The 40,530-nt window shown below is 63.1% G+C and carries 39 protein-coding genes and 1 tRNA gene; 18 read left to right on the forward strand and 22 right to left on the reverse strand.

The features are described from left to right. Positions 1 to 240 precede the first annotated feature (240 nt). Positions 241 to 471: a hypothetical protein gene (locus EOB36_RS17280; protein ID WP_128285319.1), complete on the forward strand. Its 231-nt coding sequence runs from the start codon at positions 241 to 243 to the stop codon at positions 469 to 471. Positions 472 to 545: 74 nt separating this feature from the next. Continuing rightward, on the forward strand, positions 546 to 1,259 hold the full coding sequence (locus tag EOB36_RS17285) for a haloacid dehalogenase type II (protein ID WP_128285320.1): 714 nt from the start codon (positions 546 to 548) through the stop codon (positions 1,257 to 1,259). A 119-nt stretch (positions 1,260 to 1,378) separates the two neighbouring features. Here EOB36_RS17285 and EOB36_RS17290 read toward each other — a convergent pair whose 3' ends face one another. The 4 genes from EOB36_RS17290 to hisS all read right to left on the reverse strand — a co-directional run bounded on the left by EOB36_RS17290 (position 1,379) and on the right by hisS (position 6,885). Next, a complete protein-coding gene (locus EOB36_RS17290) occupies positions 1,379 to 3,151 on the reverse strand; it encodes an AMP-binding protein (RefSeq protein ID WP_128285321.1) in 1,773 nt (590 codons plus the stop codon). Positions 3,152 to 3,400: 249 nt separating this feature from the next. Continuing rightward, entirely contained in the window at positions 3,401 to 4,096 is a 696-nt protein-coding gene (hisG, locus tag EOB36_RS17295; protein WP_128285322.1) for an ATP phosphoribosyltransferase, read from the reverse strand. Continuing rightward, on the reverse strand, positions 4,093 to 5,214 hold the full coding sequence (locus EOB36_RS17300) for an ATP phosphoribosyltransferase regulatory subunit (RefSeq protein WP_128285323.1): 1,122 nt from the start codon (positions 5,212 to 5,214) through the stop codon (positions 4,093 to 4,095). Before EOB36_RS17300 ends, hisG begins: the two co-directional genes overlap by 4 nt. A 171-nt stretch (positions 5,215 to 5,385) precedes the next feature. After that, positions 5,386 to 6,885: a histidine--tRNA ligase gene (gene hisS, locus EOB36_RS17305; protein WP_095483580.1), complete on the reverse strand. Its 1,500-nt coding sequence runs from the start codon at positions 6,883 to 6,885 to the stop codon at positions 5,386 to 5,388. Between the two features lie 215 nt (positions 6,886 to 7,100). Here hisS and EOB36_RS17310 point away from each other — a divergent pair, with 215 nt between their 5' ends. Then, positions 7,101 to 7,355 carry a hypothetical protein gene (locus tag EOB36_RS17310; RefSeq protein WP_095483579.1) on the forward strand — a complete coding sequence of 85 codons (255 nt, stop codon included), beginning with the start codon at positions 7,101 to 7,103 and terminating at the stop codon, positions 7,353 to 7,355. Between the two features lie 175 nt (positions 7,356 to 7,530). Here the strand turns inward: EOB36_RS17310 and EOB36_RS17315 are convergent, their stop codons facing one another. Further along, positions 7,531 to 8,166, reverse strand: a complete 636-nt coding sequence (locus EOB36_RS17315; protein ID WP_128285324.1) for a DNA-3-methyladenine glycosylase I — start codon at positions 8,164 to 8,166, stop codon at positions 7,531 to 7,533. Positions 8,167 to 8,379: 213 nt separating this feature from the next. On the opposite strand from EOB36_RS17315, the gene EOB36_RS17320 reads away from it, so the two are divergent. After that, positions 8,380 to 9,126, forward strand: coding sequence for a L,D-transpeptidase (locus tag EOB36_RS17320; RefSeq protein ID WP_128285325.1), 747 nt, complete (start codon positions 8,380 to 8,382; stop codon positions 9,124 to 9,126). Between the two features lie 282 nt (positions 9,127 to 9,408). Further along, on the forward strand, positions 9,409 to 10,329 hold the full coding sequence (locus tag EOB36_RS17325) for a bifunctional 5,10-methylenetetrahydrofolate dehydrogenase/5,10-methenyltetrahydrofolate cyclohydrolase (RefSeq protein WP_128285326.1): 921 nt from the start codon (positions 9,409 to 9,411) through the stop codon (positions 10,327 to 10,329). An 18-nt stretch (positions 10,330 to 10,347) separates the two neighbouring features. Here EOB36_RS17325 and glcF read toward each other — a convergent pair whose 3' ends face one another. From glcF to EOB36_RS17355, 6 genes are all read right to left on the reverse strand, one after another. After that, the gene (gene glcF / locus EOB36_RS17330; protein WP_128285327.1) at positions 10,348 to 11,679 is read right to left on the reverse strand and encodes a glycolate oxidase subunit GlcF; all 1,332 of its coding nucleotides are present in this window, start codon (positions 11,677 to 11,679) and stop codon (positions 10,348 to 10,350) included. 68 nt (positions 11,680 to 11,747) lie between these two features. Beyond that, on the reverse strand, positions 11,748 to 12,149 hold the full coding sequence (locus tag EOB36_RS17335) for a DUF4870 domain-containing protein (protein ID WP_128285328.1): 402 nt from the start codon (positions 12,147 to 12,149) through the stop codon (positions 11,748 to 11,750). Further along, positions 12,146 to 13,402: an FAD-binding protein gene (locus tag EOB36_RS17340; RefSeq protein ID WP_128285329.1), complete on the reverse strand. Its 1,257-nt coding sequence runs from the start codon at positions 13,400 to 13,402 to the stop codon at positions 12,146 to 12,148. The genes EOB36_RS17335 and EOB36_RS17340 overlap by 4 nt, the downstream gene beginning before the upstream one ends. Before the next feature lie 76 nt (positions 13,403 to 13,478). Continuing rightward, complete coding sequence (locus EOB36_RS17345) at positions 13,479 to 13,946, reverse strand: DUF559 domain-containing protein (protein ID WP_128285330.1); 468 nt, start codon at positions 13,944 to 13,946, stop codon at positions 13,479 to 13,481. Between the two features lie 50 nt (positions 13,947 to 13,996). Then, positions 13,997 to 15,493, reverse strand: a complete 1,497-nt coding sequence (locus EOB36_RS17350; RefSeq protein ID WP_095483572.1) for an FAD-linked oxidase C-terminal domain-containing protein — start codon at positions 15,491 to 15,493, stop codon at positions 13,997 to 13,999. A 283-nt stretch (positions 15,494 to 15,776) separates the two neighbouring features. Continuing rightward, the gene (locus EOB36_RS17355) at positions 15,777 to 17,099 is read right to left on the reverse strand and encodes a DUF3422 family protein (RefSeq protein WP_127206437.1); all 1,323 of its coding nucleotides are present in this window, start codon (positions 17,097 to 17,099) and stop codon (positions 15,777 to 15,779) included. A 196-nt stretch (positions 17,100 to 17,295) separates the two neighbouring features. Between EOB36_RS17355 and EOB36_RS17360 the strand changes: the two genes are divergently transcribed. The 3 genes from EOB36_RS17360 to EOB36_RS17370 are packed head-to-tail and all read left to right on the forward strand — an operon-like array spanning position 17,296 to position 20,100. Beyond that, positions 17,296 to 18,099 (forward strand): FCD domain-containing protein, encoded by an 804-nt coding sequence (locus EOB36_RS17360; protein WP_095483570.1) that lies wholly within the window; start codon positions 17,296 to 17,298, stop codon positions 18,097 to 18,099. 55 nt (positions 18,100 to 18,154) lie between these two features. Further along, the gene (locus EOB36_RS17365; protein ID WP_095483569.1) at positions 18,155 to 19,291 is read left to right on the forward strand and encodes an alpha-hydroxy acid oxidase; all 1,137 of its coding nucleotides are present in this window, start codon (positions 18,155 to 18,157) and stop codon (positions 19,289 to 19,291) included. Between the two features lie 35 nt (positions 19,292 to 19,326). Next, positions 19,327 to 20,100 carry a metallophosphoesterase family protein gene (locus EOB36_RS17370; RefSeq protein WP_126107242.1) on the forward strand — a complete coding sequence of 258 codons (774 nt, stop codon included), beginning with the start codon at positions 19,327 to 19,329 and terminating at the stop codon, positions 20,098 to 20,100. A 100-nt stretch (positions 20,101 to 20,200) separates the two neighbouring features. Here the strand turns inward: EOB36_RS17370 and EOB36_RS35755 are convergent, their stop codons facing one another. Then, positions 20,201 to 20,332 carry a hypothetical protein gene (locus EOB36_RS35755; RefSeq protein WP_280953354.1) on the reverse strand — a complete coding sequence of 44 codons (132 nt, stop codon included), beginning with the start codon at positions 20,330 to 20,332 and terminating at the stop codon, positions 20,201 to 20,203. A 269-nt stretch (positions 20,333 to 20,601) separates the two neighbouring features. Next, the gene (locus EOB36_RS17380) at positions 20,602 to 21,300 is read right to left on the reverse strand and encodes a type 1 glutamine amidotransferase (RefSeq protein WP_127206439.1); all 699 of its coding nucleotides are present in this window, start codon (positions 21,298 to 21,300) and stop codon (positions 20,602 to 20,604) included. An 87-nt stretch (positions 21,301 to 21,387) separates the two neighbouring features. Here EOB36_RS17380 and EOB36_RS17385 point away from each other — a divergent pair, with 87 nt between their 5' ends. From EOB36_RS17385 to EOB36_RS17395, 3 genes are all read left to right on the forward strand, one after another. Then, the gene (locus tag EOB36_RS17385) at positions 21,388 to 22,035 is read left to right on the forward strand and encodes a hypothetical protein (protein WP_126103631.1); all 648 of its coding nucleotides are present in this window, start codon (positions 21,388 to 21,390) and stop codon (positions 22,033 to 22,035) included. 31 nt (positions 22,036 to 22,066) lie between these two features. After that, positions 22,067 to 22,801 carry a 16S rRNA (uracil(1498)-N(3))-methyltransferase gene (locus EOB36_RS17390; RefSeq protein ID WP_128285331.1) on the forward strand — a complete coding sequence of 245 codons (735 nt, stop codon included), beginning with the start codon at positions 22,067 to 22,069 and terminating at the stop codon, positions 22,799 to 22,801. A gap of 103 nt (positions 22,802 to 22,904) precedes the next feature. After that, positions 22,905 to 24,278, forward strand: a complete 1,374-nt coding sequence (locus tag EOB36_RS17395) for a glutamate--cysteine ligase (RefSeq protein WP_128285332.1) — start codon at positions 22,905 to 22,907, stop codon at positions 24,276 to 24,278. A 23-nt stretch (positions 24,279 to 24,301) separates the two neighbouring features. Here EOB36_RS17395 and EOB36_RS17400 read toward each other — a convergent pair whose 3' ends face one another. Further along, positions 24,302 to 25,045, reverse strand: a complete 744-nt coding sequence (locus EOB36_RS17400; RefSeq protein WP_164897540.1) for a class I SAM-dependent methyltransferase — start codon at positions 25,043 to 25,045, stop codon at positions 24,302 to 24,304. Between the two features lie 259 nt (positions 25,046 to 25,304). On the opposite strand from EOB36_RS17400, the gene EOB36_RS17405 reads away from it, so the two are divergent. Further along, positions 25,305 to 26,396: a DUF937 domain-containing protein gene (locus tag EOB36_RS17405; protein ID WP_128285334.1), complete on the forward strand. Its 1,092-nt coding sequence runs from the start codon at positions 25,305 to 25,307 to the stop codon at positions 26,394 to 26,396. A gap of 141 nt (positions 26,397 to 26,537) precedes the next feature. Here the strand turns inward: EOB36_RS17405 and EOB36_RS17410 are convergent, their stop codons facing one another. Beyond that, on the reverse strand, positions 26,538 to 26,828 hold the full coding sequence (locus tag EOB36_RS17410) for a DUF1127 domain-containing protein (protein WP_095483982.1): 291 nt from the start codon (positions 26,826 to 26,828) through the stop codon (positions 26,538 to 26,540). A gap of 231 nt (positions 26,829 to 27,059) precedes the next feature. On the opposite strand from EOB36_RS17410, the gene EOB36_RS17415 reads away from it, so the two are divergent. The 3 genes from EOB36_RS17415 (at position 27,060) to EOB36_RS17425 (ending at position 30,842) form a co-directional block, all read left to right on the forward strand. Beyond that, on the forward strand, positions 27,060 to 28,016 hold the full coding sequence (locus EOB36_RS17415) for a LysR substrate-binding domain-containing protein (RefSeq protein ID WP_127289240.1): 957 nt from the start codon (positions 27,060 to 27,062) through the stop codon (positions 28,014 to 28,016). Between the two features lie 68 nt (positions 28,017 to 28,084). Next, positions 28,085 to 29,650: an exodeoxyribonuclease VII large subunit gene (gene xseA, locus EOB36_RS17420; protein WP_126103637.1), complete on the forward strand. Its 1,566-nt coding sequence runs from the start codon at positions 28,085 to 28,087 to the stop codon at positions 29,648 to 29,650. 58 nt (positions 29,651 to 29,708) lie between these two features. Beyond that, positions 29,709 to 30,842 (forward strand): P1 family peptidase, encoded by a 1,134-nt coding sequence (locus EOB36_RS17425; RefSeq protein ID WP_128285339.1) that lies wholly within the window; start codon positions 29,709 to 29,711, stop codon positions 30,840 to 30,842. A gap of 93 nt (positions 30,843 to 30,935) precedes the next feature. Here the strand turns inward: EOB36_RS17425 and EOB36_RS17430 are convergent, their stop codons facing one another. The 5 genes from EOB36_RS17430 to EOB36_RS17450 all read right to left on the reverse strand — a co-directional run bounded on the left by EOB36_RS17430 (position 30,936) and on the right by EOB36_RS17450 (position 36,092). Then, complete coding sequence (locus tag EOB36_RS17430) at positions 30,936 to 31,190, reverse strand: DUF768 domain-containing protein (protein WP_095483559.1); 255 nt, start codon at positions 31,188 to 31,190, stop codon at positions 30,936 to 30,938. A gap of 636 nt (positions 31,191 to 31,826) precedes the next feature. Then, complete coding sequence (locus EOB36_RS17435; RefSeq protein ID WP_128285335.1) at positions 31,827 to 32,582, reverse strand: ATP-binding cassette domain-containing protein; 756 nt, start codon at positions 32,580 to 32,582, stop codon at positions 31,827 to 31,829. Continuing rightward, a complete protein-coding gene (locus EOB36_RS17440; protein ID WP_095483557.1) occupies positions 32,575 to 33,636 on the reverse strand; it encodes a ribose ABC transporter in 1,062 nt (353 codons plus the stop codon). The genes EOB36_RS17435 and EOB36_RS17440 overlap by 8 nt, the downstream gene beginning before the upstream one ends. A 101-nt stretch (positions 33,637 to 33,737) precedes the next feature. After that, the gene (locus EOB36_RS17445) at positions 33,738 to 34,718 is read right to left on the reverse strand and encodes an ABC transporter substrate-binding protein (RefSeq protein ID WP_095483556.1); all 981 of its coding nucleotides are present in this window, start codon (positions 34,716 to 34,718) and stop codon (positions 33,738 to 33,740) included. A gap of 468 nt (positions 34,719 to 35,186) precedes the next feature. Next, entirely contained in the window at positions 35,187 to 36,092 is a 906-nt protein-coding gene (locus EOB36_RS17450) for a sugar-binding domain-containing protein (protein WP_128285336.1), read from the reverse strand. A gap of 277 nt (positions 36,093 to 36,369) precedes the next feature. Here EOB36_RS17450 and EOB36_RS17455 point away from each other — a divergent pair, with 277 nt between their 5' ends. Next, positions 36,370 to 37,275 carry a tagatose-bisphosphate aldolase gene (locus EOB36_RS17455; RefSeq protein ID WP_128285337.1) on the forward strand — a complete coding sequence of 302 codons (906 nt, stop codon included), beginning with the start codon at positions 36,370 to 36,372 and terminating at the stop codon, positions 37,273 to 37,275. 150 nt (positions 37,276 to 37,425) lie between these two features. Continuing rightward, positions 37,426 to 38,895 carry an ROK family protein gene (locus EOB36_RS17460; protein WP_128285338.1) on the forward strand — a complete coding sequence of 490 codons (1,470 nt, stop codon included), beginning with the start codon at positions 37,426 to 37,428 and terminating at the stop codon, positions 38,893 to 38,895. A 47-nt stretch (positions 38,896 to 38,942) separates the two neighbouring features. Here EOB36_RS17460 and EOB36_RS17465 read toward each other — a convergent pair. After that, positions 38,943 to 39,019 (reverse strand) — tRNA-His (locus EOB36_RS17465). Positions 39,020 to 39,470: 451 nt separating this feature from the next. Then, positions 39,471 to 39,929 carry a phasin gene (locus EOB36_RS17470; protein ID WP_095483553.1) on the reverse strand — a complete coding sequence of 153 codons (459 nt, stop codon included), beginning with the start codon at positions 39,927 to 39,929 and terminating at the stop codon, positions 39,471 to 39,473. Positions 39,930 to 40,181: 252 nt separating this feature from the next. Here EOB36_RS17470 and EOB36_RS17475 point away from each other — a divergent pair. Further along, on the forward strand, positions 40,182 to 40,530 hold a 349-nt coding region (locus tag EOB36_RS17475), incomplete at its 3' end, for a hypothetical protein (RefSeq protein ID WP_164897541.1).

The raw sequence follows: 40,530 nt of genomic DNA on the forward strand, positions 1-40,530 counted from the left end.
ATCGCATTCCCTTGGTTCCTGCAAGCCAGCCCAGTAGTGCAGTTTCTTGCCCACACATTCTTCTTCGGTACCGTCCTCGGCTGGTTCCTGTGGAAATCTCACGAGAGAAGCGGGCTCGAGGGACCGGCGGTTTAGACTTTGCCAACCCCGACTTGGCGCCGTCGGATTGAAAGCGAAAAGACAGCGGCGATCACCGGCGCTTCTGCTCGCGCGCGACAAACCCGCTCTCAGCCAGCTGACGTGGGAATCAAAGGCAAGGGCGGCGAGGCTCCCGCCGTCGCCGCTGATGTTTCCGACGCACTCAAGGTATTCGCAGCGGCCAATAAGATCGAGCCAGTACTGGCGGGCCGATCGACGGGCAACCGCTCAATGTCATGTCCGACGATCCGGGTCATGTCCGACGATCTGGCGCTGAAAACAACGGACAGCTGGCTGCTTTACAATGATCAGGCTTTCGCGCATTTCGACTAGTTCAAGCGGCAACAAGATCGTTCCCTCTGACCGCGACTGACGGACCACCAGACCGACGAGCATGGAGAGCTGAAGTGACGGAAGTTGAGGTGTTGTTCTTCGACGTCTTGGGAACCGTTGTCGATTGGCGCGGCAGCATAGCGGTGGAGGTGAGTTCGTTTCTGAAGCGCCATGACGCTTTGCATATCGACGCCGGTGCTTTTGCCGATGCTTGGGTCGGACGCTATGACGCATCGGTTGAAGCCGTTCGGTGCGGTCGTCGGCCCTTTGTTCCGCTCGATCTGCTCAATATGGAGAACCTGGAAGCGTGCCTGAAGGGGTTCGGGCTGACGCCATCGGCTTTACCGAGCGCCGAGCTGGAAGACCTCAATCTGGCCTGGTACCGCCTCAAACCGTGGCCGGATTCGGTGGAGGGCCTCTCCAGATTGAAGGAACGCTTCATCGTCGCACCGCTGTCCGATGGGAACACCCGACTTCTGGTGGACATGACAAAACATGCCGCGCTGCCATGGGATATGATCCTCGGCGCTGATATCTCCAAGGCCTATAAACCGATGCCACAGGTGTATCTTCGTGCCTGTGAGCTGCTGAGCGTGGAGCCGGACAGGGCGATGCTGGTTGCCGCCCACGACTATGATCTGGACGCCGCGCGTCGATGCGGATTGAAGACGGCGTATGTCGTTCGCTCAAATGCGCACGACCCGTCGAAGACTGCCGCTATCGCGCCGCTCGATGGTTGGGATTACATGGCAAATGACTTGATCGAACTCGCTGCGATTCTGAAGTAGGTTGCGAAGGCGCGCTCCGGCAGCCGGTAGTAAGGCCTTGCCCGCAAAGCGAACAAACTTCCCAACCCGCAACCAGACAACAACCCGGCCACGAACGTCCCCCCACGGGGGCCGCCCGCTCAAGCCGTCTTCGCCGCCACCAGCCCCAGCTCCTCGACCATAGCCTTGCGCATGAGAAATTTCTGCGGCTTGCCGGTAACCGTCATCGGCAATTCGGTGCGGAAGCGGATGTGGCGCGGGATCTTGTAATGGGCGATCTGGCCGGCGCAGAAGGCCTTGATCTCCTGCTCGGTGGCGATCTGGTCGGGCTTAAGCACGATCCAGGCACAAAGCTCCTCGCCGTATTTTGGATCGGGAATGCCGAACACCTGCACTTCCCTGACCTTGGGGTGGCGATAGAGGAACTCCTCGACCTCGCGCGGATAGACGTTCTCGCCGCCGCGGATGACCATGTCCTTGACCCGGCCGACAATGTTGCAATAGCCCTCGGCATCGATGGTGGCGAGATCGCCGGTGTGCATCCAGCCGTCGGCGTCGATCGCCTCGCGGGTCTTTTCGTCGTCGTCCCAATAGCCCTTCATCACGGAATAGCCGCGTGTACAGAGCTCGCCCGGCGCACCGACCGCAACGGTGGCGCCATCGGCGTCGATGGCCTTGACCTCGACATGGGGGTGGACGCGGCCGACCGTCGAAACGCGCTTTTCCAGCGGGTCGTCGACGCTGCTCTGGAACGACACCGGGCTGGTCTCGGTCATGCCATAGGCGATGGTCACTTCTGCCATGTGCATCAGCGAGACCACCTTCTTCATCACCTCGATCGGGCACGGCGAGCCGGCCATGATGCCGGTGCGCAGGCTGGTGAGATCAAAGGACTGGAAATCCGGATGGTCGAGCAAGCCGACGAACATGGTCGGCACGCCGTAGAGGCCGGTGCAGCGTTCACCTGCCACCGCCTTCAGCGTGGCGCCGGCATCGAATCCCTCACCGGGGAAAACCATGGTCGCGCCCTTGGTGACGCAGCCGATCGTGCCCATCGACATGCCGAAACAGTGATAGAGCGGCACCGGGATGCACAGCCGATCGTCGACAGTAAGCCTGATCGCCGAGGTGACGAAGTTGCCGTTGTTGACGATGTTGTTGTGGGTCAGCGTCGCGCCCTTGGGCGCGCCTGTCGTGCCTGACGTGAACTGGATGTTGATGGCGTCGCCGGGCTTCAGCCCCTCGGAGATGCGGTCGAGGCTGTCATGCTCGTCGCGCCCGGCCATCGCCAGCACGTCGGCGAAATTGAACATGCCGGGCGAATTCTCCTCGCCCATGCGGATGACGATCTTCAGCGCCGGCAATTTCTTCGCGTCGAGCTCGCCCGGCGTCGCAGTCGCGATCTCCGGCGCCAGCGTCTCGATCATGCCGAGATAGTCGGAGGTCTTGAATCTGGCTGATGTGACCAGTGCCTTGCAGCCGACCTTGTTCAGGGCATATTCGAGCTCGACCAGTCGGTAGGCCGGGTTGATGTTGACCAGGATCAGGCCGATGCGCGCGGTGGCGAATTGCGTCACCAGCCATTCCCAGCGGTTGGGTGACCAGATGCCGACCCGGTCGCCTTTTGCCAGGCCGAGCGCCAGGAAGCCTGCGGCCAGGGCATCCACCGTGTCTGAAAGTTCGCTCCAGGTGAAGCGCTTGTCCTGTTCGACGAAAACGGCGGCGTCGAGCGTGCCGTATTTGCTGACGGTGTCCGAAAGCAACGCCGGGATCGTCTGCTGCAGCAGCGGCATGGTGCGCTCGCCCGACACATGCGCCCTGCCGTCGACCGGCGCGACAAACGTGGCGCCATTGCGCGGGCGGCGGCTGCGCAGGTTGGTGGCATTCTTCAACTCGTCGAGATTGATCGGCATCGCCGTCTCCTCCGCAGACGATGCCGAGTCTATCAGCCTGCCGGGGCGGTGGAAAACAAAAAACCCGCCTCGGCGGCGGGTCCTTGGCGCAAATCAGCGCGTATGAAAATTACTAACATAACTGCCGGCACAAAGCAAGAACAAACATGCTATACCTCAGGGCAATCGCTTCAGGTGGCGCTGCCTCTTGTCTGCCTGCGTTCCAGCGTCCGATCTCCCCCAGGGGAGATGTCCGATGGTATCGGAGAGCTATCTCTCCACGGCCATCTTGGCGGCGATGTCGCGCAAGATTGCCTCGTCGGCGGCGGCACGCGTCTTCCTCGACGCGACAAGGCAGGCCTCTGACCGCAGAATGACGCCGTCGGCCAGCACCTTCAGATGATTGGCGCGCAACGTCGAGCCTGACGTGGTGATGTCGACGACGACATCGGCCAATCCTGCCGCCGGCGCGCCTTCGGTGGCGCCCAGGCTCTCGACGATGCGATAGACCTGGATGCCGTGCTTTTGCGAAAAGAATTGCTGCGTCAGCCGCCAGTATTTGGTGGCGATCCTGAGCCGCCTGCCGTGGCGCTGGCGGAAATCGGCGGCGACGTCGTCGAGATCGGCCATCGTATCGACATCGAGCCAGATGTCAGGCACCGCCACCACGACATCGGCGTTGCCGAAACCGAGGCGGGCGACGATCTCCGCACGTGCCTCCCAGTCGGCAAGGCTTTCGCGCAACAGATCCTCGCCGGTGATGCCGAGATCGACCGAGCCTTGGCCGATCTCGCCAGCGATTTCGGACGCCGACAAGAACGCCACCTCGACGGCTTCCACGCCTTCGATGCGGGCGCGGTATTTGCGCTCGTCGCCGGGCAGGCTAACGGCAAGCCCGGCGCTCGCCAGCACTTCCAGCGCCTGCTCCTTGAGCCGGCCTTTCGACGGGATCGCCAGCGTGATCATTGCGCCTTCTCCCGCAACGCTTCGATGCGGTCGAGCCAGACGGAAAAGCCGACGCCGGGGATCGGCGTTTTCGCGCCGAGCAGCGTCAGCAGCCGGTCATAACGGCCGCCGCCGGCCAGCGGCCGGTCGCCGTCTTCCGTCGCGATCTCGAAGACCAGGCCGGTGTAGTAATCCAGCGGACGGCCGAAGGCGGCATCGTAGCGGATTTTTTCCATGGGCAGGTCAAGAGCTTCGATCGCCTTGGCGCGTGCAGAAAAACTCTCCAGTGCAGCGCCCAGCGAGAGCCCGGCGCCGGCGCTGAAGGTTTCGAGCGCTTGTGCGGCGCCGTCGAGCGGCACGTCGATCGCCAGAAAAGTCTTCAGCGCCGAAAATGCCTCGTTCGACAGCCGCACGCTGCGCAGCTCGGCCTTTTCAATCAGGCGCCGCGCAATGTCGGACGGCGAACGCCCCGCCGACGCCGACAGACCAGCCTGCTCCATGCCGCCGGCGATGTGCGACGAAAGCCCTTCCAGATCGCCATCGAGGACAAGGGCGGCGACCGGTCCGGCGAGTTGGCCATTGCGCGGCGGGTTGGCGAGGTCGGCAAGGGCTGCCTCCAGCATCGCCGCCGAACCGAAGGCGCGAGCCAGCCGCATGCGCCAGCCGCGCGGCAGGCCGAGGGCGGCGAGCACCGCCTCAAAAATGGTCTGGTCGCCGAGCGTGACCGCTAGTGCCTGGCCCGGCAGCACCAGGGAAAGCAGCGCATGCGCATCGGCCAGCGAGCGGGCATCGGCTTGCGGTGTATCGCGGTCACCAAGATCCTCGATGCCGGCCTGGAAAAACTCATTGCCGCCCTCGCGGCGCTGGCGAAAGACCTCGCCGAGATAGGAATAGCGGCGCGGCGTGCCGGCCTGGCTGGCAATGTGGTCGAGGCAGACCGGAATGGTGAATTCCGGCCGTAGGCAAAGTGTGAGGCCGGTCTCGCTTTCGGTGAGAAAAATGCGGCGGCGCAGATCCTCTCCCGCCATGTCGAGGAACGGGTCGGCCGGCTGCAGCACGGCCACCTCGACGGCATGCGTCCCGCGCGCGGCGAAGAGTTTAGCGATGTCTGATGCGATGGCGGGGTAGCGGGAGGTCACGAGACGCCACCTTGCCTTCTCCCCCTGTGGGAGAAGGTGGATTGGCGCGCAGCGCCAAGACGGATGAGGGGTGCTGGAAGAAATGAGGCGTCGGCGTTCCCTGGAACACCCCTCATCCGACCGAGCTTCGCTCGGCCACCTTCTCTCACAAGGGGAGAAGGGAGCGGCGCCCTACTTGCCACGCGCCCGCTCCTCGGCCTGCGCCGCCAGTATCTTCCTCACCTCGGCAACCAGCTCGCTTTCCGCCACCGTCACCTGCGCTGGCCGCGCTGCGCGCCATTCGGCGTTGTCTGATATCTCGGCCGACATGCGTGCGCCCTCGATCAGGTCCTTGATCTGCACCTCGCCCTTGGCGCGCTCGTCGCCGCCCTGGATGATGGCGACGGGGCTGCCACGGCGGTCGGCATATTTGAGCTGCGCCTTCATGCCGGCGCCGCCGAGATACATTTCGGAACGGATGCCGGCGGCACGCAGCTCGGCGACCATCTTCTGGTAGCGGCCGAGGCTTTCGGTGTCCTTGTCCATGGTGAGCACGACGACCGGAGCGACGACATCAGAGGTGTCGAGCTTGCCGAGGTTCTTCAGCGCGGTCATCAGCCTGGAGACGCCGATGGAAAAGCCGGTCGCCGGCACTGGCTCGCCACGAAAGCGCGAGACGAGACCGTCATAGCGACCGCCGCCGCCGACCGAGCCGAAGCGCACGATCTGGCCATCCTCATTGGGGATTTCAGCCAGAAGCTCGGCCTCGTAGACCGGGCCGGTGTAGTATTCTAGGCCGCGGACGACGGAACGATCCATAATTATGCGGTCTTCGCCATATCCAGCTGCCCTTACCAAGTCTTCAATGATTGATAGTTCGGCAACGCCTTCGTTGAAGGACTGGCTGGCTTTCACCGTGGAATCCGGGTGCCCTAAATCACCTAGCTGAGGCTTCGCCGTAGCGTAAAGAACGGCCTCAGCTTGAACGTTGTCCAGCCCGGCGCCCTTGGTGAAATCACCGCTCTCGTCCTTGCGTCCGGTGCCAAGCAGTAGGCGCACGCCTTCGACACCCAATTTATCCAGCTTGTCGATCGCCCGCAGCACGGTCAGCCGGCGTCCGATGTTCTCGTCGCCACCAAGGCCGATCGCCTCCAGCACGCCGTCCAGCACCTTGCGGTTGTTGACCCTGATGACGTAGTCGCCGCGCTTGATGCCGAGCGCTTCCATCACGTCGGCCATCATCATCGCCATTTCGGCATCGGCCGCGACGCCCGGCGTGCCGACCGTGTCGGCGTCGAACTGCATGAACTGGCGGAAGCGGCCGGGACCGGGCTTTTCGTTGCGGAACACCCAGCCGGAGCGATAGCTGCGATACGGCTTCGGCAGCCTGTCATAATTCTCGGCGACGAAACGCGCCGTCGGCGCGGTCAGGTCGTAGCGCAGCGACAGCCACTGGTCGTCATCGTCCTGGAACGAGAACACGCCTTCGTTCGGCCGGTCCTGATCAGGCAGGAATTTGCCCAGCGCATCGGTGTATTCGATCAGCGGCTGCTCGACGGGCTCGAAGCCGTAAAGCTCGTAGACGCCACGGATCGTCGCCATCATCTTTTCGACGGCGCGGATGTCGTCGGCGCTGCGGTCGGCAAAGCCGCGCGGCAGCCGCGCTTTCGTCTTTTCCGATTTGTCGGCCATGGCATGGGTACTCGGTGTTTCGTGGCGCTCCGTGGATCGGCAAAACTCCTGAACTCCACAGCGCGGGTGTCCTAACCGATGCAGCCGGGAGCGGCAAGCGTTTGCACGTTTCCTGAAACAAACCGGACCCAAAACGAAACAATTCCGCCATAAGCGCGGCATCGTGCCGACACAATCGCAGCCGATAAAGCGCGCCGAAACAAGGGGTTCGGGCCATGACCACGGCACGGCAATTCGATATCATCGACAGTGGCGCCCGCGAGCTGCCCGCTCGTTTGCGGCCGGCCGACGGCCATGCGCCGAGACCGGCAGGCCAAACGGCGGGACCATTCGAGGTCGCGGCGGACGAGCGCAAGGGACCGACCATGCGTGATGCGCTGGTGACCAGCCTGCTGGTGATCTATCCGGCTTTTGCCACGCTTGCGGCCATTGTCGCCGGACTTTTCCTGGCCGGCGCCAGCGGCGCTTGAGTTTTTGAGCGCCCCTTTCCTTCTCCCCCTGTGGGAGAAGGTGGCCGAGCGAAGCTCGGTCGGATGAAGGGTGTTCCAGCTTGGCTGCGACAGCACTCCGTCCAACACCCCTCTTCCGTCTCGGCGCTGCGCGCCGATCCACCTTCTCCCACAAGGGGAGAAGGAAAGAAGGAGCTCACTTCGGCCGCTTGAACGCATTCCGTTCCGCCTCGACTTGCTCGCGGCAGACGCAGCCTTCAAGGTGGTCGTTGACCAGCCCCATGGCCTGCATGAAGGCGTAGACGGTGGTCGGGCCGACAAAGCTCCAGCCGCGTTTCTTCAGCTCCTTCGAAATCCGCACAGAAACCGCCGTGGTCGGATTGGCGCGCAGATGGGCGAGATCGACGATTTCGGGCCGTTCGTCCGGGCCGGGTTCGAACTTCCAGAACCAGGCGGCCAGCGAGCCGGCCTCGTCCGCCATTTCACGCGCGCGCTTGGCGTTGTTGATGGTGGAGACGATCTTGCCGCGGTGGCGGATGATGCCGGCATTGCCGAGCAGGCGCTCGACATCCTCGTCGGTGAAGGCGGCGATCTTGTCGATATCGAAGCCGGCGAACGCCTCGCGGAAATTCTCGCGCTTGCGCAATATGGTCAGCCAGGACAGACCCGACTGAAAGCCTTCGAGGCAGATCTTTTCGAACAGCCTGCGGTCATCGGTGACCGGCCGGCCCCATTCATGGTCGTGGTAGTGCAGATAATCCGGCAGATTGCCGTGCCAGAAGCAGCGCGCGATACCATCGGGGCCGGCGAGCAGGCCTGTCTTCTCATCCATGGCGGAATTCCATTCGTTAATGCGCCTTAGCGCGCCTTTTACTCCGGCTTTACCAGATTCCTGAACCGGCCAGTAACCACACCGAAAGGTTTACTGACAATGGAGCATTTTACGCATTCCGATTCACGTTTCGGTTGCCGCTCCGCGCGCAATGTCCACGAAATCGGGGACGCTTTTGCGCCCCCGGATGTTCGACGATCAAGGTGCGTTCCAATGAAGACATTTTTGTTTCCGCTGCTCGGCGCCGCAGCCGCGCTGGCCGCTGCCGCTACATCCTCCAGCGCCAATGACCGTTATGCCGACAGGCCGCCGGTGATGGTGAGCCCCGACCTTTCGGCGCCTTGGGTGCTGCAGCTTGGCAGCGCGCCGGGCATCGTCCGCCAAAACCGGCAAGAGATGCAAAAGCCGCAGCGCCGTTCTCAACGGCAGGCGCAACCGGCTCAGCTGCATACGGCCGCGGTGCAGGCGCCGTCCAAGAAGCGCATGGTCGCGCGCCCGCAGATCGACCCGATCTACCTGCCGCAGGAAGTCGCCTATGACGGTCCGCACAAACCGGGCACGATCGTCATCGATACGACAGAGAATTTTCTCTATCTGGTCGAGAACAACGGCAAGGCACGGCGCTATGGCGTCGGGACCGGCAAGCCGGGCTTCGAATGGGCCGGCAAGCACAAGATCTCGCAGAAGAAGGTCTGGCCCGAATGGCGGCCGCCGGCGGAGATGATCACGCGCGAGGCCGCCAAGGGCCGTTATCTGCCGACCTATGTCGCCGGTGGCAGCGAGAACCCGCTCGGCGCACGCGCGCTTTATCTTGGCTCGACCCTCTACCGCATCCACGGCACCAACCAGCCATGGACGATCGGCGGCGCGGTGTCGTCGGGCTGCATCCGCATGCGCAACGAAGATGTCGTCGACCTCTATGAACGGGTCAATGTTGGCACGACGGTTGTGGTGATATAGTTGCGGTCACGAATCATCTCGGCTAGAAAGATATTAGTTTTGGCTTTTTGAGGCCGGGCGAAAGAACAACGGGGGACGGGCCGTGTGGGGATGCGGCCAGTCACGAAAGGGCAGCGCGGCAAGCCGCGCTGCCCTTTTTGTTCCTGCTGACATCCGGTTGGCCGGCATTTCGCAGATTCGCCGGTACGTCGCGCGACAGGCATAGCGGTTCGCTTTCGAGCTGCCATTATCCCAAGAGTTTTGCTATGTCGGCAGCAACACTTTCAGACAGAAGGTTCACGCATGTCCCTGTCCGATGACAGCCGCTATCTCAGGGGCGGCCCGGTCGCCCAACGCATCATCGCCTCCGTGCGTGAGGATGCAGCGATCGCCACCGCCGAAGGCTTTCCGCCCAAACTGATATCGATCACCGTCGGCGACACAGCTGCGGTGGATGTCTATGTCCGGAACCAGCGCGCCAAGGCAGCATTGGCCGGCATCGGCTTCGAGGAAAGGCGGTTTGCCGCCGACATCACCGCCGGCGAACTGGAAGCGGCGATCCACGGCCTTAATGCCGATCCGCGCGTCACCGGCATCATCATCCAGCGGCCGGTGCCGGCGCATATCCCGATCAAGACCCTTCAGGCGGCGGTGCATCCGCTCAAGGACGTCGAGGGCATGCATCCAGCTTCTATCGGCAACATCGTCTACAACCAGCTAGACCTCGCGCCGTGCACGGCCGCCGCTTCGGTCGAGCTGCTTAAGGAAACCGGTCTCGATCTCAAGGGGCTCGAGGTCGTCATCGTTGGCCACTCCGAGATCGTCGGCAAGCCGATCGCCTTCCTGCTGATGAGCGAGGGCGCGACAGTGACGGTCTGCCACCACATGACGCGCTCGGTGGCAGCGCATGCCCGCCGCGCCGACGCGCTGTTCGTCGCGGTCGGCAAGCCGCGGCTGATCAAGGCCGACATGGTCAAGCCCGGGGCGGCCGTCATCGACATCGGCATCAATGCCGAGACGGGACCCGACGGGGAGAGCCGCATCGTCGGCGACGTCGATACCGAGAGCGTCAAGGAGGTGGCGTCCTGGATCACACCGGTGCCGGGCGGCGTCGGTCCGATCACCGTGGCGATTCTTTTGCGCAATACGATGGTGGCGCTCAGCCGCCAGCGCGCACGCTACCAGGCGACCTACGGTGTGGTGGACAAGCTCGCTGCTGAGTAGAAAGCAGCCTGAACCACGTCATTCCGCTGCCACGACCGCCCTGCTGTCCGTAACGCCCTCCGGCTGCGGTCCGCCATAGGCCCAGTCGAGCAGTTTTATCGTGTGCACCACCGGCATCTTCGCCGCCGAAGCGATCTGGGTGATGCAGCCGATGTTGCCGGTGGCGACGATTTCAGCACCCGTTGCCTCGATATTCCTGACCTTGCGGTCACGCAGCTGAACCGAAATCTCGGACTGCAGGATGTTGTAGGTGCCGGCCGAGCCGCAGCAGAGATGGCCCTCGCGCGGCTCGCGCACGACGAAGCCGGCTTTGGCCAGAAGCTCCTTCGGCTGGCGGGTGATTTTTTGGCCATGCTGCATCGAGCACGCGGAGTGATAGGCGACGATGGTGCCCGGCTTGCGAACGGGTTCCGGCAGGTCGAGGCTCGCCAGATATTCGGTGATGTCCCTGGCCAACTCCGATACCCGCGCCGCCTTGTCGGCATAGGCCGGATCGAGGCGCAGCATGAAACCATAATCCTTGATCGTGGTGCCGCAGCCGGACGCGGTGATGACGATGGCGTCAAGGCCGCCTTGGTCGATGGCTCGCGTCCAGGCGTCGACATTCTGCCTGGCCGAGGCAAGCGCTGCCTCCTCGCGGCCCATGTGATGGACCAGCGCGCCGCAGCAGCCCTCGCCCTCGGGCACGACGACCTCGACGCCAAGCCGCGTCAGCAGCGCGATCGTCGCGTCGTTGATGGCGGGATCGAGCACGGATTGCGCGCAGCCGGTGAGGATGGCGACGCGGCCTATTTTTCTCGTGCCCTGCCCGGCATGGATGCCCGACGAAGCCATTGGCGAGGCCGCCGGGACTGATGCCGGAGCGAGCTTGAGCATCGCGCCCAGCGGCATCAGCGCCGGGATCTTTTCGAACAGTCCGGCGAATGGCTGGCCGAGCTTCGCCAGCTTGAGCGCAGCGCGGAAGCGCTTGGGATAAGGCAGGACAAAAGCCAGCATGGCGCGTGTCAGGCGATCGAGCAGCGGGCGCTTGTAGGTCTCTTCGATATGGGCGCGGGCATGATCGACCAGATGCATGTAATTGACGCCCGACGGACAGGTGGTCATGCAGGCGAGGCAGGACAGGCAGCGGTCGATATGGGTGACGATCTCCTTGTCGGCGGGGCGACCGTTCTCCAGCATGTCCTTGATCAGGTAGATCCGCCCGCGCGGCGAATCCAGCTCGTTGCCAAGCGTCACGTAGGTCGGGCAGGTGGCTGTGCAGAAGCCGCAATGCACGCATTTGCGCAGGATCTTTTCCGATTCCGCGACATGCGGATCGGCAAGCTGGGCAAGCGAAAAATTGGTCTGCACGCAAAGAGTCCTTACCGTTTGAGCATGATCTTTTCCGAAAACCGGTTCCCACTTTTCGGGATCATGCTCTAAAGTCCGAGGAACCAGCTTTCCGGGTTTTTGACCGGCTCGCCGCGCTGCAGCGCCTGCAGGCCGAGAATGCAGCGGGCGATGAACCAGACGGCGACGGCGAACATCAGCACGACGCCTATCGCCACCATCATCAGCACAACCGAGATCAGCGCATAGAGCAGGCCGATCCAGAAGGTGCGGATCAGGAATGTATAGTGGCTCTCGACGAAGCCGCCCGATTTGCCGCGGTTGATATAAGCAAGAACGATGCCGACAAGGCCGGTGATGCCGATCACCAGGCCGGCGAGATACAGAATGTAAATGATCAGTGCGTTGGTCGGACCGGGCTCCAGCCAGCGGTCGGTCTGGCGCGGCGCGGGTTTGCTTGAGTCGGTCGGGCCTGGATTGATGTCGCTCATGATGCTGCTCCCTCGGTTGCCGGGCCAAGAGTAGCAGAGCCTGCACCCGGCGCCATACGGCCGGGATTGAGGATATTCATAGGATCGAACTCGGTTTTGAGCCGCGCCGACAATCCCGCCAGTTGCGGCGCCTGCGGCTCGAACACCGGCACAGCGGCGCGATGGGACGGGGCGGCGCGCACCAGCGTCGCATGGCCGCCGCCATGCTGTCTCACCAGTCCGCGCAGAAGATCGGCTTCGGGATCGCCATGCTCCATGCGCAGCCAGATCAATCCGCCCTGCCAGTCATAGAAGGCATCGACCGCCGCCTGCATGCGCAGCGCCAACACCATCTGGTGGCCTTGCGCCGGCGCCATCGAGACGCGCCATACCGGCTTTGCCAAGCCGTCGACGAAAGGCGCACAATCTCTGATATCGCGCCAGACAGAATGCGAGATATCGCCCGAAATTTCCTCGAGCGGGCCGGCATTCCTGAGCAGATCTTTCAGCGCGGCAATGCGGTAGGCGACCGACGGACCGAAACCCTCGACGCGCAGCAATGTAGCGGCAGCGCTGCCGAGACTGCCGCCGGCGACCCGCGCGGCAACGCGTTCGGGAAGATGGGCAGCGCTCGACACTTCGGCACTGGAGCCGAGCGCCAGCGCCATGGCGGCTGCGGCGTGATCGTCGAGCAGGCCGCGCAGAGTGAGCGTGACTTCGGTCTCGGCGGCTGGCAGCACCTTGAAGGTGACGTCGGTGAACACAGCCAGCGTGCCCCAGCTGTTGGCCATGAGCTTGGACAGGTCATAGCCGGTGACGTTCTTGACCACGCGGCCACCGGACTTGAACGCCTCGCCGCGACCAGAGACGGCTGCTATGCCGAGGATGTGGTCGCGCGCCGCCCCCGCCTTCAGCCGGCGCGGGCCGGACAGGTTCGAGGCCAGCACGCCGCCGATCGTGCCTTTTCCCTTTTCGCCGCCGAGCAGCGGGCCATAGTCCAGCGGCTCGAAGGCCAGCTGCTGGCCGTTTTCGGCAAGCAATTTTTCGATCTCGGCGAGCGGCGTGCCGGCCTTCGCTGACAGCACCAGTTCGGCCGGCTCGTAAAGCGTGACGCCGGAGAGTTTCGACAGGTCGAGCGTGTGCTCGGTCTGCAGCGGACGGCCGATGCCGCGCTTGGAGCCATGGCCGAGGATTTCGAGCGGCGATTCTTCCGCCGCGGCCCAGGCGACGGTGGAGAGGACTTCGGCTGCGGTCGAGGGGGTGAAGGTGGTCATGGCGATCTCTGGTTCCTCGCCCCCGCGAAGCGGGGGAGAGGTGGCTCGGGCGAAGCCCGAGACGGAGAGGGGGCAATCATAGAGCGCCACCCCCAACCTTCTTGGCCGCAAAAACGAACCTCAGGTCCGAGGCGATCACGTCTTCGGCCAATCGCCCTTCCAGCACCGCAAGGATAGTCTCGCAAACGCTCGTCCGGCCCTTGAGTACGTCGACATTCCAGAACCGCACGACCGAGAACCCTTCGCCACGCATGAATTCGTCGCGTCGCCTATCGTAGGAACTCCCGGCATGCTGACTTCCGTCCAGTTCAACGACCAGCTTTTCGCTTCGGCAGGCGAAGTCGGCGAAATATGGCCCGATCGGCATCTGACGCACGAATTTGTATCCGCCCAGCTTCTTGGCCTTCAGCTCGTTCCAGAGGGTTGCTTCCGCCGGATTGTCGCCATGGCGAAGCGCGCGGGCACGCGCGATCCTTTCAGGTGAGCGTCGGCTTGGCACGTCGGCCGCAGGCCCCCTCTCCCTCTCGGGCTTCGCCCGAGCCACCTCTCCCCCGCTTCGCGGGGGCGAGGAACCGTCATTTTGAGACGTTGCCATCAAAACCTCGGAATGTCCGGAAACGCCATTTGCCCGCGATGCACGTGCATGCGTCCGAGCTCGGCGCAGCGGCGCAGCTGCGGAAACACCTTGCCCGGATTGAGCAGATGGTTGGGATCGAAAGCGCATTTGACCCGCATCTGCTGGTCGAGGTCGATCTGGTTGAACATTTCCGGCATCAGGTCGCGCTTCTCCACCCCTACCCCGTGCTCGCCGGTCAGCACGCCGCCGACCTTGACGCAGAGCCGCAGGATGTCGGCGCCGAAGCTTTCCGCCTTGTCGAGCTCGCCCGGCATGTTGGCGTCATAGAGGATGAGCGGATGCAGGTTGCCGTCGCCGGCATGGAAGACATTGGCGACGCCGAGCCCGTATTTCTCGGAGAGCTCGCGCATGCCGGCGAGCACGCGCGGCAGTTCCTTGCGCGGGATGGTGCCGTCCATGCAGTAATAGTCGGGTGAGATGCGGCCGACCGCCGGGAAGGCTGCCTTGCGGCCGGCCCAGAAGCTCAGCCGCTCCTGCTCCGACTGCGAAATGCGGCAGGTGGTCGAGCCGTTCCTGTAGGCGATGGCTTCGACAAGGCCGATCAAATGATCGACCTCGACGCCCGGCCCGTCGAGCTCGACGATCAGCAGCGCCTCGACATCCAAGGGATAGCCGGCATGGACGAAATCCTCGGCTGCGTGGATCGCCGGGCGGTCCATCATCTCCATGCCGCCCGGGATGATGCCGGCGCCAATGATGTCGGCGACGCATTGGCCGCCCTGCTCGCTGGTCGGGAAGCCGATCAAAAGCGCGCGCGCCGTCTCCGGCTTCTTCAGGATGCGCACGGTGACCTCGGTGACGACACCCAGCAGCCCTTCGGAACCGGTCATGACCCCGAGCAGGTCGTAGCCTTCCGCGTCGAGATGCTTGCCGCCGAGCCGCACCACCTCGCCATTCATCAGCACCATCTCGATACCGAGCACATTGTTGGCGGTAAGGCCATATTTCAGGCAATGCACGCCACCGGAATTTTCCGCGACATTGCCGCCGATCGAGCAGGCGATCTGGGAGGATGGATCGGGGGCGTAGTAAAAACCCTCCTGCTCGACGGCGGTGGTGATGCCGAGATTGGTGACGCCCGGCTGGGCGACGACGATGCGGTTGGGAAAATCGATCTCGAGAATGCGGTTGAACCGGCTCATGACTAGCAGCACCGCGTCTTCGAGCGGCAGCGCCCCGCCGGACAGCGACGTGCCGGAGCCGCGCGGCACAACGCGGATGTTGCGGTCGTTGCAATATTTCAGCACGCGCGAGACCTGCGCCACCGTTTCGGGCAGCACCACGACCAGCGGCAATTGCCGATAGGCGGTGAGGCCGTCGCTCTCGAAGGCGCGCATTGAATTGGCAGCGTCGACCACGCCTTCGCCGGGCACGATCATGCGCATATCGGCGACGATCTCGTCGCGCCGGCGCATCGTGGCGTCGTCTGGCTTCGGCATCAGCAGGCCGGACATCAACAGCCTCCTTCGATTGACTGGTAAAAATCTTTTACCAGTGGCGGGTGCGTGTTGCAAATCCTGCTTGGCCGAAATCGGAAGCCGACGCCGGGACCGGCTTCTGCGGCGGCAATCTGCCGCTGGCTTTCTCCCCCCTTGAGGGGGAGATGGCCGCGAAGCGGTCAGAGGGGGTCCAGGCGCGTAAAGTGCCAACGTCATTTCTTGTCGGTAGAGCGTTGGCGCTCCACCGAGGCGACCCCCTCTGTCGCCTTCGGCGACATCTCCCCCTCAAGGGGGGAGACTACTCACCCGCCTGCTTCGCCGGTTCTGAGTGCATGCGGCGGACACGGCGCACGCCCCACCAGACGAGCAGGATGGCAAGCGGCACCGAGGCGGCAGTGACGACCTCCGGCGCAAAGACATGGCCGAAGATCGAAACGCCCTTGGCGACATAGCCGATGAGGCCGACGACATAATAGGAGACAGCAGCGACCGAGAGACCTTCCACCGTCTGCTGCAGGCGCAATTGCAGACGGGCGCGGTTGTTCATCGACGCCAGCAGACCGCGGTTCTGCTTCTCGACCTCGACATCGACCCAGGTGCGCAGCAGCGTGGTGGCGCGGGTGAGCTTCGTCGACAGATTGGCCTGACGCTCCTCGACCGAACGGCAGGTGCGCATGGCGGGGGCGACGCGACGCTGCAGGAATCCGCCCCAGGTGTCGTAACCGGGCACCGCCTCCTCCTCCAGCGCCTCCAGGCGCTCGCGGACGATGCCGTCATAGGCGCGGCTGGCGCCGAAGCGGTAGAGGCTGGAGGCGGCGTCGGCCTCCAGCTCGGCGGCCAGCTCGGTTAGGTCGGCAAGCAGCGTCTGGCTGTCGCGGGTCTCGGCGACCTTCATTTCCAGCGTGGTCTGAGCCAGCCTGTCTTCGATGCGGCGGGCGCGACCGGACAAGGTCAGCGCCAGCGGCAGGCCAAGCATGGCCAGCGTGCGGTAGGTTTCGATATCGATCAGCCGTTGCGCCAGCGCGCCGGTGCGTGCCGGCGTCAGGCCGCGGTCGAGCACCAGCATGCGGGTCATGCCGTCGCCGTCCTGGCGGAAATCGGTGACGATAGCGGCGTTGCCGCGCTCGACCAGCGAATAGCACAGGCTGGTCGGGTCGAAGCCGGCGATCAGCTTTTCGCTCGCCTGCGTCCATTTGCGTATTTCGAGCCTGATGCCGGATATCACCGTTCCCGGCGGCGAAAACCCGTTGCCGAAAGGCGAATCTTCCTGGCGCTGGCCGCTCGCGGCGAGCGGCCCTTCCCACAGGTAGGTCGAGAATTCCGTGTGCCGTTCCCAGCGCAGCGAGCCCTTGCCCCACTTCATCGCATGGTGGCGGGCGTGGGGGTCGGGCGCGGCGATGCCGAGGCGTCGCGACAGTTCGGAAAGCACCGCCTGGTCGACGCCGGATCCGGCTTCGGTCATGAAGGAAAGCTGCACCAGCACGCGCGGTTTCTCGACCAGCGGATGCGGACGGGCGTGAACCTCGCCAAGCGCGCCAGGCCGTCCCTCATGCGCCGGAAAGCCCATGACGCTGCCCTTGACGCGAGGCTGAAATTCGAGATTGGACGGGTCATCTGCCACGGCTGGTCCCCCGGGCTTGCGCAATCGTCGTCCCTCTAGAGCCAATTGCCAAGGGACGCAAACAACAAGTTAGCCGAACGCGATATGCGGCGACAGCAGCGAAACCGACTCGGTCGGGAAAATTGGATAAATAATTTGACCAGTTGGCGACGCTGGCTTTATCTTGCGACACCGCTTCAATCCCCAGGCATCCCCGTTGAGCGACATTTTCTCCAGGATCGAGCATTCCCGCACCGCCGACGAGGTGGTGCAGCAGATCGAGAGCCTGATCCTCGAAGGCGTTCTGCGCACCGGCGACAGGCTGCCGGGCGAACGCGAGCTGGCACGCCAGTTCGAGGTGTCGCGGCCGATCCTGCGCGGCGCGCTGAAGGCGCTGGAGGGGCGCGGACTTTTGACGACGAGGCCCGGCGGCGGCACGTATGTCGCCGACGTCATCGGCCAATTGTTCACCAAGCCGGTGACGGACCTGATCTCCATGCACCGCAAGGCGGCGACCGACTATCTGGAATACCGTCGCGAGATCGAGGCGGTGGCGGCCGAGTATGCGGCGCGGCGCGCCACAGCCGACGACCTGGCGCTGCTCGACCGCATCATGGCGCGCATGGACGAGGCGCACCGGACCGGCAACTTCGACGACGAGGCGGAAATCGACGTCGAGTTCCACCACGCGATCTGCGAATGCGCGCACAACATCATCCTCCTGCACACGCTGCGCTCGTGCTACCGGCTGCTGTCGGAGGGCGTGTTCCAGAACCGGCTCTTGGTGTTCAACGTGCCGGGCGCGCGTGAGGCGCTGCTTTCGCAGCACCGGGCGATCTACGCAGCGGTGAAGGCCGGCGATCCGGCGGCCGCACGGCAGGCGGCGATGGACCACATCACCCATGTCGAACGCGCCATGGCCGAGGCGGAGCGCAGCGGCGACTGGCAGCGCGTGTCGCGGCTGAGGCTCATGCAGCGCTCCGAAGCCGGCGACGGCGAGCCGGCAAGGAAACGCACGTGAGCGCCGGGCAGACAAAATCAACAACGACGAATTAGCGAGAACCAGCGGGAAGCCCATGAGCATGATCCTCACCATCGCCGATCTCAAGGACCTGGCGCGCCGCCGCGTGCCGAAGATGTTCTTCGACTATGCCGATTCAGGTGGATGGACCGAAAGCACCTACCGGGCCAACGAGGAGGATTTCCAAAAGATCAAATTCCGCCAGCGCGTGCTGGTCGACATGAGCAACCGCTCGCTGGAATCGACCATGATCGGCGAGAAGGTGGCGATGCCGGTGGCGCTGGCGCCGACCGGCATGACCGGCATGCAGCACCCCGACGGCGAGATGCTGGCGGCGCAGGCGGCCGAGGAATTCGGAGTGCCGTTCACGCTGTCGACGATGAGCATCTGCTCGATCGAGGATGTCGCATCCGTGACCAAGAAGCCGTTCTGGTTCCAGCTCTATGTGCTGCGCGACAAGGATTTCGTCCTCGATCTCATCGACAGGGCGAAGGCTGCGAAATGCTCGGCACTGGTGCTGACGCTCGACCTGCAGATCCTCGGCCAGCGCCACAAGGATATCCGCAACGGGCTTTCGGCGCCGCCGCGCTTCACGCCGAAACACATCTGGCAGATGGCGACCAGGCCGGGCTGGTGCATTGGCATGGCGGGCACCAAGCGCCGGACCTTCCGCAACATCGTCGGCCACGCCAAGGGCGTCGGCGACCTCACCTCGCTGTCGTCATGGACGACGGAGCAGTTCGACCCGCATCTGTCGTGGAAGGACGTTGCCTGGATCAAGGAACGCTGGGGCGGCAAGCTGATCCTGAAGGGCATCCTCGACAAGGAAGACGCGCTGATGGCAGCCAAGACGGGCGCCGACGCGATCATCGTCTCCAATCATGGCGGACGCCAGCTCGACGGTGCGTCGTCATCGATCGGAGTGCTGGAAGAGATCGCCGACGCGGTCGGCGACACGATCGAGGTCCATATGGATGGCGGCATCCGCTCGGGCCAGGATGTGCTGAAAGCGCTGTGCCTCGGCGCCAAGGGCACCTATATCGGCCGGCCTTTCCTTTACGGCCTGGGCGCGCTCGGCAAGGATGGGGTTACAAAAGCCTTGGAAATTATCCGCAAGGAGATGGACATAACGCTGGCGCTGTGCGGAAAGCGTCTGGTAACCGACATGGGCAAGGATCAGCTTCGGCGTTAGACTCCCGTGACGGCATGATCACGGAGATGGAAGCATTGACCGCCCCCGGCATCCACTTTCTCGACGCGCGCGGACCGGAAGGCATGCGCCTTTATGCGGTCGGCGATGTGCATGGCCGGTTCGATCTGCTGGTCGCCATGTACCGCCGGATTGCGGCCGAGATCATCCAGGCGCGACCAGCCGACTGGCGTGTCATCTATCTCGGCGACTATGTCGACCGCGGCCCGGACTCCAAGGGGGTCCTTGATTTCCTGATCGAAGCGCGAAAACGCGACCCGCGTCACCTGATGCTCGCGGGCAACCACGACATCGGCTTCCTCGACTTCCTCGATGCCCCCGACGCAGACGGACTTTTCATGCGCTATGGCGGCATCCAGACCGCGCAATCCTACGGGGTGGCGATCAATGAAGGCGGCGGCGCGTGGTTTGGCAGGTCCGAGGCGGCACTGCGGCAAGGCCATGCAGCACTTGTCGAGGCCGTGCCGAAAAGCCATGTCGACTTCTTGCAGTCGCTGCCGTTTTCACTGACGTTCGGCGACTTCTTCTTTTGCCATGCCGGCATCCGGCCAGGCATTGCGCTGGAAAGTCAGACCACGCAGGACCTGATCTGGATCCGCGATATCTTCCACAACCATCCAGGCCTCCATCCGAAGATCGTGGTGCATGGCCACACACCGGTGCCGGAGGCCGAGGTGATGATCAACCGCGTCAATATCGACACGCTCGCCTACCAGACGGGAAACCTCACCGCGCTCGTCGTGGACGGCGCCGACAAGCGTATCCTGGTGGTGTCAGGTGAGAGGGCTTAAGGCGGGTCGCGCTTCAAGTCTTAGTTTGTTTATGTCGTTATCCCAAAACCGCTGCGCACCCTCGGGTCAAGCCCAAAGGCAGGCTTCTGGGTGGCACGCGCTAGCGAAGCGCGGCGGTGACGCCGTAGCCGTCGACGGCGTTGTGGTTGGCGGCTGCGTCGCCGGAATAAGTGCCGAGGCCGCACAACACGATGGCCGACAACATGGCAAAGGACAGAAGCGCTGCTTTCACGGACGTCATCTCTTGTTGAGCTTTCTGCATCTGTGCACGAGGCGGGTTACCAATGGGTTGAAACGAAAATACGATTTCGCGCTTCTAGGGATGTTCTGTATCGGCGATGTGTCGCGCGAGTGACACAAAGGGTTCATCGCGGTTGCACGGAAGATGCAGAGCGCGTGCCTTCTAGGGTGGCGGCCGGCCACAAGCCAAGGACGAAACAAGCTGTCCACAGCGGATTTTTGTCAGCGTGCCAAATATGCAACGTCGGCCCTGACAAGCCGTCAGATCGTCGCCACCCAGGCGCGGGCGATGGCCAGCCCGGCGGCATCCGCATCCGCTCCGTTGCGGGCCATTTCGTCGTCGAGCCGGTCACTCCAGTCAGGATGCCGCTCGGCTATGAGCGGGGCAAAGGACCTGCTCCAGTCGCGGACCATCGGCCGGTCCGCCTCGAAATGGAACTGAAAGCCATAGACGGCGCGGCCGATGCGAAACGCCTGGTTCTCGGCGACGTCGTTGCCGGCGAGCCGCACAGCGTTTTCAGGCAGTTCAAAGGTGTCATCGTGCCATTCGAAGATGGGGAAATTTTCGGGTAGCGCGCCGAGCACCGGATCGGCCTTGGCGGCCGGAGTGAGCGAGACCTTATGCCAGCCGAATTCCGAGGCGCCGCCGATCCGGTTCTCGCCGCCAAAGGCGCGCGCGACCAGTTGGCTGCCAAGGCAGATACCGAGAACGGCGCGATCCTTGTCGGCGAAATCGCGCGTCAGGTCGAGCAACCCCGGAAAATACGGGCAAATCTCGTCGTCCAACGCATTCTGGGCGCCGCCGAGCACGACCATGGCGTCGTGCGCATCGCTGTCCTGCGGCAGCGTCTCGCCACAATAGGGCCGGCGCAGATCGATGTCGGCACCCGCCTCGACAAGAGCTGCGCCGATCTGGCCAAGGCCCTCATTGTCGAAATTCTGGACCACCAGCACCCGCATTGAAAAACCTGCTGACATGAAAATGATGCGACGAGCGATATCATGCCGTCATCATTCCAGCCAAGATGCGTGTCCGGGGAGAAAGCTATGCCACTGCAGAACCGCGTAGACCCGTTCGGCGTCCTCCATGCCGTGCCGGAGCGCGGCCTGTTCATGGGCAACCGCGGCATCATCCATGACCCCGAAACGAAGACACTGCTGAAAAAGCGCTGGGCGCTGCATGCCTGGATCATCTGCGTCTGCGAATTCCGCGATGTGCGGCGCGAGCCGATGGGCCGCAACAGGCCAGGGGGAAAACCCGGCTGGACCGAATTGTTTTTCCTGGACGAGGTGACCGCGCTCTCTGCCGGCCATCGGCCCTGCTTCTTCTGCCGGCGCGAGCGGGCCAGAGATTTTGTCCAGCGCTTCGGCGTATCCTTCGGCATTGCCGAGCCGCGCGCACCGCAGGTCGACAAGCGGCTGCATAAGGAGCGGCTCGCCGCAGGTGGGCGGGCACCCGTAGTATCCGCAGAAGACCTTGCCGGGTTGCCGGACGGCGCCATGGTTGCGGACGGCGGCAGCGCCTATGCGATACGGGGCGGCGAGGTATTGCGCTGGTCGTTCGCCGGCTATGGCGAACCGGTGGGGTTCGGCGGTTTTGCAGGCCGTCCAATTCGCCTGCTCACGCCGATAACCACCGTTTCCGTGCTGAGGCAAGGCTACGAGCCGGTTTGGCATCCCTCGGCCGAGACTTGACGCCAAGAGCCGGCTCGCCCATTCCTCGGCGATGCGCGCCAATTACAAGATGCAGCGGCTGTTCGTGCCGGACGACCTCGGACCGGATATCGAGTTCGAGGCGAGCCCGCAGCAGGGCCACTACCTGATGCATGTGCTGCGGCTCGGCGAGGGCGCCGAAATCCTGTTGTTCAACGGCCGTGACGGCGAATGGTCGGCGGCAATCGCCGCCAGATCCAAGAAGGCGGTACGCCTGAAGGTGCTTACCTTGCAGCGGCCGCAGCCGCCGCTGCCCGATCTCGTCTATTGCTTTGCGCCATTGAAACAGGGACGGGTCGATTATCTGGTGCAGAAGGCGGTCGAGATGGGCGCCGGCGTCCTGCAGCCGGTCATCACCCAGCACACGCAAGTGGCAAAGCCCGGCATAGAACGCCTGCGCGCCAATGTCGTCGAGGCTGCCGAACAATGCGGCATCCTGGCGGTGCCGGACGTGCACGAAGCGGAAAAGTTCGAACGCCTGCTGACAGGCTGGGACAAGGAGCGGCGGTTGATCTTCTGCGACGAGGATGCCTCGACCAACAATCCTCTGCCCGCGCTGCAAGCGGTGCGGGAGAAGAAGCTCGGGCTGCTGGTCGGGCCTGAAGGCGGGTTTTCCGACGAGGAACGAAGGATGCTGAGGGCGCTGCCTTTCGTAACCGCCATCCCGCTCGGTCCGCGCATCTTGCGCGCCGATACGGCTGCAGTGGCGGCACTGGCGGTGATACAGGCGACGGTCGGGGATTGGTGATCAATTCCAGTTACCCTGTGGCTCAGGATTTTTCGCTTGATCGTCTACTGACATTTCGTCCATCTAGCGCCGGCGGTCGTCCGGCCGCTGCAGAGGACTTGTAATGGCGCGCGACACAACCGATTTCCGGCCCATCGAAGGCGTCGACGAGCTTGTCGAGCATCTGGCCGAAGGCAACAAACCGCGCGACAAATGGCGCATCGGCACCGAACACGAGAAATTCCCGTTCTATGTCGACGGCAATGCGCCGGTGCCCTATGGCGGCGAGCACGGCATCCGCGCCATTCTCGAAGGCATGCAGGAAAAACTCGGCTGGGATCCGATCATGGATGCCGGTCGCATCATTGGCCTGGTCGAGCCGACCGGCCAGGGCGCGATCTCGCTGGAGCCCGGCGGCCAGTTCGAGCTGTCCGGCGCGCCGCTGGAGACGATCCACCAGACCTGCCGCGAAGGCAATGCACATCTGGCACAGGTGCGCGAGATCGCCGAACCGATGGGCATCCGCTTCCTCGGCCTCGGCGGCAGCCCGAAATGGTCGCTGGCCGAGACGCCGAAAATGCCGAAATCGCGCTACGAGATCATGACGCGCTACATGCCCAAGGTCGGCACCAAAGGCCTCGACATGATGTACCGCACCTGCACCATCCAGGTGAATCTCGACTTCGAGAGCGAGGCCGACATGCGCCGCAAGATGCAGGTGTCACTGAAGCTGCAGCCGCTGTCGACGGCGCTGTTCGCCAACTCGCCCTTCACCGAGGGTCGGCCCAACGGATTCCAGAGCTGGCGCGGCGACATCTGGCGCGACACCGACAACCAGCGCTCGGGCCTGCTCGAATTCTGCTTCTCGCCCGACTTCGGCTTCGCCGACTATGTCGGATGGGCGCTCGACGTGCCGATGTACTTCGTCATCCGCGACGGCCACTACCACGACATGACGCACGTCACCTTCCGCCAGTTCATGGCAGGCGCGGCCCGCAACGAGATCCCCGACGGGCTGCCGACGATGGGCGATTGGGCGAACCATCTGTCGACGCTGTTTCCCGACGTGCGATTGAAGCGTTTCCTTGAAATGCGCGGCGCCGATGGCGGACCGTGGCGGCGCATCTGCGCGCTGCCGGCCTTCTGGGTCGGGCTGCTCTATGATGCGGCGGCGCTCGACGCGGCCGAGGCGCTGACCTCGAGCTGGAGCTATGAAGAAGTGCTGGCGATGCGCAACGCCGTGCCGGAGCGGGGCATTTCGGCGCCGTTCCGCAACACGACACTGCGCGAGATCGCCCGCGACGTGCTCGTCATCTCGCGCATGGGGCTGAAGAACCGCGGCCGCAAGAACCGCGATGGCTACGACGAAACTTCGTTCCTCAGCACACTGGACGAAGTCGTCGCACGCGGCACCACCAGCGCCGAAGAGCTGCTCTCCGCCTATCATACGCGCTGGGGCGGCTCGATCGAGCCGGTGTTCATGGAATATGCGTATTAAGGGTTTATGTCGGAGGAGGCGACTTAGCGTTTCCCGAATTTCTTTAAAGCTGCACGGAGACGCCCCGCCAAGGTCAATTCGACGGCCCCGCCAGTCATGATTTCCTGCGGCCGAGATCCGAACAAATCCGAACCGGCCAGGCGGGCTTGCGATGGCGTCTTGCGAATGATGATCTGATAACCTCGCCGCAGCTCCTCGAACTGGCCTTCTATCGACCCAAGGAACGCATCGATGCCAGCCTGCGGCCGATCCGCGGCAGGTCGATCCGGCATCCAGACATAGTCGTCCAGAATCATGATGCCGCCCGTTTCCAGAATCTGCCAGGCCAGCGACGCATCGGCAAAGCTGCTGGCGGCGTGGTGGTCGCCGTCGACATAGACCAGCCCGAATGTCCGGCCTTCACGACGAAGCTTCGGCAGGATTTCGATCGATAGTCCCTTGAGCTTCTCCAGCCTGCTTCCGAAGGGAGCGAGATTCTTGTCGAACCTTGATTCGACGGAACTCATATCCGCTTCATACTCAGAACCGCTCGTCACGTGTTCCTTGCTCCCGGCGAATGTGTCGACACAGCAAATCTTCGACCGTTTGAAAAACGAAAGGAAAAACACAGCCGACAGACCCTCGAACGAGCCTATCTCAAGTATTTCAAGATCTCTGTTCTTGATAGCCTTGAACAAGCGCTGCCATTTCGGGATATGCGTAGATGTCCAGTCATGCGAGAAGGACTTTTCGGCAAAGTAATCATGATGCATGGTCGGCTCGATCAAATACCGGGTTGCCCTCCTTTTCGTTCTCGCATCGTTTCGGAGCCCGGAGCAAGACGCAATGACCACCTGACGCTGATGGCGTGACGGATCCTCAGATCCGCCATGTCGGAGGGCACCCGTGCACACCGATGTCAGAACTTCATTCAGGATGTTTGAAGTTCCGTAAGGCGATGGAGCACGCACGCTTGCGGTGCCCCCCTTCAACAAACGTGGGAAACGGTCTAGGTTTCTGCAGGCGCGGATTTTCGAGGAGAAACCAATGCCTTCCTTGTTCGACATTCTGACGCAGGCGCAGAACGGCAACGGCATGCAGGCCCTGGCCCAACAGTTCGGGCTTTCGCAGCAGCAAACGCAATCGGCGGTCGAGGCGCTGCTGCCGGCCTTTTCACAGGGGCTGAAGCGCAACACGTCCGACCCTTACGGGCTCGGCTCGTTCATGACGGCAATGGCCAGCGGCCAGCACGCCAAGTATTTCGAGGACGCGAGCTGGGCTTTCTCGCCGCAGGGCGTCGATGAAGGCAATGGCATTCTGGGGCATCTGTTCGGCTCCAAGGACCTGTCCCGCGCCGTTGCCAGCCAGGCTGCGCAGGCGAGCGGCGTCAGCCAGCAGGTTTTGCAGCAGATGCTGCCGGCGGTGGCTTCGATGGTGATGGGCGGCCTGTTCAAGCAGACCACAAATCAGATGCAGGCAGCAGGCGGATTCGGCGGCGGCAGCAATCCGCTCGGCGAGATCATCGAGCAGATGATGCGGCAGGCCGGTGGAGGCGCACAGGCGCCGGCACCACAGCAGCGCCAGGCGCCGCAGCCTGCAAGCCCAGCCGACAATCCGCTTGGCAAAGTGCTGCAGGACATGTTCGGCGGTGGCGCGCAGCAGCCGCAACCCCAACAAACGCAGAACCCCTATGGCGACAATCCGCTCGGCAAGGTGCTGCAAGACATGTTCGGCAGCGGCGCGCAGCAGCCGCAAGGCCAGCCACAGCAGACGCAAAACCCCAGTGGCGACAATCCACTTGGCAAGGTGCTGCAGGATATGTTCGGCGGCGGCATGCAGCAGCCGCAGCAGACCCAGCCGCAGCAGGCACCCAATCCCTATGGCGGCGACAATCCGCTCGGCAAGGTGCTGCAGGATATGTTCGGCGGTGGCGCGCAGCAGTCTCAGCCGCAGCCGCGTCAGGCGCCCCAGCAGCGCCAGGCGCCGCAGCCGCAGGCCAGCCCAAGCGGCAGGCCACAGAATCCGTTCGACGACTTGTTCGGCAAGATGTTCGAGACAGGCGCGCAGCAGCGCGACGATTACCAGAAGGGCATGGAATCGATCTTCGATCAGTTCAAGCGAGGCATGGATCGGCGGTAAACTGACGAGCCGGCCGATGCCTGATCTTCAGGGCCGCCCAAAAGAAAATGCCCGGTCCTTGTGAGAACCGGGCAGTGTGCAGGCGGGCCGGCGGGGAACCGGCAGGGAGTGGGCGCCTGCGAAATCCTACAGCGCGCCCCCTTAGGCCACCTTGCGGGCAAGATCCTCGATCGTGTCCATGCGATCGGTCGCGATGACGCGTAGCCTTTCGGTCGGATCGCGGCCAAACGGCACGTCGATAGCGACATGCAGGTCGGCGCGCGTGAGGCCGATATCGGCGAGTTCGGAGTCCGACATCTCGCCAAGGCGATAAAAGGCGCGGCGGTTTTTCCAGGCGCGGTAGACGTTGGAAATGGCATTGGCCGCGCGCGTCGCAATAGCCGGACGCGACGTGATGCGCGAAGTCTCGGTGGCGAAGTCGAACGTAGCCATATCAGCCTCCTTCATATTTGAACGGACGAAACGGGGCGATCGGCGCTGGCAACAGCGGCCGTTCCGGTCCCGATCCACGTAGAAGATGCACGTCGTCGTCCCAAAAACGGTGACCACTTAGGCGACATGCACTGCCTTGATGTGGACAATGCTGAATCTGCCACCGCTTGATTGATTAATCCAACGAATGTTTCTAATCTTTAGCATCAACACTAATGATGGATTGGACCGATGAAAGCGCCACTCGATCTCGATCAGTTGCAGACCTTCGTCTCAATCGTCGACACCGGCAGCTTTACCCGCGCGGCGGAAGAGGTGCATCGGACGCAGTCGGCGGTGTCCATGCAGATGCGCCGGCTGGAAGAACGGATCGGCAAGCCGCTGTTCGAAAAGGACGGGCGCACCAACAGGCTGACCGAGGATGGCGACAGGCTGCTCTCCTACGCAAGACGGCTGCTGTTCCTCAATCGGGAAACGCTGGCCGCCTTCGACGACCGGCGGCTCGAAGGCACGATCCGCATCGGCACGCCGGACGACTATGCCGATCGCTTCCTGCCCGAGATCATGGCCCGCTTCGCCCGTTCCAATCCACGTGTCGAGCTGACGGTCATCTGCGAGCCAACACCCGGGCTGGTCGACCATATCAAGCGCGGCAATCTCGATCTGGCGCTGGTGACCCACAATGACGCGCACGGCCAGTCGGAAGTGGTGCGGCGCGAACCGCTGCTGTGGGTCACTTCGGCCAACCACGCGACACATGAGCAGGACACATTGCCGATGGCTTTCGGCCGGCCGAACTGCATCTGGCGGCGGGCTGCTGTCGACGTGCTCGACCGGCAGAACCGCGACTACCGCATCCTGTTCACCAGCTTCTCGGCCACCGTCATCACAGCTGCGGTGCTTTCCGGCCTGGCGATCTCGGTGCTGCCGGAATGTGCGCTGCGGCCCGGCATGCGAGTTTTGGGCGACGCCGACGGGTTCGGCGCCCTGCCCGATTGCCGCATCGGCATCATGCGCGGCCAGACGTCGCGGCCGGAGATCGTCGACGCGCTAGCCCGTCACATTTCGGAAAGCCTCGATAATATTTCCGTGCCGCTCGGCGAAGAGACGGGAAGCTTCGACTTCGCCGCACTCGCCTTTTCGAAGATGAAGCGGAACAAGCCGAACCAGATCTTGCCGGGCTGGTGAAGGACCCGGGGGTCGGCGCTGAGCACCTACGGCTTGACGCGGACGCACAACCGCCCCCCAATCGGCCAATGAGCGACGCAGCATCCGAATCACGCACCAACGCCACCGAATACACGGTGAGCGAGATTTCCGGCGCGCTGAAGCGCACGGTCGAGGACGTCTTCGGCAATGTGCGGGTGCGTGGCGAAATATCCGGCTATCGCGGGCCGCATTCCTCCGGTCATGCTTATTTCTGCCTGAAGGACGACCGCGCGCGGCTCGACGCCGTGGTGTGGAAGGGCACGATGGGCCGGCTGAAATTCCGCCCCGAAGAGGGCATGGAGGTGATCGCCACCGGCAAGCTCACCACCTATCCCGGAAAGTCCAACTACCAGATCGTCATCGACAATCTGGAGCCGGCTGGCGCCGGGGCGCTGATGGCGCTGCTGGAAGAGCGCAAGCGCCGGCTGCAGGCCGAAGGCCTGTTCGATGCCGGCCGCAAGCGCTTGCTGCCGTTCATGCCGCGCGTCATCGGCGTCGTCACCTCGCCGACAGGCTCCGTCATTCGCGACATCATCCACCGCATCAAGGACCGGTTTCCGCTGCATGTGCTCGTCTGGCCGGTGCGGGTGCAGGGCGAGACGACGGCCAAGGAAGTGACCGCCGCCGTCAACGGCTTCAACGCGCTGGCGCACGATGGCGTCATCCCGCAGCCCGACCTGTTGATCGTGGCGCGCGGCGGCGGCAGCCTCGAGGATCTTTGGGGGTTCAATGACGAGGCGCTGGCTCGTGCCGTCGCCGCCTCGCGTATTCCGGTGATCTCCGCTGTCGGCCATGAAACGGACTGGACGCTGATCGACCTGGCGGCGGATGTGCGGGCGCCGACACCGACGGGTGCCGCCGAGATCGCCGTGCCCGTGCGCGCCGACCTCGAAGTGACGCTTGCCGGCCTTGGTGCGCGGCTCAAGACCGCGGTATCGCGCAATTTCGAACGCAAGCGCCAGGCGGTCCGTGCCGCCGCCCGTGCACTGCCTTCGCCCGACCAGTTGCTGGCGCTGCCGCGCCGGCGCTTCGACGAGGCGACGAGCCGGCTTGGCCGGGCGCTGTCCGTCAGCGTCCAACGCAAGCGAGCTAGGCTTCAGGCACAGCGGCTGACGCCGGCCACTCTGTCGCGACGCATGAACGAGGCCCGTACATTGGCCGGCCGCGATCTCGCCCGCGCGCAAGCGGCGTTCTTCGCCATCGTGCGCGAGCGACGAACGCGGTTTTCGCGCGCCGCCGCACGGCTGTCGCCCGCGCCGATCGCAAGGCGGCAGAAATTGCAGGTAGATATCTTGGCGGCACTGTCGCGGCGACAGGACCGGATGATTTCGGTGCGGCTCGAACGCTTGCGCGGGAAACTGACCCAGGCCGACCGGCTGCTGGCGACGCTGTCGCATAAGGCGGTGCTGGCGCGGGGCTTTGCCTTGGTGAAAGACGCCGACGGTGCGGTGATCAAGCAAGCGGCGGAAGTGACGTCGGGCATGGCACTTTCGCTGGAGTTCGCCGACGGAACCGCCGATGCGGTTGCGACCAGCGGTGCCGCACGGCCGAAAACAATTGCAAAGCCGGCCGCCAAAGCCAAGGAGCCTGGCAATCAAGGCTCTCTGTTTTGAGTGGCCATTATTTCCGAGCGCCCATGAATTCTGAGCGCGCATGACTTTCTGAATGGCAATGACCGACAATCATCACCAGACGACGCCTTCCGGCAAGCCGCGCGCTCGAGCCTTCGGCATAAGTTTTGACGGCACGCCCGGACCGTTCAACGCCATCACCGATGTGCCTGGCGTTGCAGTCGGTTATTCGACGCTGATTTCGGGCGATGGTGCGCTGGTGGTCGGCAAGGGACCGGTGCGCACCGGCGTGACCGCTATCCTGCCCAGACCGCACGCAGATCTCGCCACGCCGGTCTTTGCCGGGATCTTCAGCCAGAACGGCAATGGCGAATTGACCGGCTCGCACATCATCGAGGAGACGGGTGCCTTCAATTTCCCGATCACCATCACCAACACGCACTCCTGCGGCGTTTCACGCGACGCGACGCTGCACTGGATGCAGCGCGTGCTACCGGCCGCGCTCGACAGCGCCTGGGGCCTGCCGGTGGCGGCGGAAACCTACGACGGCTTCCTGAACGATATCAACGGCCACCATCTCAGGTTCGAGCATGTTGCTGCGGCGCTCGATGGCGCGACCAGCGGATCGATCGAGGAAGGCAGCGTCGGCGGCGGCACCGGCATGATCGCCTTCGGTTTCAAGGCCGGCTCCGGCACGGCATCGCGCATCGTCGAATGGCAAGACCAGCGCTACACGGTCGGTGCGTTCGTGCAGGCGAATTTCGGCAAGCGGAGCAATTTTACCATTCGCGGCCTGCGCGCCGGGCCCGATCTCGTGGAACCGGCGATCCGCGAAAGCACGCCGCGCGCCGAGAAGGGTTCTATCATCGGGATCGTCGCCACCGATGCGCCGTTCCTGCCGCATCAAGTGAAGCGGCTGGCCCGCCGGGTGCCGCTCGGCGTCGCCATGACCGGCGGCTTCGGCTATCATAGCTCGGGCGATATTTTCCTGGGCTTTTCGACCGCCAACCGCGAGGCGGCATTGGCGCCGTCAGGCCGCATCGCCAGCGCCGATTTTGTCCCGGATAGCGAGATCGATCCGTTCTTCGACGCCGTGATCGAAGGCGTGGAGGAAGCGATCCTCAATGCGCTGGTCGCCAATGACGACATGACCGGGCGCGACGGCAATTTCGTGCCGGCGCTGCCGAAGGCATGGCTCGAGGGCAGATTCGATGCAAGTCGTCAGGGGACGTAAGACTGCCTGGCGCGTCACACGCGCCGCACCGGTCTTGCATATGGTTGAGCCGGGTCAATAATGCTTTCCCCGGCCTTTCGCCGGGTCGGCAGATCACCCGGCAGGCTTGTCCGAATTCTTTTCGTCCTGGTCGGCCTCAGCCGCCTCTTCCAGCTTCGACGCTATAAGCTCCTTGATATCGCCGACCTCTTCCTGGATATCCTCCAGCGGTATGCCGGCCTCAGCCGCCTTGGCGGCACATTCCCTGGCGAGTGTCTCGGCTTGCTTCTCGATCCTGTCCGGCGAGGCGTGGCAGTGGACCTTTTCGCCGATCCATTCCTGCAAGAACTCGATCGCGTGTTCACTCATACTGCTGTTCCCTGGCGGCTGCGCCGGTTGGTAATCATAAACGCCGGTATCCCCGGAAAGATGCACGCTCCCATTCCAACCGAGTCGTCGTCACCCGGCAAGCCGATCTTGCCCAAGCTCCACAGAGCTGAAGGAAATCGAAGGTTCAAGGAGCACATTCTAATTCTTGAGGAGATTCTATTTTCTTGGGAGATTGGCACCGTTGGCTGGGGTCAAGTCCCGGATCGCGCCGTTGTTTCTACTTGCTTTTTTCCGGTATTCCAGTCAATTTGTATGACAATAGGTGTCATAATACGTAGCACGTTTGCGGCGCCGTTCGCTGCGCAACCCTAGGGTACGCGGCCAAAGCCGCCGCTATATAGTGACATCCTCAGGCAATGTCGACTCTGCTCGCCATCCTGCTTATTTCCACTGCGCCGAGCGTCTCTGGATGGCATTTTGTCATCGTTGGGGGCGAGCATATTTCGCCGGAAATCGACCGGGCGCATTGAGATGCTGAGCGGCTAGGCGCGGTAGCTGTGCCAGCGATCCTGTCGCGGTCGCTTCTCGCCGGAGAATTGCCGGCTTGGCCGGCTCGCCACCCGGAAAGCTGATTTGCTCGGGAAGTGCGTTGTTTCAGCAATCGAAAATATCGGCCTATCCGCCAACCATGAGCTTGACGACTTCGTCATGGTTGGTTTCCGAGATCTTGCGCTCGCCGGCCTGAATGCCTCGGCGCAGCACGACGATGCGGTCGGAAACGGCGAAAATGTCCTGCAGATTGTGCGAGATGAAGATCACGCCTCGGCCTTGCGCCTTGAGCTGGTGGATGAGCGAAATGACCTTGCGCTGCTCGGGAACGCCGAGGGCCGCGGTCGGTTCGTCCATGATCAGTATCTGCGCGTCCCAATAAACGGCCCGGCCGATGGCAACGGCCTGCCGTTGACCGCCCGAGAAATTGCTGACCGGCGCGTCGAGCCGACTGACATGGAAATCCAGCCGGCCCATGGTCTGCTTGGCGGCAACCGCCATGGCCTTGCGATCGAGCACCGGCAGGAAGCCGAAGGCCTTGCGCATGGGTTCACGGCCGAGAAAGATATTGGCGCCAATGGACAAATTGTCGGCGAGAGCGAGATCCTGATAGATGGTTTCGATGCCTTTTTCGCGCGCCTCATGCGGCGTCGCAAATGTCACCGGCTGACCCCTCAGCAGAATTTCACCGCCCGTCGGCTGAAAGACGCCCGATATCGCCTTGATCAGCGTCGTCTTGCCGGCGCCGTTGTCGCCCGCCAGGGCCACCACTTCGCCGGGCCGCACGACCATGGAGAAATCGTTGAGCGCGCGGACGGCGCCGAAGTGCTTGGAGAGGTTCCGGACTTCCAGGAGGGGGGTGGTTTGGGCTGGGCTATTCATCCTGACGGGCTCCACTGAACCGGCGCTGCGCCTGGTCGATGAGAACGGAAATGATGATGACGAAGCCGACGGCGATGAATTGCCAGAACGGCTCGACATTGACGAAAACCAGTCCGTATTGGATGACCGCGATCACCAGCGCTCCGGCGACCGTCCCGAAGATGGTGCCGGATCCGCCGAACAGGCTGGCGCCACCGATCACGACGGCTGCGACGCTGTCGAGCAGCAACGGCTCGCCGGCCTGTGCCGCGCCCGCAGTGAAGCGCGCTGCATAGAGCGCGCCACCGAGGCCCGCGCACATAGCCGAAAGCACATAAAGACGCAGGGTATGCCCCCTGATGTCGATGCCGGCACGACGCGCCGCCTGCACATTGGCACCGATAGCGTAGTTGTGCTGACCGAATCGGGTCTGGCTCAGGATGTAGTGCATCACGACAACGAAAACGGCGGCGATGATGACGAGATAAGGCACGCCGTAGAACCTGCCGTTGCCGAGCAGCGCGAACCAGGAATTCTGGACCGGCACCGTCGTGCCGCCGGCCAGCAGGAAAGCAACGCCGCGCGCCACGCCGAACATGCCAAGCGTGCCGATAAAGGGCGGAACTCTCAGGCGCGAGATCAGCAAGCCGTTGATGACACCAGGCAAGCCTGCGACAATCACGGCCGCTAGAATACCCGCCAGCATTGCCAGTGGCAGCGGGATTACGGCTCCCGCCATGTTCGTAGCGTGGGCCGCAACGACGGCCGCAAGGCCCATGATGAAGCCCAGCGAGAGGTCGATGCCTCCCGAAATGATGACGAATGTCTGTCCGGTCGCAAGCAGCAGCGGCGCCACGGCAAATATCGCGATGGACTGCACGTTGAACGGATTGAGCACGAAGGTCGCGCCGAAGGAGAGCCTCGACCAAACCTCGAAACAGATGATCAGGCCGGCGAGAAACAGCCAGGCGCGCCCTTCAGCGATGCGTCCGAGCCAGGTCCTGGCCGGATCACCATGGTCGGCCTGAGGGGCGACATGCGTTTCGCTTTGCTCGATTGGTGATGTTGAGGTCATTGATATATCCGATCCGCGGCGCGGCCTCCGTCAACGGGGTCCCAGAGACCCGGCGCAGATCTCCTCCCGGCACGCCGGAAGGAGATCAAGCTGGTTTGGACTCATTCGGAATAGAGGTACTTTGAGATGTTCGGATCGGCGATGTTCGACTTGTCCATGATCGTGAAGCCGGTGCCGATCGCAACCGGGATCGACTGGCCTGTCAGGTGGGCATAGGCCGAAACGACACCAAAATAGCCGATCTCGGCCGGATGCTGGGCAATCGCCACGTCCACCAAGCCGGTGTTGATGTTGTCGACGATGCTGGTCGGCGCGTCGAACGCCACGACCTTGATGGTGCCGGTCTGCCCAGCTTGCTGGACGCCATTCGCCGCGCCGAGCGCCGAGAACAGATTTGCACCGAACACGCCAACGAGATCGGAGTTGCGCGCGAACACAGCCTGCAGCTGCGAGGCGGCCTTGTTGGCGTCGTTGTCATTGAACTGGGTTTCGAGGACGGTGATGCCGGGATGATTGGCCGCCATCTCCTTCTTGAAGCCCTCTTCACGCTGATCGGTGGTCGAAATGCCAGGCTTGACGTTCGAAACGTAGACCTTGCCCTTGTCGCCTATGGCCTTGGCCAATGCCCGGGCGGCGATCTCGCCGCCGAGAATGTTGTCCGAGGCGATATAGGACAGCGGGAAATCCGCCTCGCCGGCACCGGTCTGATAGACGCCGCTGCCGATGAAGGTGTCGACGGTGATCACCGGGATGCCGGCATCATTGGCCTTGCGAAGCGGCTCGACCAATTGAACCTTGTCCGTCGGCGCAATCAGGATAGCGTCCGGCTTCTTGGCGATGACCGCGTCAAGCACGGGGACTTGCGTCACCGGATTGAAATCCGGGGCGCCCTGGAAAACCAGGGTCACGCCAAGGGCATCGGCCGCCGCCTGGGCTCCCTTGCGCATGGTAATGTAAAAGCCGTCGGTGGTAAGGCCGGGGACGAGAGCAACGGTGAACTTCTTGTCCTGCGCCAAAGCGGGCGTGATCAGCGCCGTTGCGCAGATGGCGAGAGCCGCAAGGGCGGCAACAATCTTCTTCATAACATCCTCCTCATAATGTTGGCAGATTTGCCGTTGCGATTGACATTGACATGGCCGTCAATCCGTTCCGGCTACGTGAAATGCTGGCGGCGAGAAACGGGTTTCGCCTGCTTGCTGTTATGGGCAGCTTCCTCCCGAGCGCCCCCCAGTCGTTAGATCAGCCAGTCGAAACCCGACCAGCCTGATACGCGCAGTCCCGTTCCTAGCCTCCGCAAGGTCGAAGGAATAGCGCCGCTCGGCGCACATGCGTGCCTAGCCGCAAAGTTGTAACACTTTGCTGAAAGAAATTGCAACCTGGTATTTCTTGGCTGGAAACGCTTTCAAACCGGACGACATTTGTCTGCTCCGCAGAGCCCCTTACGCAGACTATTGCCCCAACGCTTTGACGGCACAACTGATGATTTCACGGCGGTGGGCTGGCGAGCCACGTTTGGGATCGATCAGGTGTGCCGATCGGCGCGCCCGCCTCTATTGAGGCAAGAGAGCCTCGAGAATGGCCTGGGCAGTCTTCGTGTCCGTTACCAGAGCATTGATAAGCCTGGCGCGGACGGCACCGATAATGGCGGTCGCCTTCTCCGGCGAGGCGGCGACACCGATCACCAGGGGGACGGCTCGAAGCTGGGCCGGCGACATAGCGATCATCCGGCTCTCCCCTTCCCACGGGATAAGGGTACCTTCGGCGTCGAAATAATGCCTGATAACGTCTCCAGCCGCGTGGAACAGTGCCTGCTCGCTCAGCGTGGCCGCGCTCGCCTCGGGCGGATTGATGGCATGAGGCAGGCCGATGCCGACGATCGCGACGTCGGTCCGGTCCCAAAGCGCGACGCTGTCGCGGATGGCCGCATCGCCGAGGAAGACGTCACGCAATTCGGTGGATGGCAGATAGGGCGCATGGATGAAATGCGGCGTGCCGCCGAACTCTTCGGCGGCGAGCCGCACAAACTCGTTGATCTGAAAATGCGGCGCCTGCTGCTGCATGCCGCCGGTGGCAGCGACGGTGAGAACGCCGGAAATGCGCGGCAGGCCTGCCCGGATCACCTCGCGAATGGCTCGCCCCCAGCCAATGGCGATCACCGAGCCGGCCGTTAGTTCCGCTTGCTTGAGCAAGGCGCCGAGCGGCGCAGCGAGCGCCGTCAGCGCACCGGCTGCCGGCGTTTCGATGACTGCCGCGTCGCGAAGTCCCAGCCCTTCGACCAGCTGCGTGGTGATGCCTTCGGGCGTTGCAAGATCGAGAACCTCGATCCGCACGATGCCCTCCGCCCTCGCCCGCTGCAGAAGACGCGATATGGTCGCGGTGGAGACACCAAGCCGCCGCGCGATATCGACCTGCGACATCTCCGCTTCGTAGTGCAGTTTGGCGACCGTATGCAGCATCGTCCGCGATGCGGCGGCTGCATCTTGTGCGGGAGGGACAGGCAGCTTGCAATTCCTTTCAGCAATGTGTTACAGACCCATCGACGGATGGGAGTTATCGCGCAAATTCGGCTGACTCGCAATGTGGGCCCGTTTCCACGGGCCAAGGCCAAATTTCTCGGTCGATAGCGCATCAAAGCGGCAAAAACTCGCTGCCGAGAGGCAGTTAAAAACTGAACCTTTCTTGTTCCACGGATCTGCGCCCTGGTGAATGGGCGCCAACATCGGACAGAAGACCATGACAAAGATGACGACCGCAGAGTTGCGCGGCTACCAGCAGATATGCGGCAAGGATGGGGCCATGATGGCCATCGCCTGTGACCAGCGCGGCGGCATGCGGACCTTGCTTGCGTCTGACCCTGCAGAACAGGCCAAGATCACCAACGACATGCTCGGCGACACCAAGTCGGACATCACGCGATACCTCGCCAGCCAGGCATCCTGCGTGCTGCTCGACCCGCTCTGCGCGGTGCCGCGGGTTGTCGATGAAGGGGTGCTGAACCGAGATACGGCTCTGCTCATCGGCCTCGACGCCTCAGGCTTCGACGTCTCGCCCGCCGGCTACCGCCTGTCGCGCCTCGTTCCCGACATCGACGCGCGCCGCGTCCGCGAGCTCGGCGGCACCGGCGGCAAGATCATGGTCTATCTCAGGGCTGACAGGCCTGAGGCGAATGAGCACAATATCGCCATTCTGCGCCAATGCATCGCCGACTTCGCGCAAGAGGACCTCCTGCTTGTCGTCGAGTTCCTGACCTATCAGGTCGAAGGGGAAAGCCTTGAAGACTATACGGCCAAGATCCCCTGGCTAGTCGAAGAGGGCACCCGGATTTCGCTGGAATGCGGGGCAAAGGTGCTCAAGCTTCCTTATCCCGGAACGCCGGAAGCCTGCGCAAGGATCACCAGCATGGCCGGCCAAGTGCCATGGGCGGTCCTCTCCGCCGGCGTCAACCACGCAACCTTCCTGGGCCAGGTCGAGATCGCGATGAAGAACGGCGCGTCAGGCGTCATCGCCGGCCGGTCGCTGTGGAAGGACTGCATCTCGCTTGACCGTGACATTCAGCGGGAAAGGCTTAAGACCATCGCAGTGGCGAGATTGCGCGAGCTTCAGGCGGTGATCGGAAACTACAGGCAGAAAGCCGCTTAGCCGTTCGGCGTTCACACCAGGCACGCACGGGACGTCATGCCTCAGACCATGATCCCGAAAAGTGGGGACCGGTTTTCGGAAAAGATCATGGTCAAACAGCAAGATAGAGCCCCATTTCGATTTAGTCGAAATGGAACCGGCTCTAGTTCGATGGCCATAGGGATCGATATCGGCGGCACTAATCTGCGCGCCGCCCGCATTTCCGGCACAGGCGAAATCCTCGATCGTATTTCCGAGAAGAGCGCGCCGGATCCGGAGCTTGTGCTCTCCCGGATCGCCGAAATGGTGCGCCGGCTCGATTCTCCCGAAGTTGCCGCCATCGGCATCGGCGTCCCCGGGCGCGTCGATGCCCGGCTTGGCGCGGTCTTGTCCGGAGGCTACGTCAACCTCGCCTCGATCCCCCTGGCGCAACGACTGGAAAGCCTGGCAGGCAAGCCCGTCTTGATCGACAATGATTGCAACATGGCACTGGTCGCGGAAATGGCTCTCGGCGCCGCCAGAGGCCATGAAAGCATCGTCATGTTCACGATCGGGACCGGCATTGGTGGTGCCGTGGCTCTAGATCGGCAGATCGTCCGCGGCAAGGGGACGGCTGGGCAGCTCGGCCATATCACTGTCGACATATCAGGCGAAGCGTGCGTCTGCGGCCGGCGCGGCTGCGTTGAAACCACCAGCTCAGGCACCGCGCTTGGCCGTCACATCGCGCGGGCAGGCCTCGGTCCGGATGTTTCGGTCGATCAGCTTTTTGCCCGGGATGCGGGCGGTGACACGCTGGCGCGCGGCATACTGGAAGCCTGGGCCAGGCCGCTGCGTGCGGCAATCGATTCGGCCGTGGCCATGTTCGCCCCCGATCTAGTCCTGCTCGGCGGCGGACTTGGCCTGGCGGCCCACAGGGCACTTGCCAACGCCCCGGCTTTGGCTCCCTGGTACCAATGCCCGGTGGAACCGGCGCAACTCGGCGACGACGCCGGCGTCATCGGCGCCGGTCTGCAAGCGCTCGCCGCCGAGGCGACGGTCACGCAGGCGTCGCCGGTGTCCCTGCCGTCCGCTCGGCTCGATCCCGGCCGGCGTGCCGTGCCCACCAGGCGCGCCGTGCTGGTCAACGGCATCCCTGCCAGCGGCAAAAGCACGGTCTCGCGCGGTATCGCCGACCGGATGGGATGGCCGTTGCTCACGCTTGATACGGTCAAGAACCCGTTCCTCGAGGCGCTCGGCGGCGGCGACCGTGAATTCAACCGTACGCTCGGCCGCGCCAGTTACGAGGCGATCTGGTCGATCGTCGGCGAAGCTCCGGCGGGCACCACAGTTATCGTCGATGCCTGGTTCGGTTTCCAGCCGCGCCAGGTGCTCGAGGATCACCTGCGCAGGGCTGGCGTCGAGCAGACCGCCGAAATCTGGTGTCACGCGCCCGGCGAGGTTCTGGCCGAGCGCTATCGCGCACGGCTCGACCAGCGCCCCGCCGGCCATCCCGGCGCGGCCTACATCCCCGAACTGATCGAACTGGCCAAGCGTGCCGCGCCGCTGCGGCGCGGACCGCTGTTTGACGTCGACACGACCAAACCGATCGCTTTCGATGCCATCACGCAGTGGCTAAAGGCGACGATTGCGGCTGACACATAGGCAGCGCAGCCACCCTAACAAATTCAGTGATTTAACCGACAAGCCGATGGTACCGTTGGCTGGGATCGAACCAGCGACCTCCGGATCCACAATCCGGCGCTCTAACCATCTGAGCTACAACGGCACGTTTGCCCGAGCGGGATCGAGATGGACCGTTCATTCTCCGGGACCCGCTCTGTCGTTCGGCGATGCGTCCATACGGGCTATCGGAGTTTAATTCAAGGCTTTTGGCCGCGCATGACCCCGAAAATCAGAATCGATTTTCGGGAAGGATCACGCGCAAAATCCAAAGTTCTACGCTGTCCTGTGCGCCTCCAAGAGGACGCGCGGTGCTGTAGGCAAAGATCGCTCCGGCAACGGCGTCGCCTTTTTCGCCGGGCAAAGAAAAAGGCCGGCGGGAGGAGGTGCCGGCCTTTTCCTGTTACGAGCCAGCGGGAGGAGGTGCTGGCTGGTCACCCCGGAGAGCAGAGGGAGGAGGTTCCACCCACCGGGTATTTCGCTTGACCACTATATTTCACATAATCCTATTCGAAGAAATGCGACCTTTTGTTGCATCTTCGAAATATGCGCAAATATTAGGCGGCCTTAATTTCCTTCATCGCCTTCTCAAAGGCGGTCTTTATCGGCTTGGAGACGTCTTCGGCCGCCTTGGAGGTGACGGTCTGGAAATCCTTTGCCTGCTCGACGGCCATCTCGACGCGCTTGCGCAGGAATGCGGTCTGCAGCTCGACGACTTCCGACAGCGACTTGGCGCCGATCAAGGCTTCGAAATGCGAAAAGCCAGCTTCGGTATTGGCGCGCAGAGCAGCGATGGTCTTGAGCGACAGGTCGTTGGAAACGGTCTTGGCGGTCTCAAAGGTCGACTCCAGAGCCTTCTGGGTCTCTTCCGCACCGGTCTTCAGCTTGGCATAAGCCTCTTTCGACTGCTCGACGCCCTTTTCGGCGAAAGCGCGGATCTGGTCGGTGGCCTTGGAAGCATCGAAGCTCGGGAATTCAACGTTTTCGATCGTTTCAGCAGTCTTGGTCCTGGACATTTTCCATCCTTTGCAGTGGCAGCGGCTTTGACAGAAAGCCGTCTCGTTCATGTATGATGGCAATATAAAGGCAATTTTTGTGCATTGCAATATCATTGTTGCAGTGCACCATAAAATTCTTTCCCTGCGTTAACCACGAGCCCAGAGATTCCAGCGGTTGCACGCTATGGCTTGTGGACCTTCGCGCCGTCGGCTTTTATTAACAAAACGTTAACTGGAAAATTGCCCGTTCCGTGAGGGTCCGCCAAGCGCATGCCGTCCGACAACTACTCCTTCCTCGACGTCGCCGTGCTCGACGCGGTCCGCCAGCGCTTTGCCGCCGGCGACGCGATCGCCCTTCTATCGGCAGACCTCGAACAGGTGATCTGGGCAAACGGGCCAGGGGCGGCAGTGTTCGGCTACCCCGACATCGAGGCCATCATCGGCGCCTCGACAGGGCTGCCGCTGATCGCCAGGCGCCAGATCATGGCGACAAGCGGTTTTCCACAGATCGGCCGCGACCGCGCCATCACGGTGCGGCTGGCAACCGGCCTAACCAGCCGCGCGGTTGGCTTTCTGGCCAGCGCCGTGACCATGCCTGACGGCGAAAACGCGATCATGC

Origin of the sequence: Mesorhizobium sp. M6A.T.Cr.TU.017.01.1.1, from assembly GCF_004023115.1 — a bacterium.
GTDB lineage: Bacteria > Pseudomonadota > Alphaproteobacteria > Rhizobiales > Rhizobiaceae > Mesorhizobium > Mesorhizobium mediterraneum.

What these genes read in the sequence shown, in the direction of transcription:
- EOB36_RS17290 (WP_128285321.1), bottom strand. Translation starts at nt 3,151, where the DNA reads ATGCCGATCAATCTCGACGAGTTGAAGAATGCCACCAACCTGCGCAGC.
- hisG (WP_128285322.1), bottom strand. Translation starts at nt 4,096, where the DNA reads ATGATCACGCTGGCGATCCCGTCGAAAGGCCGGCTCAAGGAGCAGGCG.
- hisS (WP_095483580.1), bottom strand. Translation starts at nt 6,885, where the DNA reads ATGGCCGACAAATCGGAAAAGACGAAAGCGCGGCTGCCGCGCGGCTTT.
- EOB36_RS17310 (WP_095483579.1), top strand. Translation starts at nt 7,101, where the DNA reads ATGACCACGGCACGGCAATTCGATATCATCGACAGTGGCGCCCGCGAG.
- EOB36_RS17315 (WP_128285324.1), bottom strand. Translation starts at nt 8,166, where the DNA reads ATGGATGAGAAGACAGGCCTGCTCGCCGGCCCCGATGGTATCGCGCGC.
- EOB36_RS17320 (WP_128285325.1), top strand. Translation starts at nt 8,380, where the DNA reads ATGAAGACATTTTTGTTTCCGCTGCTCGGCGCCGCAGCCGCGCTGGCC.
- EOB36_RS17325 (WP_128285326.1), top strand. Translation starts at nt 9,409, where the DNA reads ATGTCCCTGTCCGATGACAGCCGCTATCTCAGGGGCGGCCCGGTCGCC.
- EOB36_RS17335 (WP_128285328.1), bottom strand. Translation starts at nt 12,149, where the DNA reads ATGAGCGACATCAATCCAGGCCCGACCGACTCAAGCAAACCCGCGCCG.
- EOB36_RS17340 (WP_128285329.1), bottom strand. Translation starts at nt 13,402, where the DNA reads ATGACCACCTTCACCCCCTCGACCGCAGCCGAAGTCCTCTCCACCGTC.
- EOB36_RS17350 (WP_095483572.1), bottom strand. Translation starts at nt 15,493, where the DNA reads ATGTCCGGCCTGCTGATGCCGAAGCCAGACGACGCCACGATGCGCCGG.
- EOB36_RS17365 (WP_095483569.1), top strand. Translation starts at nt 18,155, where the DNA reads ATGAGCATGATCCTCACCATCGCCGATCTCAAGGACCTGGCGCGCCGC.
- EOB36_RS17380 (WP_127206439.1), bottom strand. Translation starts at nt 21,300, where the DNA reads ATGCGGGTGCTGGTGGTCCAGAATTTCGACAATGAGGGCCTTGGCCAG.
- EOB36_RS17385 (WP_126103631.1), top strand. Translation starts at nt 21,388, where the DNA reads ATGCCACTGCAGAACCGCGTAGACCCGTTCGGCGTCCTCCATGCCGTG.
- EOB36_RS17390 (WP_128285331.1), top strand. Translation starts at nt 22,067, where the DNA reads ATGCGCGCCAATTACAAGATGCAGCGGCTGTTCGTGCCGGACGACCTC.
- EOB36_RS17395 (WP_128285332.1), top strand. Translation starts at nt 22,905, where the DNA reads ATGGCGCGCGACACAACCGATTTCCGGCCCATCGAAGGCGTCGACGAG.
- EOB36_RS17405 (WP_128285334.1), top strand. Translation starts at nt 25,305, where the DNA reads ATGCCTTCCTTGTTCGACATTCTGACGCAGGCGCAGAACGGCAACGGC.
- EOB36_RS17410 (WP_095483982.1), bottom strand. Translation starts at nt 26,828, where the DNA reads ATGGCTACGTTCGACTTCGCCACCGAGACTTCGCGCATCACGTCGCGT.
- EOB36_RS17415 (WP_127289240.1), top strand. Translation starts at nt 27,060, where the DNA reads ATGAAAGCGCCACTCGATCTCGATCAGTTGCAGACCTTCGTCTCAATC.
- xseA (WP_126103637.1), top strand. Translation starts at nt 28,085, where the DNA reads ATGAGCGACGCAGCATCCGAATCACGCACCAACGCCACCGAATACACG.
- EOB36_RS17425 (WP_128285339.1), top strand. Translation starts at nt 29,709, where the DNA reads ATGACCGACAATCATCACCAGACGACGCCTTCCGGCAAGCCGCGCGCT.
- EOB36_RS17430 (WP_095483559.1), bottom strand. Translation starts at nt 31,190, where the DNA reads ATGAGTGAACACGCGATCGAGTTCTTGCAGGAATGGATCGGCGAAAAG.
- EOB36_RS17435 (WP_128285335.1), bottom strand. Translation starts at nt 32,582, where the DNA reads ATGAATAGCCCAGCCCAAACCACCCCCCTCCTGGAAGTCCGGAACCTC.
- EOB36_RS17440 (WP_095483557.1), bottom strand. Translation starts at nt 33,636, where the DNA reads ATGACCTCAACATCACCAATCGAGCAAAGCGAAACGCATGTCGCCCCT.
- EOB36_RS17445 (WP_095483556.1), bottom strand. Translation starts at nt 34,718, where the DNA reads ATGAAGAAGATTGTTGCCGCCCTTGCGGCTCTCGCCATCTGCGCAACG.
- EOB36_RS17450 (WP_128285336.1), bottom strand. Translation starts at nt 36,092, where the DNA reads ATGCTGCATACGGTCGCCAAACTGCACTACGAAGCGGAGATGTCGCAG.
- EOB36_RS17455 (WP_128285337.1), top strand. Translation starts at nt 36,370, where the DNA reads ATGACAAAGATGACGACCGCAGAGTTGCGCGGCTACCAGCAGATATGC.
- EOB36_RS17460 (WP_128285338.1), top strand. Translation starts at nt 37,426, where the DNA reads ATGGCCATAGGGATCGATATCGGCGGCACTAATCTGCGCGCCGCCCGC.
- EOB36_RS17470 (WP_095483553.1), bottom strand. Translation starts at nt 39,929, where the DNA reads ATGTCCAGGACCAAGACTGCTGAAACGATCGAAAACGTTGAATTCCCG.